This window comes from Streptomyces sp. NPDC090022 (assembly GCF_044748145.1).
Taxonomy (GTDB): domain Bacteria; phylum Actinomycetota; class Actinomycetes; order Streptomycetales; family Streptomycetaceae; genus Streptomyces.
Genome location: NZ_JBIVFN010000001.1, coordinates 678,856 through 735,352, shown reverse-complemented (window position 1 = coordinate 735,352; position 56,497 = coordinate 678,856). Strand labels below are relative to the sequence as shown.

The window sequence follows — 56,497 nt, the reverse complement described above, 5'->3', positions numbered from 1 at the left end:
GGGCGCTGCGCGGCCGCTCGAACAGGGCGCGCGTCTCGGCGTCGTCGCCCGCGAGCAGATCGACGATCTCCGGGGAGACGGTCGAGCAGGCGACGACGGAGAAGACCTTGCCCTCGAAGCAGTGCGCGGCCGTGCGGACGGCGATCGCGTCCGCCATGTCGTAGTCGGCCGGGGCGACGGGCAGGGCGATGTAGCAGGAGGCGTGGACCAGTTCGCCCTGTGCGAGCAGGGTGAAGCGGGCCAGGGTGTTGGTGTTCTCGCCGCAGGCCAGGGCGCCGAGCGGGCCGACGGGCGTGCGGTGGACGCGCAGCGAGCTGCCGTCGCCGCCGGTCCAGGTGAGCTTCTCGGCCCAGGTGGGCACCAGCTTGCGGTGGACGCCGAGGAGCGCGCCGTCGGGCCCGATGGTCAGCAGCGTGTTGTACAGGACGCCGAGGCTGTGCGCGGCGCGCTCGTTGACACCGATGACGAGGACGACGCGGTGCCGGCGGGCCGCCGCGCGCAGCGCATCGACGTGGGGGCCCTCGAGGTCGACGGAGGCGCGGTGCAGGCGTTCGAACCAGGGCGAGCCCTGGACCGGGTTCATCGTCCAGTTCCAGTACGGGTACCCGGGGACGAACGCCTCGGGGAGGACGACGAGTTCGGCGCCGTTGCCGGCGGCCTCCCCGATCAGGGCGACGGCCTTGGCCACGGTGGCGGCGGGGTCGAGGTAGACGGGTGCGGCCTGGACGGCCGCCGCGGTGAAGCGGGGCAGGTTCTCCATGGGTGTCCTCCGGTCAGCGGGTGGCCGCGGCGGGGGCGGAGGCGGGCAGGTGCGGCGTCCAGCGCCGGTGCACCGGTACGGCGGCCCGGCGCAGCAGGTGCAGGCGCGGCGGGACCCGGTCGGTGCGGGCGGCCGGCGGAGTGGCGCTGCCCGCCCGCCAGGACGGCGCCCAGGGCGCGGCGGGCCCCCGGTAGCCCTGGGCGGCCGCGGCGTGCAGGGTCCACAGGGGGTCGTGCAGCTGGGCCCGGCCCACGGCGCACAGGTCGGCCCGGCCGGCCAGGATGATCGAGTTGACGTCGTCGTACGAGGAGATGGCCCCGACGGCGAGAGTGGGGATGCCGGTGGCGTTGCGGATGAGGTCGGCGTACGGGGTCTGGTAGCTGCGGCCGAGGGCGGGCCGCTCGTGGGCGACGACCTCGCCGGTGGACACGTCCACGGCGTCCGCTCCGGCGTCGGCCAGCGCGCGGGCGAGGGCGACGGCGTCGGCCGGGGTCGTGCCGCCCTCGGCCCAGTCGGTGGCGGAGATCCGGACGATGAGCGCCTTGGCCGCGGGCCAGACGGCGCGTACGGCGCGCAGCACTTCCAGCGGGAACCGCAGCCGGCCGTCGAGGTCGCCGCCGTAGGCGTCCTCGCGGAGGTTGGTCAGCGGTGACAGGAAGCCGGACAGCAGATGACCGTGCCCGTACTGGAGTTCGATGGCGTCGAAGCCCGCACGGTGCGCGCGCTCGGCCGCCCGGACGAAGTCGGCCGCGACGGCGTCCATGTCGGCGCGGGTGGCCTCGCGCGGCGCCGGCCCGCCCTCCTCCCAGGCCAGGGCGGAGGCCGCGAGCAGCGGCGGGCCGGCCGCGCGCCGTCCGGCGTGGGTGAGCTGGATGCCCAGGCAGGTGTCGCTCTGGCCGTGGACGAAGTCGGTGATGCGCCGCCAGGCGGCTTCCTGCGCGTCGGTGTAGAGGCCGGGGCAGCCCGTGGTGGCGCGGCCGTCGGCGCTGACGGCCGTCATCCCGGCGAGGACCAGGGCGGAGCCGCCGAGCGCCTGGGTGCTCAGGTGGACGAGGTCGAAGTCGCCGGGGACGCCGTCGCGGGCGGTGTACAGGGCGACGGGCGGGACCACGACCCGGTTGCGCAGCCGCAGACCGCCCAGCCGGAAGGGCCGGAACATCGGCGGTACGGCGGTCGCCGCCGCGGGCCCGGCCGCCGTACCGGGCACGGTATCGGCCGCCGTACCGGGCGCGGTATCGGCCGCCGTACCGGGCGCGGCATCCGTCGGAACACCGGCCGCCGTACCGGGCGCGGCGGGCATCCCGCTCTGGGCCGCGTGCCAGGAGTCGACGGCGGTGGTGAACCGCGCGTCGCGCGCCCGCAGGTTGTCGTACGTGACGCGGCGGCTGCGGGTGAGCAGGTTGAAGGCGAACTGCCGCGGGTGCTGCCCGGTGTAGCGGTGGACGTTCTCGAACCACTCCAGACTGGCCTGGGCGGCGCGCTGGGTGGATTCCACCACCGGCTTGCGCTCGGCCTCGTACGCCGCGAGCGCGCTCGGCACGTCCGGGTGCTCGTTCAGGCAGGCGGCGAGCGCGAGGGCGTCCTCCATGGCGAGCTTGGTGCCGGATCCGATGGAGAAGTGGGCGGTGTGCGCGGCGTCCCCGAGGAGGACGACGTTGCCGTGCCGCCAGGTGCGGTTGCGCACGGTCGTGAAGCGGATCCAGCGGGAGTTGTTGGGCAGGAGCCGGTGCCCGTCGAGGTGGCCGGCGAGCAGTTCCTCGCACCAGCGGATGCTGTCCTCGTCGCTGTCGCCGGCCGGGCGCTCGCGGTCGGCGAACACGTCCAGCCCCGCACGGCGCCAGGCGGCCTCGTCGATCTCCACGATGAAGGTGGAGCGGGTGTCGTCGTAGGGGTAGGCGTGCACCTGGACGGTGCCGAAGTCCCGTTCCTCGACGATGAAGGTGAAGGCCTCGAAGACCTTGTCCGTACCGAGCCACATGTAACGGCAGTGGCGCTCGTCGAGGTCGGGGCCGAAGGTGTCGGCGTACGCGGCCCGGCCGGCCGACCGTACCCCGTCGCAGGCCACCACCAGGTCGTACGCCGCGGCGAGTTCGCCGACCGGCGGGGCCTGGGTGCGGTGGCGGACGTCCACGCCGAGGGCGGCACAGCGTTCCTGGAGGATGCGCAGCAGCCGCCTGCGGCCGAGGGCGGCGAAGCCGTGGCCGCCTGAGGTGAGGACCTCGCCGCGGTAGCGGACGTCGATGTCGCTCCAGCGGGCGGACTCCGCCGACATGGCCGCGTAGACCCCGGGGTCCGCCTGGGCGATGCCGTCGAGCGTCTCGTCGGAGAAGACGACGCCGAACCCGAAGGTGTCGTCGGGCGCGTTGCGCTCCCAGACGGTGACCTCCCAGTGCGGGGAGAGCTGCTTGGCCAGGGCCGCGAAGTACAGCCCGCCGGGCCCTCCTCCGATGACTGCTACGCGCACGGCGTACCTCCTCGTGGTGCAGGAACACAATTCATTGCGTTTGATTGACGCTCGTCAATATTCCAGAACATGACGGCGTCTCAGGTGAGGTGCTCGGGCGCCGGTGGGCCCGCGTTCGTCAGGGCCTCGCGCACGTCGTCGGGCCAGGGCGTGGTTCCGGTCGCGCGGGCGGCCGCGTGGGCGATGACCATCCGGCCCGCGGCGGCCTCCTCCCCCGCCCCGCCGCGCACGGTGAAGGCGTAGTGGAGGGAACTCGTCCCGACCCGGGTGATGTTCAGTTCGGTCCGTACCAGCTCGCCGAACCACAGCCGGGCCCGGTAGTCGGCCTCGAAGCGGACGCGGGGCGTGCTGCCGAAGAGACGGGACAGTCCCAGCCGGCGCAGCAGGGCGGCCTCGGCGGCCTCCACCCAGCGCACCACCGTGGAGTGGTGGTAGTGGCCGGCCGCGTCGGTGTCGGTCCACTCGACCCGGCTCGTGACGACGATCCCGGGCAGCTCCGGCTCCGCCGCCCGGCCGCCGGCGGCGGGCAGGGATCCGCCCGCTCCGGCGGCTCCGGCCGACCCCGCGGCCCCGGCGCCGGCGGCGGCCTCGTGGGCGCGCCTGCGCAGTTCGCCGCGCTGGAGCTTGCCGGTGCCCGTGCGCGGCAGCGCGGCCACGAACTCGATCGCCCGCGGGTACTTGTACGGCGCGATGGCCCGCTTGACGTGTTCCTGGAGCTCCTTGACGGTGCCCGCGCCGGGTTCGGCCCCGGCGCGCAGCACGACGTACGCCGTCACGAGCATGCCGCGCCGCTCGTCCGGCGCGCCCACGACGCCGCACTCCTCGACGTACGGGTGGGTGGCGAGGGCCCGTTCGACCTCGGGACCCGCGATGTTGTAGCCGGAGGAGACGATCATGTCGTCGCTGCGGGCGACGTACCAGAAGTACCCGTCGGCGTCGCGGACATAGGTGTCCCCGGTGATGTTCCGGCCGCCGCGGACGTACGCCGTCTGGCGCGCGTCCGCCAGGTAGCGGCAGCCCGTGGGGCCGGTGACCGCCAGCAGCCCCGGTTCGCCGTCGGGGACGGGTACGCCGTCCTCGTCCACCACCTCGGCGCGGTAGCCCGGGACCGGCCGGCCTGTGGCGCCGGGCCGGATGTCGTCGTCGGCCGCGGAGATGAAGACGTGCAGCATCTCGGTGGCACCGATGCCGTCGATGATGCGCAGCCCGGTCGCGTCATGGAACTCGTGCCACACCTTCGCCGGCAGCGCCTCGCCGGCCGAGACACAGCGGCGCACCCCGGCCAGCCGGTCCACGGCGCCGGCGGCCATGATCGCCCGGTAGGCGGTGGGGGCGGTGAACAGGACGGTCGCGCCGTGCTCGGCGACGAGGTCGGCCAGCTGCCGCGGGCCGGCCTGTTCGATCAGCAGGGTCGAGGCCCCGACGTGCAGGGGGAAGACCACCAGACCGCCGAGCCCGAAGGTGAAGGCCAGCGGGGGCGTACCGGTGAAGACGTCGTCCGGGTGGGGCTTGAGGACGTGCCGGGAGAACGTGTCGGCGTTGGCCAGGACGTCCCGGTGGAAGTGCAGGGTGGCCTTCGGGCGTCCGGTGGTGCCGGAGGTGAAGGCGATCAGGGCCACGTCGTCGGCGGCGGTGGCGACGGTGGCGAAGCGGCCGCTCTTGGCCTCGCAGCGGGCGGTCAGGTCGTCGTCGGCCGGGCCGCCGTAGGCCAGGACGGTGAGCCCGGGGGTGTGGGCGCGGTCGAGTTCGTCCAGGTGGCGGTGGTCGCAGACGGCGACGGCCGGGCGGCTGATGTCGTACAGCTCGGCGAGTTCGGCGGCGCGCAGCAGCGGCATCGTGGTGACGGCGACCCCGCCGGCCTTGAGGACGCCGAACCAGGCGGCGACCAGCCAGGGGTTGTTGGGGCCGCGCAGCAGGACCCGGTTGCCGGGGACGAGGCCGAGGTCCTCGGTGAGGACCTGGGCGACCTGGTCGGCCCGGCAGAGCAGGTCGCCGTAGCTCCACCGCTCGGTGGGGGTCAGCAGGCAGGGGCGGTCGGGACCCCACCGCTCGACGGCCTCGTCGAGCAGGCGGCCGGCGGCGTTGAGCCGGTCGGGATAGTCCAGCTCCGGGAGATCGAAGTGGAGTTCGGGCCAGAGGGGGAAGGCGGGCAGCCGGTCGCGGCAGAAGGAATCCGCGTGTGCGGACGTGGAGAGCTCCATGGGGCGGCACCTCGTTCAGGGGGGCAGCGGGGAGGATGGAGTCAGTATCTCGATTTTTTGGCGACCGTCAATCTTTCGCGATAACCGCAGGCGCCGAAGGGGCCCTCCGGGCCCGCCATGACTGCGGGAGGGTTCCGGGAACGCCGAGGGGGCGAGACCTCAGGCCACGGGGATGCGCACCCGGGCGGTCTTGCCGAACTCGTGAGCCAGCACGGCCAGTTCACCGCCCACCTCGGCGAGGAGCAGGGTGACGATCAGCAGTCCGCGGCCACCCTCGGCCTCCGCGTCGACCGCGTGGACGGGCGGCGGCAGGGCCGGGTCGCCGTCGGTGACCTCGAGCTGCAGCCAGCCGCCGACGAGGGTCACGCTGACGCCCAGCCGGTCGGAGGCGCGGGCCGCGTGCCGCACGGCGTTGCCGACGAGTTCGCTCACGGCCAGGACCAGGGCGTCCGCGACGGCGAGGGAGACCTGCCAGCCCTCCAGGACGGCCCGGACCCGGGAGCGCACCAGCGGAACGGTGGCGGGGGTCGGGCGGGCCGCCCAGTGGGCGCAGTCGCGGCCCGGAGACACGGGGCGGGGGATGGTGCGAGCGGGGGCGGTGAGCATGACGTGCTCCCAGAGGGGGAAGGCGACGGCACCGCGGGAAACTCGTTCAACCGGCCAGGGCGCTGGGGCGCCGATGAGGCTCGCAGTCGGCGGGAGGACGTCGCTGGAGTTGTGCTTACACGTGTAACACACTAGACCGCCCCCGGCGGGGGCACAAGCATTTTCGGACAAACGTCACGAAGCCCGGACGGCGCGCCGCGGGCCCGCGTCAGCGCGGGGGCGACGTCGTATGTCAGGTGGTCCGGCGCTGGACCAGGACCGGCTCGATGGCCGGCACCGGCGCCGTCCGCCCCGTCTCGATCAGCTCGTGCAGGGCGTCCGCGATCCGCGCCGGCGACGGCAGGTCCAGGCGCACGGTGGTGAGCGGCGGCTCCTGGAGGGCGGAGAGCACGAGGTCGTCGCAGCCGACGATCGCCACGTCCTGCGGTACGGAGAGGCCCTCGGCCAGCAGCGCATGCATCAGCAGCGCCGCGTACTCGTCGTTGTAGGCGAATACGCCGTCCAGCCGCAGGTCCCTCCAGCGGCGGGCCAGGTCCACGGCCGACTCGCGGGTGTGGGAGAGCTCGACCGGGGTGACGGTCGCCATGTGCCGGGCCGCGACCGACTGGGCGCCCGCCAGGCGCGGCCGGGCCAGCGTGTCGAGCCCGCGCTCCTGCGGCATGACCACGCCGATCCGGGTGCGTCCACGGCCGATGAGGTGCTGGGCCGCGGTGGCGCCGACCTGGGCGTGGTCGAAGCGGACGGTGTGGACGCCCTCCACCGGGCGGGCCGCGAAGGCGAGCAGGCCGCGCACGCCGGCGCGCCGCAGTACGTCCGCCGCCTGCGCGGTGAACCGGTCGCCGTCCAGGGCGACGACCGCCGTCGGCCGCAGTTCGGCCCAGGCCCGGGCGGCGTCGAGGGGGTCGGCGAAGCGGCCCGCGTGGAGCACGGCCGTGTAGCCGTACCGCTCCAGCTCGCTGTACAGCTCGTCCGCCCAGTCGCTGACCAGACGGCCGACCGCCGAGACCGACACGGGCATCAGGACCAGGTTGCTGCGTCCGGCGCGCAGGGAGCGGGCGGTGGCGTTGGGCACGTAGCCGAGCTGCCGGGCCGCGGCCAGCACCCGCTCACGGGTGCCCGCGCTGACGCGGTGGCCCTGGGTGTCGTTGAGGACGAAGGAGACGGTGGCGCGCGAGACCCCGGCGAGGCGGGCGACGTCGGCGCTGGTGATCGACACGGGCGCCGGGGCGGCTCCGGCGGCGGGCTGGTTCCTGGCCATGGCGTGTCTCAGCGCTCCTCCGGTCGACGTACCATCTGCTCCTTTCAGGTTACACGAGTTAGATCTTGCCGCCCGGTGCGCGGGCACGCCGAACGGGCAGCCGCTCCCTCCGTCAGCGACTGCCCGCCGGCCGCCCGGCCTGCCCTGTCGCCTGCTACGGAACCTCGGCGCGCGCCGCCGCGTGCAGCCGCCGGGAGGGGCCGGCGGGGTCGTCGGCGGCGGTCACGGTGGAGTCGAAGCACAGGGTGGTGCGGGTGTCCGTGTCGTACCGGGGCCAGGCCGGCATCCCGGGGTGGTTCGGGTCGCCGGTACGGACGAAGGCGATCCACGCCCGGTGCATGGCGGACGCGAGGGCGCCGCTGACGGCGGGGTCGAGCCCGGCCAGGAAGGGGGCGTGCGACCAGTTCGCGAAGTTGTCGAAGACGAAGGGCAGTTCGAGGCAGTGCGCGGCGGCGAGCCGGCCCTCGTACGCCGGGGTCGGCAGGTCGAACTGGTACGCCCAGACCGGCCGGCCCCCTGCCGCCCGGGCCTCGGCCAGCCGCACGCAGGGGACCCGGAACAGCTCGTCCGTGATCAGATCCATGAGGACGTCGGCCGGGCGGGCGCCGGGGCGCTCGCGCTCGTACGCGGCGTACACCTCGGGGGCCGCCTGCGCCCCGAAGGTGCGGGCGATCCGTTGCGTCACCTGTTCGCGCGTCGCCGCCGCGTACCCCTCGTCCAGGGCGAAGCCGAAGTTCGCCTCCTCCCGGGTCCACCCGATCATCACGTCGACGTCGGCCGCGGCCGCTCCGTGCAGCAGCGCCTCGGCCGGGTGGCAGGGGAGGGTGACACCGTCCCGTACGGGCAGGAACGGCGTGGGCCAGTAACCCCAGCGCATGGTCCGCGCGAAGAGTCCGCCCGCCGCACCGATCAGCGACGGCCAGGGCAGGTCACGCAGTTCCGCCACGGTCTTGACGCCGGCGAGCTCCAGGAAGGCGGCGGTCCGCTCCCGGTACGTGCCGGGGCCGGGGAGGTCCAGACCGAACGGAGGGCTCTGGAGGATCACCCGGCGGATCATGCCGCGTGCCCCGGGGTGGCCGGCGAGCGCGGCGGTGGACAGGGCTCCGCCCGACTGTCCGGCGACCGTGATCGACTCCGGGTCGCCGCCGAGGGCGGCGATGTTGTCCCGCACCCAGCGCAGGGCGGCGAGCTGGTCGGTGAGCCAGTAGTTGCCCTCGGCTGCCGCTTCCGCCCCGTCGGCGTCGGCGTCGGCGTCGGGGGCGAGGTAGAGGTAACCGAGCGGCCCGATGCGGTAGTTGATGCCGACCACGACGAGATCGCCGTCCCGCGCGAAGGTCTCGCCCGAGTACTGGGGCAGCGAGCCGGAACCGGACAGGAAGCCACCGCCGTGGATCCAGAGCAGCACCGGGCGGCGGCCCGCATCGGTCGCGGGCGTCCAGACCGTGAGGGTCAGGCAGTCCTCGTCGAACGGCGGCGATCCGTGGCCACCCAGCACCGGGTCGCCGCCCTCCATGTACAGCTGCGGCGCGCTGGGGCCGTCGGCCGTCGCGTCCCGGGTACCGCTCCAGCCCGGGTGCGGCTGCGCGGCGCGCCATCGCAGGTCACCGACCGGCGGTGCGGCGTACGGCACGCCCCGGAAGACGGCGATCCCGCCTTCGGCCGTGCCGCGCAGCCGCCCCGCGGGGAGGTCCACCACGACCGGGTCCCGGTCTGGAGAGTGAGCCGTGAGCACCATGAGCCTTCCTTCCTGGACCGCGCGCCGAGCACGCTCCGACCCGGCGAGCGTATGGCGAAAATTCAACGACCGTCAATCATGTGCGATATCCGAGCGGGTCGACACTCGGTGGCGCTGCGCGTGACAGCGGGCGGCCACGACCGGCGTGGCGCCTCCGGCACGGGGGCGCACAAGCCTTCACCGACTGGTTACACGTCATCGCACCGGAGTTTCCACCTGGGTCACGATCTGCACAACGCGACTGCCGGACCTCTAGCCCCGCCATGGAATAGGTGCTACACAGTCTCCATGCGCCGCCGGTAACACGTGTAACACCGTCACGTACGTCACGCCGACGTGAACCATCACGGTCGTGTCGCTGTCGCGACCCCTGAGCCGCGACCCCTTCGCGGGGCACCCCTTCCCCGCACCCCTCCCGGCACCCCTCCCGGCACCGCCTGCCCCGCTCCACCCGCCCTGCTCCGCCCGCCCGGTCCCCACCCCGTGCTGCGCCGCCGCGCCTTCCCCGCCGCCGTCCACGCACCGCACCGTCCCCGCACCGTCCCCGAGGAGTCGTCATGGCCACGAACGACGTCACCGAACCGCCGGCCCCCGGCCCCCACCCCTCCCCCGCGTCCGGCACCCCCGACACCCCCGACACCCCCGATGAGTCCGCCACGTCCGCCGTCCCCCGCCAGCGCGGCCTGCTGCTCCTGCTGCTCGTCGCCAACTCCGCGCTGATGGCCGTCTACATGGGCGTCGGATCCGTCCTGCTGCCCACCCAGATCGCCACGATCGCCCCCGATGACAAGGTCGCGGTCCTGGGCCTGATCGGCGGGGTCAGCGCGGTGTTCGCCACCGCCTTCAACCCGATCGCCGGCGCCCTGTCGGACCGCAGCGGCCGGCGCAACCCGTGGATCCTGGGCGGCGCCCTCGCCTCGCTCGCGGGTCTCGCACTGCTCGGCAGCGTCACCACCGCCCTGCTCGTCGGCATCGCCTGGTGCCTCGTCCAGGCGACCATGAACGTCTACCAGGCCGCCGTCACCGCGGTCGTGCCCGACCGGGTGCCCGCCGCCCGGCGCGGTACCGCCTCCGCACTGGTCGGACTGGGGCTGCCGATCGGCGGCACGGTCGGCGTACTCATCGCCTCCCAGACCGCCGGCCACCTGCGGACGGGCTATCTGGTGCTCGGCGCCGTGGGCGCCGGGGCCGCGCTGCTGCTCACCTCGTTCTGCCGCGACGTACCCCGGTCCGGGTCCGTCCCCACCGCGGCGCGGGCGAGCGGGAAGGCACAGGTGGCGGCGTTCCTGTCGGCCCTGGCCGACCACGACTTCCGCTGGGCCTTCATCGGCCGCGCCCTGATGGTCCTCGGATACTTCTCCGTCGTCGGCTACCAGCTCTACGTCCTCGACGACCACATCGCCCTGCCCGCCGGACTGACCCCGCCCGCCGCGATCGCGGTGCTCACCCCGGTGTCGATGGCCGCCATGGCCCTGTCCACCGTGGTCGGCGGGCTGCTGTCCGACCGCTGGAACCGGCGCAAGGTGTTCGTGGGCGTCTCGGCCGCGCTCGCCGGGCTCGTCATGGCCGTGCCCGTGATCAGCCCCACCTGGACCGGCATGCTCGTCTTCAGCGCGCTCAACGGTCTCGCGTTCGGCTGCTTCATGGCCGTCGACACCGCGCTCGTGACCCTGGTCCTGCCACGGGCCGAGGACGCCGCGCGCGACATGGGCGTCCTGAACATCGCGAACGCCGGGCCGCAGATCATCGCCCCGTTCGTCGCCTCCGCCGTCGTCACCTCCCTGGGCGGGTACACCCCGCTCTTCCTGGTCGGCGGCGCCCTGTCGCTGGTGGGCGCGCTCGCCATCCTCCCCATCCGCGGCGTGCGCTGACCCACCCGGCCCATCCCGTCCACCCGGCCACCCGCCCACCCGGCCACCCGGCCACCCGGCCACCCGGCCACCCGGCCGAAGCTCCGGCGGGCGCACGCCGAGGGTCGTGCGCCCGCCGGTCCCCACCCCGCTCACACCCTCACATCCTCATCCCTCCCTCCCGTTCGAAGGAGCCCCTGTGAGACGCAAGCGAGTTCTGCCACTGGCCGCGCTGCTGCTGTGTACGCCGGCCCTGGCCGGGACCGCGCCCGCCGCGGCCTCCGCGCACCCGTCGGCCTCGGCCGCGGCGCGTCCGACGGCACCGTACGGGCCCGACGCCCGACCGCTGCGGATCCTGCTGACCAACGACGACGGCTACACCGCGCCCGGCATCCGCAAGGCGTACGAGAGGCTGACCGCCGCCGGGCACGACGTCACCCTCGTGGCCCCGCTCACCAACCAGAGCGGCACCGGGACCAAGATGACGGGCGGCACCACCCTCGCGGTGCGCCACCCCGAGCCGAAGGTGTGGGCGGTCGACGGCACCCCCGGCGACTCGGTGCTCTTCGGGCTGGCCGAGGTGTTCGCCGGACGCGCCCCCGACCTGGTGGTCTCCGGCACCAACTTCGGGCCGAACGTCGCGGGCCTCGCGACGCATTCGGGGACGGTCGGCGGTGCCGTCGCCGCCCTGGAGCACGGCGTCCCGGCCATCGCCCTGAGCACGGGCGGCCTCACGGTCCCCGACCCGGTCACGACCGTCAACGCCATGGGCCCCACTGTCGACTTCGCGGTCAAGCTGATCGACCGGCTGCGGGCGCGGGCCGGGTCCGGGCCGCTGCTGCCCAAGGGCGTCGGGCTCAACGTGAACCACCCCGTGGTGGGCGCCGACGGCACGGGGACGGCCGCCGGGGTCGCCGCCACGGTCCAGGACCCGCAGACGTTCCTGGAACCGGACTTCACCGATTCCGGGGACGGCACCTGGAAGGTGACGGTGAAGGTCGTCCCCCGGCCCGCCGTCCGGGGCGGGGATGTGGAGGCCGTCAGCGCCGGGAAGATCGCCGTCAGCCCGATGCAGGCCGACTGGAACGCCGGGCCCGCCGACTTCGCCGCCACCTCGGCCCTGCTCGCGGGGCTGCGCCCGTAGACCGGCCACCGGTCCGGCCTTCCCGCACGCACCCCCTCCCCTGCCCGCGCACCCCCCTGTCCGTGACCTTTCGTGACCTCAGGAGGACGAATGACGAAGCCCCCCGAGCGGCTTCACCCCGTACGGCCCCGCCGCCGACCCTGGCTCAGTGCCCGGCGCGGCCCCCGGCTCGCGCCCCGGCTCACCCCCTGGCTCGCCTGGCCCCTGGCCGCCGCGGCCGTGCTCGCGGCGGCGATCCCCGCACCCGCGGCCGCTCCGGGCGGCGGACCGCCGCGCGTCGAATCGCCGCGTCCGGTGGTCGCGGTCGCCCAGGGCGCGCTGCGCGGCCGTGACCACGACGGCGCCCAGGAGTTCCTGGGCCTCCCCTACGCCGCCGCCCCCGTGGGCGAGGCGCGGCTGCGGGCCCCCCGGGAGGCGCGGCGCTGGAGCGGCGTGCGCGAGGCCACCACGCAGGCGCCCGCGTGCGTGCAGTTCTCGCCGTTCGGTCTTGCGGACCCGTCGGCCGTCAGCGAGGACTGTCTCCACCTGGACGTGTACCGGCCCCGGACCGCGCGCGCCGGCGCGCGGCTGCCGGTGGTCCTCTGGATCCACGGGGGCGCGTACAGCCAGGGCACGGGAACGCAGTTCGGCGGCCGCACGATGGCCGAGCTGACGGACAGCATCGTGGTGGCGGTCAACTACCGGCTCGGCCAGCTCGGTTACCTGGGTCTGCCCGAGCTGGGCCGCGAGAACCCGCTCGCCTCCGGCTCCTTCGGGCTGATGGACCAGATCGCGGCGCTGCGGTGGACCCGGGAGAACATCGCGGCCTTCGGCGGCGACCCGGGCAAGGTCACGGTCTCCGGGCAGTCCGCGGGCGCCGGTTCGGTCTGTGCCCTGCTCGCCTCGCCGCAGGCGGCCGGGCTGTTCGGGCGCGCGATCCTGCAGAGCGGTCCGTGCACGCTGCTGGCTCCGCCCGACCGGGCGCGGGCCGAGTCCGAGGGCCGTGCGTTCGCCGCGAGCGTCGGATGCGCCGAGCCGGAGCGGGTCGCCGCCTGCCTGCGCGCCGTGCCCGCGGCCGATCTGGTCGGCGCGGCGCGGACCCGGCCCACCGCGGGCCCTGCGCACGGCGACGGGCTGCTGCCCGTCGAGCCCGCGGCGGCGATCCGGAGCGGCGCCTGGAACAAGGTGCCCGTCCTGATCGGCAGCACCCGGTCGGAGGCGCGGCTGTTCGTCGCGTTCACGCATCCGCAGCTGACGGCGGAGCAGTACACGGCCCGGGTGCGGGCCACGTACGGGGCGGCCGCCGACGAGGTCCTCGCGCGCTACCCGGTCACCGGCTACGCCTCCCCGTACCTGGCCCTGTCGGCGGTGCTGACCGACGCGGGGTTCGCCTGCCGGACGTACGGGACCGCGCGGCTCTTCTCGGCGCAGGTGCCGACGTACCTCTACGAGTTCGACGACCCGGACTCCCCCACCCTGCGCGGCGCGCAGGTACCGGGGCTGGACATGTCCAACGCGCACAGCGCCGAGCTGGCCTACCTGCACGACTTCACCATGGGCGACCGGCCGCTGACCCCGGTCCAGACCGCGCTCGCGCACCGGATGAAGCGGTACTGGGGTGCCTTCGCGCGCTCCGCGGACCCGAACGCGCCGGGTCAGGTCCGGTGGCCGGCGGCCGGCCCGCGGACCACGGCCCTGGTGCTGAGCCCGACGGACACCCGGCCGTCCGGCAGCTTCGCCGCCGACCACCGGTGCGACTTCTGGCAGACCCTGTCCGCCCCCGCGCCGCTCCCCTGATCCGGGCACCGGCCCGGTGCCGGCGGCGGGCCCCCGTCCCGGTTCCGGGGCGGGGTTTGGCGTCGCGGGCACGGGGCAGGCGCGGGAGCGGTAGGAGTCCGCAGATCGGGTGTGTCCGCACCACGTACGTACGGGAGCACCACGTGAAAGACCTCGCCACCCTCGCGGAGGAGCAGCTGACCGCCGCCCGGGCCGACCGGCACGGGCGCAGCGCCCTGCTGATCCTGCGGGACGTACCGCTGCGGCAGACCGTCATCGCCCTGACCGACGGCACCCAGCTGGGCGAGCACGCCACCCCGCCCGCGGCGTCCTTGCAGGTGCTGCGCGGCAGCGTGCGCGTCAGCAGCGACCACGCCGACGTCGAGCTGCCGCAGGGCGTCCTGTACCTGCTGCCGTCCGGGCACCACAGCGTGACCGCGATCGGTGACGCCGCGGTCCTCCTGACCGCCGTCAATCCGTAGCCCGCGGACCGCCCGTAGCCCGCGGACCGCGCCGGCCCGTCCCCGTGAGCACGAGCCCGGTGGCCGTCAGCAGCCAGGCCCCGAGCGCGATCCACAGCAGCAGCTCGCCGAGGACGCGCAGGTCCTCCACGCCCGCCGTCTCCGCCGCGGACAGGCAGGCCACGGCCGCCATGCCGAGCGGGAAGACCGTCGACCACCGCCCCAGGTCGTACCCCGTACGCCGCCAGCGCACTTCAGCACCCATCAGCACGACGTACCAGGCGAGCTCGAGCACGATCAGGAGCAGCGTCGTCACGCGCAGCGCGTCGTGCACCGGGCCCGTCCACAGGGGCGAGGCGAGGAGCCTGGAAGCGGCGAGCGCGCAGATGGCCAGTGCCCCGCCCGCGATCCAGTGGTCGCCGCTGCCCTCGGCGATCTGCCGGAAGTCGAAGCGGACCAGGGCTTCGAGGTAGAGCAGCAGGCCGAGGAGGAAGAGCACGAGTGCGGCCCGTGCGAGCCAGTCGCCGTAGCCGGCGGCGGCCAGCTCGGCCGCGAGGACGGCCGGCGCCTGGGTGGCCACGCACACCAGGAACGCCGCGCCGGGCATGCCGCGGTGCCAGTTCCGCATCACGCTGACCAGCAGGACCGGCCAGACGGCCATCGCCAGCACCAGCAGGGCCGCCGCGAGCGCCTGCCAGCCGCTGTTGGAGACGCGCACACCGAGTACGCAGGTCGCGGCGACGGCGGTGAGGGCGGGCGGGGTGTCGGCCTCGGACCGCCAGCGGGCCCGGTCGCGGGTGAGCCGGGCGGCGAATCCGGCGGCGAGCACGAACCACAGCAGGGCGGCGAGGAGGAACAGGACGCCGGAGAGCGCGCCGGTCAGCCCCCGGGGGCCGATGAGCCACAGGCCGATGGAGACGATGCCGGTGGCCATGACCGCGGCACCCGCCGCCGGCGGCAGCTCGGCCCAGCGCGGCGGTGCCGCGGCGCCGACGGGTACGCCTGCCCGGGTGCTCACTCCTCCAGCGCATCCCGTACGGGCGCCCGGCGCCACTCGGGCGCGGCACGTGGACCGTGCGGTGCTCCGACCGGCACGGACGGTGACCGCCGAGGACGCCGGGCACCGAAGACGCCGGGCCACGGCGGGGCGAACTGGTGAACCAGGACGCCGTGGGGGAACACTCCCGGGGCGGTCCGGGCGGCGACATCGCCACGATCACGGTTCCCACCCTGGTCGGGATCGGCCGGCTCGACGTCGCCGACTTCCAGGACATCGCCCGCCGCTACGCCACCGGGATCCCCGGCGCCGCGCTGGTCGAGTTCCCCGCCGCAGCCCACCTCATCGCCCTGGACGCGCCCGTCGAACTGACCGCGGCGCTCGGCCCGTTCCTGGCCCGCTGAGGTCGCTGTTCCCGCCCGGCGCGCCGGGCGGGAACGGCGTACTCGGCCGGTCTGCCGGTCCGGTTCCGCCCCGGCTGGAGTACTAGCTGCGCCAGGGGACCTTCGGTGAGCGGTAGAAGGTGATGCCCAGGGCGTCCAGGCGGGGCCCCTGGGCCGCGAGCCGCTGCCGGTAGGCGGCCCGGTTGTGGGTGGCGGCGGGCGACCAGCCGATCTCCGCGATGCCGGGGAGCCTCGGGAACGCCATGTACTCCAGGTGGGCGCTGGTGGTCAGGGTCTCCGTCCACAGCGGGGCCTCCACGCCCAGCACGGCACCGGCGGGCATCCCCCTGACGAGGGTGGCCGGGTCCCAGGCGTACGCCTTGCTGAAGACCACCTCGGTGCCGGTGTGGAGGGGCGGGGCGACGCCGTCGCAGTTCAGCTCGGCGTACGAGGCCAGGGCCGCGTTGGTGTGGCCGGGGGTGTCGATCTCGGGGACGACCTCCAGGTAGCGGGACGCCGCGTGGCGCACGATCTCCTGGGTGCCGCCGGAGATCTGCCACGGGCCGGGCCGGCGGGTGCGCCGCTCGACGGCGGCGGGCAGCAGCTGGCGCAGTGTCTGCGCGGCGTGGAAGAGCCCGGCCGGCCGGTTGGCGGCGACGCGCACCGTGCCGGGGCCGCTCACCAGGCGGTAGCCCTCGTCGCCCAGGGCCCGGTCGTCCGCGACGAGGCGCAGCTGGATCCCGTCGGTGCCCGGACCGGTGACCACGGGCAGGGGGTGGCCGGTCGAGGGCCGCAGGATGCCGGCGAGGTACTCGCCGACCTGCCGGGCTTCGGCGGAGCCGGCGTCGACCCGGATGGCAGTGGTGGCGCCGAGGGTGTACGGGGATCCGCCCGGCCGGACGGAGGCCGGCGCCGGGACGATCCCGCCCAGCGGGACGGGGCCGGCGGCAGCGGCGGCCCCTTCGGGTGCGGCCGCGGTGGAGACGGCGGCGGCCGCGAGGAGCAGGAGCGAACCGAGGAGGCGGCAGGCGGCGCCGCGGGGCGGCCGTTCGGTGCCGGGTCACGAGCGGTCCCTTCGATCGGGGTCGCGGACGGGTCGCGCGGAACGTGTGGGGACGTTTCCAACGCCGCGCGTCCCCCAGCCCTTCGAACCGGTGGGCATCGGTGCGGACCGGCGCGGAGCGGCCGGATCCGGCCGGTCGTCGTCCCCGTGCGGCCCGGCGGCCGTCGGGCTACGGCGGGGGCGCCCGCCGTACCTGGGCCAGGACGAGCACCGTGTCGTCGGTCGCCGGGTCCGGCAGCAGGTTCGCCAGGATGCGGTCGGCGGCCTCCTCCAGCGAGCCCAGCGGCGCGCGCAGCTGGGCGCGCAGCGCGTCGACACCGGCGTCGATGTCCCCGTCCCGGGTCTCGACGAGGCCGTCGGTGTACAGGGCCACGGTGGCGCCCTCGGGCAGGTCGATCTCGGTCGACCGGAACGGTACGCCGCCCACCCCGAGCGGTACGCCGAGCACGTCGGCGACGGCTTCCACGGTCCCGTCCGGGTGCCGGACCAGGGGTGGCGGGTGGCCGGCGCTGGCGATCCGGGCCCGGCCGGTGCGGACGTCGTACTGGAGGTAGAGGCAGGTGGCCCATTCGATGCCGGCCTCCTGGGCGCAGGCGTCGAGTTCGGCGAGGAGCGCCGCGGGGTCACGGGTGTGCCGTGCGAGGGTCTTCGCCGTGATCCGCAGCCGGCCCATGGCCGCGGCGGCCGGGACGCCGTGGCCCATGACGTCGCCGACGACCAGGGCCACCTGGTCGCCGGAGAGCGCGATCACGTCGTACCAGTCGCCGCCGACCTCGGTGACCCGGCTGCCGGGCAGGTAGCGGTGGGCGATGTCGACGTGCGGGCCGGCCCCGGGGGCGCTGGGCAGCAGGGCCCGCTGGAGGGTGAGCGCGATGTCCTGGACCCTGCTGTACAGGCGCGCGTTGTCCAGGCACAGGGCGGCCCGGGAGGCCAGCTCCCCCGCGAGGCTGAGGTCTTCCTCGGCGAACGCGGGGCGGGCGGCGGAACGGCCGAACATGGTGAGGCCCTGCACCGTGCCGCGCGCGATGAGCGGGGCGATGACGATGCAGGCCAGGCCGCTGTCCAGCAGGAGCTGCGCGCGTTGCTGGTGGATGACGGTCCGGGTCAGGAAGTCCTCGTTCACCTGGACGCACAGGGGCCGGCCGGTGCTGAGCATCTGGTGGATGCTGGACCCCGGCGGGTAGGTGACCCGCTCCAGGCCGCCCACCAGCTCGGGGGCCGGCGGGCGGAGGGTGGTGTGCGCGGCGATCCGGCGGGTGATCAGCGGCAGCTCGGGGAGGAAGTCCTCGCTCTCGTCCATCCACTCGACGAGTTCGACGACGGCGGCGTCGCAGAACTCCGGCACCACCGCGTCGACCACCTCGCGGGCGGTGACCTCGAGGTCGAGGGTGGTGCCGATCCCGGCCGCGGCCCGGTCCAGCAGCGCGAGGCGCTGGCGGGCGGCGCTCGCCTCGAGGATGGCCTGTTCCCGGTCGGTGACATCGATCAGCAGGCCGCCGACTCCGCGCCGGGTGTCGCCCGTCCCGCTCAGCGGGAAGAAGCTCACCGACCGCACCTGGTCGCGGTCGGGGTGACCGGGTGTGCGCAGCCCGATCAGCATGCCGACCACCGGCCGGCGGCCCTCCGCGACGGCGCGCAGCACCCGCGGGAACTCGCCACCGTCGGACATGATCATGACGTCTTCGACGCGGCGTCCGAGGTGGTCGGTGACGGAGACGCCGTCCATGTCGGCGAGCGCCTGGTTGAGGTGGACGTACCGCAGCTCCTCGTCGAGCATGACCAGGCCGATCGGGCAGGTCTCGAAGAGGGAGTCGAGGAAGGACAGGTTGGTCTTCACCCGGTTGAGTTCGTCGCCGCTGCTGGCCAGGATCATGACCACGTCGGCGCCGTCCGGGCCGGTCACGGGGAAACCCCGGAACCCGCAGTCGAACACGGTGCCGTCGCGGTGCCGCGCCGGCAGCCGGACCCGCCAGTACCCCAGGGCGCGGGCGCGCTCGACCAGCTGCTCGGCGCTGCCGGGGCCGCCCGCCCCGGGTGCGGGCGGCGGGAAGAGGAGCGAGGCGGGCCGGGAGAGCACGTCCCCCGCCGCGTACCCGAAGAGGCTCCGGGCGCCGGGGCCCCAGTAGCGGACCCGGCTCTCGCCGTCGAAGCCGAACACGGCCACCGGCACGTGCTCCAGCAGGGACCCCGGCTCGGACCGGATGGGGCCGGGATCGTGCTCGCCCCCCAGCCGGTCCGGTGGCATCGGTCGGCCCCCTTCTGCCCTGCGGCGGGCGCGGTGCTCCCTCAATTCTGCACGTCATCCAGGCGGGGGACATCACGGCGGGTCCGCGTCCCGCCGGCGTGCGCGGGGCCGGGCGGCTGGTGAGACTGGGACCATGGCGAACAAGGCGGTACTGGAGGGCGGACCGGCGGACCTGCCGGAGCGGGTCGTCACGGCGCCCGCGCCGGGCGAGGACCTCAAGATCGCGCACCGGGGCGGGTACGAGCACTTCAGGGCCACGTCGCGGTTCCACGAGGGCCCGCAGGGACGGCTTCCGGTGTTCGAGTGGTGGGAGCGCACGGAGATCGCCGAGTGACCTGACGTGACCGTCCGCCTCGTGTCCCTGGAGGCGGACGCTTCGTTGGGCGGGTATGCCCCTCGATCGACGCCTGACGCTCGGTGCCGCCCTGCTCGCCGCGACGGCGGCCCTGGCACCGGCCACCGCCGCCCACGCGGCCGCCCCGTTCACCGGCGCGGCGACCTCGCCGGCCGCCTCCGCCGCCACCGCCGCCCCGCCCCCGTTGCGCGCCGCGCCGGCGGAGCGCCCGGACGCGCCCGACCTCGACGCCCTGGCCCGGGCGCTGACCGGCACCACCGCCGCCGGGGCGCCCGGGGCCATGGCCCGGGTCACCGGGCCCGGCGGCGCCCGCACCCGGACGGTGGGGGTCCGGGACCGGGCCACGGGCGCACCGATGGACACGGACGCCCGGTTCCGGATCGGCAGCGTGACCAAGACGTTCTCCACGGTGGTCCTGCTGCAACTGGTGGACGAGGGACGGCTGGCCCTGGACACGCCGGTCGCCCACTACCTGCCCGGCCTGCTGCCCGACGACCGGATCACCGTCCGGCACCTGCTGAGCCACCGCAGCGGGCTCGCGGACTACACCGACGCGATGTTCGCCCGTACCGTCCCCGGCTTCGAGGCCGTGCGCCACCGCGTGTTCGGCTATCAGGAGCTCGTCGCCCTCTCGCTGCGCGAGCCGCGCACCACCGAGCCGGGTGCGGCGTACAAGTACTCCAACACCAATTTCGTCGTCGCCGGCATGCTCATCGAGAAGGTGACCGGGCAGGGGGTGGGCCGGGCGTACGAGCGCCGCATCTTCCGGCCGCTGGGCCTGCGCCGCACCTCCTACGTGCATCCGGCCACCGAGGTCCGGGGGCTGCACGTGCGCGGCTACCTGCACCCCGACGAGGCGGGCTCGCCCCTGGTGGACTCCACCGAGCAGACCGTGTCCTGGGCGCAGTCGGCGGGGGCGGTGATCTCCGATCCGGCCGATCTCAACACGTTCGTGTCGGCGCTGCTGCGCGGCCGGCTGCTGCCGGCGCGCCTGCTGGAGGCGATGCTCACCACGTCGCCGACGGACGCCACGAACACCCGCTTCTACGGGCTGGGCCTGCGCCGCTACGTCCTGTCCTGCGGTACCTCGGTGTACGGGCACACCGGCACCGTGCAGGGCTTCTACACGTACGCCTTCGCCACCCGCGACGGCCGCCGCAGCCTGGCGGCGATGGCGAACACCTCCAACCGCGGCGAGGCCAACACCGCGCTGGGCGGGACGCTGGAGGCGGCGTTCTGCGGCAAGCGGTCCACGGTCGCCCCGGGCGCCACCGGACGGGGCACCGGACGCGGCACCGCGCGCGGCTTCGGCGTGGCCCCGGCCGAGGTGGACCTGCCGGAGCGGCACGCCCGCTGAGCGGTGGCGCGGGAACCGCGAGATCGCGTCAACAACGTTGGGCGACAAGGGCCCTGAAGGCCGCGACGGCAGTATTGTGATCGTCTGAACCCACTGAGTCCTGTGACTCGCGTCGGCTTGCGTTCTTCATGTTAGGAAACGGTCAAAGTTGTCTGATTCCTCTACGTCCTCGGATGCCTCCACCGCCCCCAGCACGGCCGGCTCCGACTACACCCGGCGGCTGGCGCGGCTGGAAACGTCGGGCATCAAGCGCCTGCTGCCCACGCAGGCGCCGTACCGCTGGAACCTGCGGCGGCTGAAGCTGGGCCGGGTGCTCGACATCGGCTGCGGGCTGGGCCGCAATCTCCTCAACTGCGAGCCCGGCAGCGTGGGCGTCGATCACAACCCGCACTCGGTGGAGACCTGCCGCGAGCGCGGGCTGATCGCCTACACCCCCGAGGGGCTGGCCGCCGCGCCCGACTGCGGTCCGGGCTCGTTCGACAGCCTGCTGTGCGCGCACGTCCTGGAGCACGTGGACGAGGAGACCGCCCACTCGCTGCTGCTCCAGTACCTGCCGCTGGTCAAGCCGGGCGGGTCGGTCGTGATGATCACCCCGCAGGAGGTCGGCTACCGGTCGGACGCGACCCACATCCGCTGGGTCGGCTTCGAGGAGCTGCGCGCGCACGCCGAGAAGGCGGGCATCAGCTTCCGCCGCAGCTTCTCCTTCCCGTTCCCTCGTCCGGTGGGCAAGGTCTTCCCGTACAACGAGTTCGTCCTCGTCGGCACGGCGCCCACCGCCTGACCCGCCCGCCACGCCCGCCACGCCCGCCCCGCTCGTGCCACCTGTCCCACCTGTCCCGCCGGGGAAGCCGTGACGGCCTCCCCGGCGGGTCCGGTCACGGGGCGGGTACCGCCGGCGGCCGGACCGGCCCCGGCAGCGGTACCGGGCCCGTGACGGGCCCCGCGGGAATGCGTTCGAGGACCCCGCCGGCGAAGACGTCGTACAGCGGCAGTGTCTCGAGGTGGACGTATCCGATGTGGCAGTCGCAGACCTTCAGCGGGCAGGCGCGCGGCCCGAGCGCCGCCCGGAAGCTGCCGTCGTAGAGGTTGCCGAGTTCCTCGCGGACGAAGTGGCACCGCCGTACGGTCCCGTCCCCGTCCACCGAGATCACCGACGCGCCGGTCCGGCAGGGCAGCCCCGCCGAACGGTGCGGATGCCTGCTATACGGGAAGAGCGGATCGAGCGCTTCCCACAGGGCTGCCTCCTCGTCCGTGTACGTGTACCCCTCGGCGGCGTTGATCCACAGGTACACCTCGGACGGCAGGGCCCGCCGCAGCCGCCGGGCCTGCGCCAGGTGCTCGGGCAGGCCCACCACGCCCACGCTGAACCGCACCCCCCGATCGGCCAGCTGCCGGCACCTGCCGAGGAAGCGCTCGTACGGCGTCTGACCGGGGTGGTAGGTGCACCACAGCGCGAGGGTTTCCAGGTCGGCCTCGGCCGTCCACTCGGTGCGGCCGCCGAGGTTGGTCTGGATGACGGCCCGTGCCACGTGCGGCAGGTGCGACAGCTCGATCAGCGCCCGCCGGTACCAGGACCGCACCAGCCCCTCGCCCCACGGCGTGAACAGCACCGACAGCCGGTCGTCGGCGCCGGGCCCGGCCACCCAGTCGGTGAACCGGGCCAGGGCCGCCCGGTCGGCGGTGAGCTGTGCCCGGCTGTCGCGGCGCTTGGCGAACGGGCAGTAGGGGCAGTCGTAGTCGCAGGAGGCCAGCGGCCCCCGGTACAGGAGGGTCAGGTCCATACCGGCCGCCGCCTACGTGCGCTCGTACGCGGCCATCGCGGCCCGTACCCCGGCGGAGAACAGCGTCGGGCCGACGGCGTCGGAGTGCGCGAGGCCGTCGGCCGACAGCCGCAGCCGTGCCGGGTCCGTCCCGTCCAGCCAGCCGCGCGCCTCGAAGGCCGCGAGCTCCGCCGGGAAGTGTTCCCGCGGTCCGCCGCCGAACCGGGCCCGGTAGCCGGCCAGCTCCATGCCCTCGGCCTGGAGCAGCGACTGGAGCAGGTGGCGGCGCCGGTCCTCGTCGCCGGTCACCGGCCACCCGTGCTGGGCGTGGGCGAACGCCGCCGCGTCGGTGGCCACGTAGTCGTCGATGATGGCGCGGATCCGCTGCATCCCCACGGCGTAGTCGAAGGAGTAGTGCAGGCGTGCGGTGTACGAGCGGGCGCCGCAGCCCAGGCCGACCATGCCGTCCGTCTGGCAGGCGTGGTCGTCGGCGGCGCCGGCGGGCGCCCCGGCCCGGCGGAACATCCGCATCGACACCTGCTCGTAGCCGTGCGCCAGCAGATGGTCCCGGCCGTGGCGGTACAGGCGCAGCCGCTGCTCGTCCCAGGCAGGGGCCGGGCCCTCCTGCGCGGAGCCACGGCCGAGGCCGGTCCCCGGCCGGACGTAGAGGGGGTAGAGGTACAGCTCCTCGGGCCGCCAGGCGAGCGCGGCGTCCAGCGAGCGCCGCCAGCTGAGCTCCGTCTGGCCGTCGATGCCGTAGATCAGGTCGATGTTGAGGACGGGGATGGCGGCGTCGCGGATCCGGCCCAGGGCTGCCTCGACCTCGGCCCGCTTCTGCGGGCGTACCGCCGACCGGGCCTCGGTGTCGTCGAAGCTCTGTACGCCCAGGCTCAGCCGGGTGGTGCCGCGGGCGGCCAGGACTTCCAGCCGGTCGGCGGTGGCGGTGGCCGGGGAGGCCTCCACGGACAGCGGTACGGCGCGCAGGTCGGCGCCCATGCGCCGCTCGGCGATGTCGCACAGACGGTCCAGCTCGGCCGCGGTCAGGAAGGTCGGCGTGCCGCCGCCGAACGCGGCCGCGGCGAAGCGGATCGGGCCGGAGCCCTCCCCTCCGGCCTCCAGCGCGGCGCGGACGGCCGTCGCCTGGCGGTCGAGGGCGTCGAGGTAGGCGGTGGTCAGCCCGTCGGGTGCGCCGACCCGGGTGAAGAGGTTGCAGAAGCCGCAGCGCACCTCGCAGAACGGGATGTGCAGGTAGAGGGAGAGGGCCCCCTTGGGTTCGTCCGCCCACAGGCCGGCGAGCGCGGGGCGCTCCGGCAGCGGCCGGTAGGCCGTCTTGTGCGGGTAGGCGTAGACGTAGCTCTCGTACGGAGTGCTGGGGATGCCGGGGATGGCGGGTATCGCTGGAATGATGGGGATGGCGGGTGCGGTGGGTGCGGTGGTCATCGTGGTGCCGCCTCCGGACGGCCGGGCTCCAGGAAGAAGTGGGCGTACGGCACGGTCCACACGGCCTCGTGACCGAGCCGGTGGCCGGTGTAGCCGTCGTCGCCGTACGTCGTGCCGTGGTCGGAGCAGACGATCGCGAAGCAGCGCCGGCGCCGGCTCATCGCCGCGAACAGCCTGCCGATGTGGCGGTCGACGTACTCCAGGGCCGCCGCGTGCGAGTGCCAGGTGTCGCCGGCGTCGGGGGTGGCGCCGTCGAGGTGGAACCAGTTGGGCTGGTGCAGGGCCGCGACGTTGAGGAAGAGGAACAGGCGGCGCTCGGGCGGCTGCTCGGCGACGACGCGCTCGGCGCGGGCGACCTGTGCCTCGAAGGAGGTCGGGGAGGCCACCCCGAACTCCGGCTCCCAGTGACTCTCCTGGAACATGCCCGGCAGCACCGATCCCAGGGGCGGCTGCCGGTTGAAGAAGCCGACCCCGCCGATGCAGACCGTGCGGTAGCCGGCCTCGGCGAGGGCGGACACCAGGTCGGGCGCGTCGTAGACCCAGGTCCGGCCCGCGGTGGTCTCGCTGCCGGCGAACCGGGCCGCGAACAGCCGCGGGTGCGGGCCGGGGGCGGCCGGGGTGGGCAGGAAGCCGGCGAACATCGCCTGGTGGGAGGCATAGGTGAAGTTGCCGGGCGCGTGCCGCCGCTCCCAGCGGCCGCCGGGCAGGTGGGCGGCGAGGTGCGGGATGCGGCCCTGGGCCGCCAGGTGCTCGGCCACGTCGTACCGGAGGGTGTCGAGGGTGACCAGGAGCAGGTCGTCGCTGCCGACTACCTCGTTCATGTCGGGGAGGCCGGAGGGGCCCTGGTGGGGCTCAGGCGGTGTCGCGTGCACGGTGGTTCCTGTGGTGCTCGGGGTGCTCGGGCGGTGCGGGGTGGAGGGTGGCGACCTGGGCGGCGTACGTGTCGAGTCCGGCTGCCGGGCCGTCGGGCAGGCCGGTCAGGCCCGGCAGCAGGTCCCCGAAGGCGTTGACCTCGCCGACGGCGAACTTCCGCCAGTGGGCGGAGGGCAGCAGGTCGACCCCGACGCAGTGGGTGCCCGGGAAGGCGTCGGCGGCACGCTCGCACACGGCGAGGACGTCGGCCCACCGGCCGCCCGCCGCGTGCACGGCGTCGACGGCGTCGCGCAGTTCGCCGCGGCGTCCGCCGAGGTGGAGGTTGGTCAGCGGGCCCCGCCCCGCGCGGACGACGGCGTGGGTGGCGCGGCCGGCGACCACGACGACCCGCAGGTCGACCGAGCGGCCGTACAGCGTGGGCTTGGGCAGCCACCGCTCGATGTGCAGCCCGTCGGGCGCGAGCGCGTCGACGATCGCGGCGATCTCGCCCTCGTCCTCGTAGCGGCGCACGGCCAGGGAGTTGTGCAGGTGGCCGCCCGCGGCGCGCTCGACCGAGGTGGTGGCACGGACGCGGCCGCCGGCCGAGGTCTCCACCGCCAGCACCCCGGAGGCCGAGGAGCCGTGTGCCGGTTTGACGAAGGCCCGCCGCAGCCCCGGCCGGGCGAGCAGGGCCCGTACGTCGTCCCAGCCGCGCACCGGCGGCGCGTGCGGACCGGACGTCGGGGAGGGCGGGACCGGTACGCCGGCCCGCTCCAGTGCCGCGTGGCAGCGCCGTTTGTCGAACAGCACGGCGACGTCCTCGGGCCGGTTCAGCAGAGTGGCGCCGGCCGCGCGGGCGGCGTCCGCCACGGCCTCGACGGCCGTGGTGAACCGCTCGTACCAGAGGGCGGATCCTTCCACCCGGGTGGTGTCGCGCACGCCGCGCAGCAGCCGCTCCACCGCGGGGTCCTCGCCCGGGGAGTCGATCCGCACGGTCTCGCCGGGGTGGAGGACGAGCTGTCCGCGCAGTACGTCGCGCCAGGCCAGGACGCGGGCGGGGGCCAGTCCGGCCGCCCGGACGGCGGCCTGGAACAGGGCGACGCGGCGGCCTTCGGGGTTGCCGACGACCACGAGACCGGACGGACTCACTCCGCCACCGCGGTGTAGCGCCCGGCCAGGCCGTCCCGCGCCAGGTTGCGCTGCTGGAGGTCGATGGTCACGCCGGAGGGCTCCAGGGCCGCCTGGACGCGCTGCTCGACCTCCGGGCTGATGAAGTGGTGGTGCAGGTCCAGCTTCTCCAGGTGGGTCAGCGGCTGTCCGGCGAGCAGGGCGAGCGCGCCCTCGTCACCGAGGGTGCCCATGGACAGGTCGAGGGTGCGCAGCCGGGCCACGACCGGAGCGCCGGCCAGAGCGGTGGCGATGTCGTCGGCGATGTCGCTGTTGCGCAGGCCGAGATGGCGCAGCGCGGGCAGCCGGCCGCCGGTCAGGAAGGGCTCCAGGTCGGCGACCTGTGTGTCCGCGCCGTACCAGGAGGTGCCCAGCCACAGCTCCAGCCGGCGCAGCGCGGGCAGGTCGCTCGCCGCGATGCCCCGCACCACACCTGCCGGCAGACCGCCGGTCTCCACGCGCAGGATCCGCAGCCGCTCGTGGGTGACGGCGGGGAACTCCAGCCCCTGCGCGCCGCGCACCCCCAGCTCCTCCAGTGCGGGGAAGGCCGCCAGCAGCGGGGTGACATCGCACTGCTGGATCCAGGAGATCTCGGCCTCTTCGTACGTCATGTCGCCGAGGAACAGGGAGCGCAGGGCCGGCAGCCGGTCCCGGGCGCCCACCAGGGTGGCGACGACCTCCGCGCTGTCCCCGTCGTAGGCCTCGTCCCAGCCGCCGACGACGAGGGTGGTGACCCGGGTGGTGTCGACGGCTTCGGCGAACCGGCCGAAGGCCTGCTGCCAGGTCTCCTCGCTGTCGTACACCTCGACGGCGATCCGCCAGGCGACGGAGTCGGGTTCGGGCAGCCGCACGTCCGCGCCGGGGGCGGGGAAGTCGAGGACGGGCAGGCCGCCGAACTCCTTCAGGTGTTCCCCAATGGTCATGCGCGCAGCTCCTGACGGTGGCGTGGAAGGGTCGACCGGGTGTGCGAGAAGTTGTACCAAGCGCCGCTGACAACCCCGGCCGCGGGTCGCCCCGGCCCGGTCCCGGACCCGTCGTCAAAACCCTGGCCGGACCCGTCGTCAGAGCCGTGGCAGGACCCGCGTCGGAACCGCTGTCGGACCCGTTGTCAGACCCCGCCCGTAGCGTCGTTCCCGTGGCCGGTGCGCGCGGTGCCGGCGGGGAGGGGAGTGCCGTGTACCGGCAGGGAGATGTGCTGATCGTGCCCGTGGCCGAGGGGGCCGTGCCGTGTCATGCCGTGGACGCGCCCGGTGAGGGGCGCGATGCCCGGGGCCGGCTGGTGCTGGCGCTGGGCGAGGTGACGGGACACGCGCACGCCGTTGCGGAGCCCGGGCGCCTGGTCCGGGAGGGCGGGCCGTTCGGGCCGATGCTCATGCACCTGCCGCGGGGCGGGCGCGTGGTGCACGAGGAGCACGCGGCGATACCTCTGCCGCCGGGCTGGTTCCGGGTGGTGCGGCAGCGGGAGTACGTGCCGGGCTCCGTCCGCGTCGTCGCGGACTAGACCGCGTCGAGCCGTAGCGGAACCGAGAGTCGAGGAACGGAGCGGAGATGGAACAGCTCGCGAAGTGGCGTGCGGTGGCCACGGCCACCGGGCCCGCCGACCGTGCGGCGGCGGAGGACGGCGTCCGCCGCGCCTACCGGGCGGCGGGGCTGGCGCAGCCGCGGCAGATCGTCTGGGCGGCCTCGCCGCGCGCGGCGGTCGAGGCCGTACGGGCGGACACGGGGCGCGGCCGGTCGGTGCGCGAGGAGATACGCACCCGGCCGTGGGAGCGCGCCCGGCGGGCGGCGCACGACCTGCTCGGCCCGCAGGGGTACGGGGCGCTGTGGGCGTCGACGGGGGCTCCCCTGTGGGAGGGCACGGCCGCCCTGGCCGACCGGATCCGGTCGGGCGTCGCCGAGGCGCTGGCCGACGGCGCGGCGGAGCGGGAGCGCGAGGTGCGGCTGCTGCTGCTCGACGCGGTCCTCGGCCAGCACGACGCGCCATGGCTCGCGGCCTTCGCCGACGGCGCCGCCGAGCTGGCGCCGCTGGCGGACGTGGCACGGCACGCCGGCTGGTGGTGGCCGTACGAGCAGCTGGTGGTGGTCTGCGAGCGTCCGGCCGAGCTGCACCGGGACGAGGCGGGCCGGCTCGACCGCGGCGACGGCCCCGCGCTGGTCTTCCCCGACGGGTTCGCGCTGTACGCGTGGCGCGGCATGCCGGTCCCGGCCGCGTTCCTGGCGCGGCTGGGCGACCTCACCCCGCAGGACATCCGGACGGAGGAGAACGCGGAGCTGCGGCGCGTGATGCTGGAGCACTACGGCTACGAGCGCTATCTCGCCGAATCCGGCGCGAAGCCCGTCCACCGGGACGCGACGGGCGTGCTGTGGCGGATCGAGCTGGAGCGCGACGAGCCGGTGGTGATGGTCGAGGTGGTCAACTCCACGGCCGAACCGGACGGCAGCTTCCGTACGTACTGGCTGCGGGTCCCGCCCACCACGCTCACCGCCCGCGAGGGGGTCGCCTGGACCTTCGGTCTGAGCGCCGAGGCGTACGACCCGGTGCGCCAGACCTGAGGGCGTGCCCGGGCGCCCCGGCCGGCCGTGGGGCGTCGTCGGGCGGGTGGGTCGTCAGACGGCGTGGTGGGCCAGTGCGGCGTGCGGGTCGCCGCCGTACGGCAGGTGGTCGGTGTGGACGGTCGCGGCGGCGAGCCGGGGCACGGCGTGGATGAGGGCGTGCTCGGCTGCGACGGCGACCCGGTGGGCCTGGACGACGGTCAGCTGTGCTCCGACGACGATGTCCGCCTCGGCGCGCAGCGCCTGGCCGATCCACCGCATCCGTACGGCGCCGACGCCGAGGACGCCGTCCACACCGGACAGTGCGGTCTCGGCGGCGTCGACGAGCCGGGGGTCGACGGAGTCCATGAGGCGGCGGCAGACCTCGCGGGCGGCGTCCTTGAGGACGACGAGGACGGCGGCGGTGATCAGCAGGCCGACGACCGGGTCGGCCAGGGGCAGACCGAGCGCGGTGCCACCGGCGCCGAGCAGGACGGCGAGGGAGGTGAACCCGTCGGTGCGGGCGTGCAGCCCGTCGGCGACCAGGGCGGCCGAGCCGATCCGGCGGCCGGTGCGGATGCGGTAGCGGGCCACCCATTCGTTCCCGGCGAACCCGGCGGCCGCGGCGACCGCGACCGCCCACAGGTGGGTGACCCCGCGCGGGTCGAGCAGCCGGTCGACGGCCTGGACGGCGGCGAACACGGCCGAGGCGGCGATCACCGCGACGATCACGATGCCGGCCAGGTCCTCGGCCCGGCCGTAGCCGTAGGTGTAGCGGCGGGTGGCCGCCCGCCGGCCCAGCAGGAAGGCGATGCCGAGCGGTACGGCGGTCAGCGCGTCGCCGGCGTTGTGCACGGTGTCGCCCAGCAGGGCGACGGAGCCGGACAGCGCGTAGACCAGCGCCTGCACCACGGCGGTCAGGCCGAGGACCGCCAGGGAGAGCCACAGGGTGCGCATGCCCTCGCGGGAGCCCTGCGCCGCGGTGTCGAGCGCGGCCCGCCCGTCATGGCGATGCGGGGTGAACAGGCGTACGAGCCGGCGGCCGGGCCCGTGTGCGTGGCCGTGGTCGTGGTCGTGCTGGTGGGAGTGGTCGTGCTGGTGGGAGTGGTCGTGCTGGTGGGAGTGGTCGTGCCGGTGCGGCTGGTCGTTCACGGCGGTGCACCTCTCGTGCTCGGCGCGGTTCGACGGGGCGCCCCGTCCCCATGGAACCATCGTGGCGGCGGCATCGCGGTCGCCGGGGACCGGCGGCGAGAAATTGCGTTGCCGCGCTTCACGCCGGTCGCCGACGATGAACCGCTGTGAGTACCACCCGCCTCTCCTCGATCCTGCCCGACCTCTCCCCCTGGCATTCCAGCCGCGACTTCCGGCTGCTGTTCTTCCAGGGCACGGTCACGTACTTCGGATCGTTCATGGCGATGATCGCGCTGCCGCTGCAGATCAAGCACCTGACGGACTCACCGCTGGCGGTCGGTGCGATGGGTGCGGTGGAACTGGTGCCGCTGGTGGTCTTCGGGCTGTACGGCGGCGCCCTGGCCGATGCCATCGACCGGCGGCGGCTGATCCTGCTCACCGAGGCCGGACTCGGCGTGCTCGCCCTGGTCCTGCTCGTCAACGCCCTGCTGCCGGATCCGCTGCTGTGGCCGCTGTACGTGGTGGCGGCCGGGGTGTCGGGGCTCGCCGGGCTCCAGCGCCCGGCCCTGGACTCGCTGATGGCGCGCATCGTGCCGCACGACCAGCTGACCGCCGCGGCCGCGCTCAACGCGCTGCGCTACCAGATCGGCGCGATCGCCGGCCCGGCCCTGGCCGGGCTGGTCGTCGCGTACGCCGGCTATCCCGCGGCCTACTCGGTCACGGTCGCCGGATTCCTCGCCTCCGTGCTGATGTGCGCGCGGCTCAGTCCCGCGCCGCCCTCCCACGACGCCGAACGCCCCTCGCTGCGCGGCATCGTCGAGGGCGCGCGCTACGCCTGGAGCCGTCCGGTCCTGCTGGGGACGTACGCGATCGACCTGGCCGCGATGTTCTTCGCCTTCCCCAACACCATCTTCCCGTTCCTCGCCGACGAACTCGACGCCGAGTGGGCCCTGGGCCTGATGTACTCGGCGGGCGCTGTGGGCTCGCTGGTGCTGGGGCTGACCAGCGGCTGGGCCTCGCGGGTGCGCCGGCACGGCCTGCTGGTGGTGTGCGGCGCGGCGGGCTGGGGCCTGGCCGTCGCCGCCGCGGGCTGGTTCACGGACATCTGGATCGTCCTGCTGTGCCTGGCGGCGGCGGGCGCGGGTGACATGCTCAGCGGACTGGGCCGCTCCACGATCTGGAACCAGACCATCCCCGAGGAGCTGCGGGGCCGGCTGGCCGGCATCGAGGTGCTGTCGTACAGCGTCGGCCCGCAGCTGGGCCAGGTGCGCGCCGGGACCATGGCCGGCTGGACGGGCACCCGGCCGGCGTTCTGGAGCGGCGGCCTGGCGTGCGTGGGCTCGGTGGCCCTGCTGGCCGCGCTGCTGCCCAAGCTGATCACCTACGACGCGGACACCGACGAGGACGCGCTGCGCCGCCGGGCGGCGAAGGAGGCGGCCGGGACGCCGGGGTAGGACCGGCGTCTCCCCTCACCTCCGCGCGGGCGTGCCCCCGGGTTCGACGGGACGGACGGGAAGCTCGCGCAGGGGTGGCGTGGGCAGCGGTGCGCCCTCCAGCCCCAGGACGGAGATGATCAGGAGCGAGTCGGTCCAGCCGAGCGGGGCGACCGCCGACGGCCGGCCCGCGCCGTTGACGGTCTCGGGGATCTCGCCGAGCGTGTTCCGCTTGGACAGGACCCAGTCCAGCACCCCCGCCGCCCGTTCCGGCCGGCCGAGTCCGGCCCAGGCGACGGCGAAGAAGGAGGTGCTGGCCGTCCACGCGTACGTCCCCCACGGCTGGCCGGGGTCGTTGCCGGGGCTCAGGCCCCCGTTGGGCAGCAGCAGGGCCCGGTAGGTGGAGTCCAGCGCGGCGGGCAGGTCGGCGGGCGCGGTGTTGAAGGGCGGAGCCATGAAGGCCGCGGCGGTGTCGCGACCGTGCTCGCCGTCGATGGTGCGCTGGTAGCCCAGGGGCGCGAAGTGACGGGCGATGCCGGCGGAGAGCCGGTGGGCCGCGAGGGTCCAGCGGTCGGCGTCGTCGGTGTTCCCGAGCCGGGCGGCGAGGTCGGCGGCGGCGTTGAGGCCCGCGAGCAGCGGGGCCGCCGTACCGATGTTGGTGGTGCTCGTCGCCAGTTCCCAGTAGTCGGGGGACGCCGGTGGCAGGCCGTTGTCCCCGAGCGATCCGGCGGCGTGGTCGGCCGCCTTGCGGACCATCGGGTAGAGCGCGCGCAGCCTGACCTCGCGCCGGTCGGCGGGCGCCTTGCGGTACCACTGCCAGGTGGCCCACGGAACCCATCCGTTGCCGTCGAGCTGCCAGGGGCGGGAGTCGGGCGGGCCGGAGCCGTCGAGCTTGGTGCGGGCCTCCCAGGTGCCGTCCGCGCGCTGGGTGGCGGCGTCGTACTGCAGGATCCGGAAGGCCTCCGTGTCATGACCCGTGTGGGCGAAGGCGGCCGCCGCGAACGCACCGTCGCGCGGCCAGGAGTACTGCCAGAACGGGGACCAGGCGGCGGCGAACGCGCCGTTGGGCCGCAGCAGCGCGCGCATCGAGAGCAGGGCGCGCCCGGTGGCGTCCCGCCGCGCGGCGGTGGTGCCGGGAACCCGGCCGGAGAGCAGCCACTGCCGGCTCTCGGCGATCTGCTCAAGCGCGCCCGGGTCGTTCTCCGGGACCACCACCGAGGCGGTGGCGCCGTCCGGAAGGTAGCGCCACCTGCCGGAGGGCAGGCGCAGGACGTTGCTGCGGGGCACGTACGAGGCGCCGACCGCGAAGGAGGGCAGGACGGCCTCGGTCACGCTCCCGTTGAAGAGCAGGCCGGAGGTACGGGCGGCCAGCATCGAGGCCGGTACGTAGCATTCCTCGGCCTCGCCGCAGCGCTCGCCGCCGGCCGGGTCGACGTAGAAGGCGAGCCGGTAGGGGGAGCGCCGCCAGCCACCGGTGGCCGCCCTGTCGTAGTTCCAGCTGGTCAGCGACTGGGGAACGGCTCGGCGGGTGCCGTACCAGGCGATGGCCTTGCTCTCGGCCGTCGTGGCCTGGACGAAGAGGTGGTACGTGGCGCCGGGCGTGGTGGTGGCGCGGAGCGGGAATTCGAGCCAGCCGGCGCCGGCGCCGCCGAGGGCCGCGATGTCCAGGGTGCTGGTGGCGATGACCGAGGCGGCGCTGTCCCGGCGGGTCCGGACCTGGAGGGTGATCTTCCCGGTGGCCGCCGCGCTGTTCAGGTAGACGCTGGCGCGCGCGAGTGCGGAGCCCTCGGCGGTGAACTCCTGTGCGGCCGCGTTGTTCGCGGACTTGATGCTGAACAGCGCGGTTTCGTGCCGGGCCTGGCCGTCGTAGCCGGCCCGGGCGCCCTCGGCACGCTCGGCACCCGCGGCGCTCCCGGTGCTCGGGTTGCTCCCCGTGCTCGGGGCGCTCCCGGCGGCGGGGACCGTGAGGAGGGTGGTCGCGAGGACCATGGACAGCACGGCGGAAGCAGCGGGCATCGACGCCCCTTTCGCTGGTGTGACGTGTTGTCAACGACGACGGCAGCGGCGGGTTGCGCCGGGGTGGGGTGGGGTGGGGTGGGGGTTGTGGCGGCGGGGCCGGGCGGTCCGGCGCAGCACCGAGGCCATCGCAAGATCAACATAGTGCCGCACCACCTCCCCGTACGGATCCCGCGACGCGCGGGTACGCGGCGGGCGCGGCGCCACACCGGACCAGGCCGGCGGGGCGTTGTCAGTGGCGGCCGCTACCTTCGAGAGCGGGTGACGGGACCGCTCCTGCCGCGGTCCCCGGCCTGAACGACGAACGGGGGGACTGCCATGACGGACGTTCACGACGGGCTGACCGCGCCCCAGCGGGTCTTCCTGGGCCTGCTGCGGGAGCCGGTCCGCGACGAGGGCGCCGGGGACGGCGGTGCCGGGGACGGGGGCGGCGCGGCGGTGGCCGCACTGCGCGCGGCGCTCGCCGCCGGGCGGAGCCCGGTGCCGGCGGCGCTCGCGGCGGAGGTGCGCGGGGCCGGGCTGCTCGACGACGACCTCGCACGGGAGTTGCTGGAGCGGGCCCGCCCCGCCCGTACGCTGCCGGCGCTGCTCGGGGCCGGCCCCGGCGGCGTCCCCGGCTCGGTCGGCGCGCGGCTGCGGGACCTGACGGAGCAGCACCTCAAGGGGGAGCCCGAGCGGTGGCGGGGCGTGCACGACGCGCTGGCGTCGTGCCGCGACTCGCTGCCGGAGCTGCTGGCGGCCCTGCCCGAGCCGTCGGCCGGGGCGGTGCTCCAGCCGAGGAGTGTGGCCGCGACCATGGCCCTGCTGCTGGAGCACGCCCCCGCGCAGGAGGCGGCCCAGGCACTGACGGTCCTTCCGGACAGCACGGTCGAGGCGCTGCTGAGCGGTGGCGCCCTGCCCGGTCCGGCGCTCTGCCACGCCGTGACCGCATACGGGGACCGGCGTTCGCGCGCCGCGCTCGCCCGGCATCCGCGGCTGGACGCCCGGGTCCTGAAGCGGCTGCTGGCCTGTGACGACCCGTTCGTCGGAGCCGCGGTGTACCGCAATCCGCGCTGCACGCATGCGCTGCGGCGCTCCCTGACGCACCGCCTCGGCACGGTGCCGATGGACGCCACGCTGCGCCGTGAGCTGCTGTCCACCTCGTCGCCCGCGGCGCGCACCTGGCTGACCCCGCTGCTGGGCTGCGGCGATCCGGAGCTCGTCGCCAGGGCGCTGAGCTGCGGGGTGCGCACGGTGGCCCAGCGGTACGCGCTGGCGCGGGTGTGGGAGTGCCACGGGCCCGACGCGGTCCGCGCGCTGCTGGCCGACGCGAGCACCGCCCGGTCCTTGGCCGAGGAGGTGCGGGCCGAGGCCGGGGCGGCGCTGGGCGAGCCGGACGGCGCCGGCCGGCTGCGGGCGGCCTCCGAGCCGTACGAGGACCCGGGCGCGCTCCCGCGGCTGCTGGCCGTCACGCGGGGCACGAGCAGCCTGCGCGACCTGCTGAACGAACCGTACGCGCACGACGCGCGGGCCCTGGCGGCCGCCCACCGGCGGACCCCCTTCATGGCGAAGGCCGCCGAGGAGCTCGTACGCCACGAGGACGCGACCGACGACGAAAGGCTCGCGTTCCGGATCAGCGCTCTGAACGAGCCGTGGCGGACGGGCGGGCGCCGCGCGGGCAACACGACAGCGCCCGCCGAACGGCTGGCCGGGGAGGCCCTCGACGACGGGGCCGCCCCGTGGGCGGAGGGCATGGTCCGCGCGGGCCTGCTGGACCCCGTGGAGCTGGTGCTCCTGGCCCGCCCCGCCGCGCGGGCTGCCGACGCGCTGGCGCGGCTGGCCGCGCAGGGCCTGCTCACCACCGAGGCGCGCGCGGCGCTGAGCGGGCCGGCCGCGGAGCACCTCGCGGAGCGTCCGGCCGCGTGGGCGGCGGTGAGCAGGCTGCTGCCGGAGTTCCCCGGGACCCCGGCCGAACTGCTCGCGCAGGCCGGACGGACGCGGGAGCCGGACGTGCCGGAAGGGGAACCTGTGACCGCGGCGGCGCCCGAGTCCGGACAGGTGCGGGAGTCACGGGCGCCCCGGAGCTCGCCGCCCGCCGCTCCGCGGGGCGAGCGGCAGCGGGCCGCGCTCGGTGCGCTGAACCTGCTGCTCTCCCTCGCGCCCGAGGGCGCCCCGGTGCCGGACGACGAGGAGGCCCTGCGTTACCTGACGTCGACCGAGTACCGCGATCACCCCGGTCTGGAGTCGCCCGGCTGGCTGATCGAGGCGGTCCGGGCCGCGACCGTCCGGCCGGACCGGGGATGGTGCACCGCTCCGAGCGCGCGGGAGGTACTGGCGGGATGTGCGGCCACGTACGGGTCGGGCGTGCGCGCCCTGGAGTGGGCCTACGCGCAGGGCGTGATCCAGGCCGCGGACCTGGTCCGCACCCTGCCCGCCCGCCGGCTGCTCTCGTTGCCGCACGACTGGCGGAGGCTGGCGTTCGCCGACGCCTGGCGGCGGGCCGTGGCCGCGTACCTGGAGCGGGAGCTGGGCACCGACCCGCACGCGTGGCTGCGGCTGGCGGCCACGGCGCAGGAGGAGGCGGGCGAGGAGACCGGAAGGGAGGAAGGCGGGCCGAGCTGGCCCGAGCTCGTCGCCCGTTCCCGCTCCCGTACGGACACCGGCACCGGCACGGGGACCGGCGCCCGTGACCGCGCCGGGCGGGACGACCCGTGGCACCCGCCGGTGCCCGCCACGGCCGACGTCGCCCTGGGCCTGCTGCTGCGCGGGAACCATCTGTGGACGTGGGCGGCCGGCACCCTGATGTGCCTGGCCCGGCCCGAGGTGCTCGCCGCCGTCCTGCCCCGGCTCGGGCCGGACGCCCCCTGGCTGCTGGCCGCGTACGCGCTCCGCCACAAGCGGGGCACCCGCACGGCGTTCGACCACCTGTTCGCGCTGCGCGACCCCGAGGCGCTGCGGGTCCTGGCCACCCAGTCACGCTGGCAGACCCGCGCGTTCGAGGAGCGGCTCGTCGATCTGCGGGAGCCGGCCGTGGATCTGGCCCTGCTGCGCCACAGCGGGCACCGGCAGGTCAAGCTGCGGATCGTCCTGGAGTCCCGGGCGGTGGCCGCCCCGCTGCTCGCGGAACTGGGCGCCGATCCGGCGGCGATACCGCCGGGCGGCGCGCTGTGGCTGCGCTCGGCCCAACCGGACCTCATCGAGGCGGTGTTCCAGCGGGCGGGCAAGAAGCTGAACCTGGCCCAGCAGCTCGTCGGCGCCCTCAACCTGGTGCGGCACGCGGGCCCGCGGCGGCTGGCCGCCCTCGTCCACAGCGGCCGGCTGGGCCCGGCGGCGGCCCGGCTGTGCCAGAAAGCGCTGGCGACGGCCGACCCGGCCGCGGTGATACGGGCCCGCGCCGACCTCGAACTGGCCACCGGGAAGCTCGCCAAGCGGCTGCGCCGCTGCGCGACGTACTGGCAGGGAGCCTCGGTGATCGAGAGTCATCCGGCCGAGCCGGACTGGGCGGGCCTGGAGGCCGAGCACCGGCGCGAGCCGATACCGCACTGGACCGATCTCGTGGGCGAGCACCCGGACCGCCCCTTCACCCCGGCCGCCGGGCCGGGATCCGGCGGGGACGGTGTCCGGTACCGGGTGGGCGGCGACTACCACGATCCGCTGCCGCGGCAGGTGGACGGGCTGCTGTCCGGCGGAGTGCTCTCCGGGCGGGAGCTCGTGCACGCGGCGGGCCCGGCCGCGCTGGTCCTGTCCTACCTCGACGCCGCGCGTCGGCGGGACGACGCGCCCGGGGAAGTGGAGGTGGCCCTGCGCGAGGTGGCGCGGCTGGTCCACGAGCTGCTCGGGACGGATCGCGAGGCCTGGCGCCGGGTGACCGCCCGGCTCACGGACCGCACCCCGGGCGGGGATCCGGACCGCAGCCCGGGCTGGGATCCGGGCTGGGATCCGGGCTGGGATCCGGAGCGTCCGGTCGCCGAGCTGATACAAGGAGCCGCGCCACGCCGTATCGGGTGATTCGGGTAAAGATCAGCGGAATGGGTGCATCGTCACCGGGGCAGAGCTGTCCATGTGCTCTCGCAACTCATGGCAAGGTTCCGGCGCCGCGGCGCCCTCGTGTTCACCGCCGATTTCGGCTCGACGGCCCAGTGGGTCGCCGGGCGTTCCTGGGCCTATCCGGACGGCGGTCCGGTCAACCCCCGGGACGACAAGCTCGATCACCTCGTCGAGGACCCCGCCTACAGCCGCAGCGGTACGTTCCGTGCCACGCGCCGGCCGGACGGCAACTGGGACACGGGGCTGCTGACGACGGAGGGCAGCGCCGAGGCGTTCATGGTGCGTGCCGGGGACGTCCTGGAGGCACGCGTCAGGCTCCCGGAGGCCCTGGGCGCCTGGCCGGCGATCTGGACCTGGCGGGACGGCGACCAGGAGGTGGACGTCTTCGAGTACCACCCCGACAACCCGGACCTGCTGGAACTCTCCAACCACGTGCTCGCCGGCAGCTCGCACTACTACCGCAACGCCGCCGTGCGGCCGGGGGCGTGGGTCGATCTCGAGGTCAAGTTCGGGGCGGACTCGGTGGTCTGGTGGGTCAACGGCACGCGCGTGTTCGCGGACCGCCGGGGCGTGGGCCGGCGCTGGCGGGCCTACCTCATCGTGAACCTCTCGGTGACCGCCGGCCGCTACCATCCGGCGCCCGATCCGGCCGTGTCGGAGATGTCGTACGAGGTCTCGGCCCTGCGCGTATACCGCTCGTAGGGGGCGTCCCGCGGATCAGGGCCGGACCGGCCCGGCCACGGGTCCCGGCCGGACGCCGCCGGCCGACCACACCCGGCCGACCACCCCCGGCCGACCGCCCCGGGCACACCACCGCCGACCGGAAGCGGCCGTAGCGATTCCGTGCCGCCACGGCCCTACTGGGCCGCGGCGGGCCGCTCGATACTGGGCCCGTGACCGCCTACGTCAAGCACCTCCCCGCCGGGGCGTTACCCGACGGCGGCGTCCGGACCTGGGGCGTGCGCGAGGCCAACCGCTGGCTCGCGGCGCGCGTCCCCTGGTACTGCGCGCCCGCCGCCGGGAGTTGGGTCCTGGCCGGCCTCGTCGCCGTCGCGTTCCTGCTCACGGGGGCGCGGGAACCGGCCGCCTTCCTCGGCACCGGCTGGGGCGGCACTCCCGCTGCCGTCCTGCTGGCCGCCCTCCCGCTCTGGTTCCGGTGGCTGCCCCACCTCACCCTGGTGTCCACCGCCGTGCTCGCGGTGGACGCGGCCGTCTCCTTGACCGCGTCCGCGGCCCCGGGCGCGGCGGGCCTGGTGGGGCGGTGCCTGGTCCTATCCCTGTGCGGTGGGGCGGCCACCGCGGCCGTCGCCCGGCTGCGGTGCCGCCGCGTCCAGCGGGCCCTCGTGCTCGCGGCCGCCGGAACGGCCCGCCACCCGCTGCCCGCACACCTGCCGGCCGGCCCCGGCCGGCGCCGCCTGCGGTGGGTCCTCACCGGCTCCGGGCTCTGCGCGGCCGCGGTCGCGGGGGCCGCGGCGGCGGCGTCCGGCCCGCTCGGCACACAGGCCGTCCTCGGCGCGCAGGCCGTCGCCGTCCTCCTCCTGGCCGCGGGGACCACCCTGGCCGGGCGGGGCCTGGTCATCCGCCGGGCGGCCCGGCGGCTCCGCGCCGCCCCGCAGCCCGCCCTCGTCGTCGGCGTCCGTGCCACGGCCTCCGGCCGGCGCCACTGGCTGTGCCCGGACGCCGACACCCGCTCCGCACGGCCGCTGCTCCCGTACGCCGTCCGGACCCGGGACACGCCCACCGGGGCGCGCCTGCTGGCCGGGGGCGCCGAAGCGGAGCTGCGCGCCCGGCACCACGACATCGATCCCCGGGTCGAACCGTTCGAGGCCGTGCTGTACGGGGTGGCGTGCGAAGGCTCCGAAGTCGTCCTGGAGTACGCGGTGTACGAGGGCGGCAGCCGGATCGTCTCGCAGATCACGGCGGTGCCGCTGCTGCCGGGTCACTGGCACCGGCTCGGCTGGTGGCAGGCGGCCGGCGAGTCGCGCACCGAGGCCGAGGCCCGGGCGAAGCACCTGGACAGCGCATCCGCGGCGGGGGCGGCGCGGCGGGCGCGCGGCGTGGGCGCACCGGCGGGGCGGACGGCCACCTTCCGCCCCCGCGCATCGGTCACCCGGCCGGCCACGCCCTCGGAAGGGCGGCGCGCCGCCGACACCTCCGCCGGCGGCTGCGGCGGGTGCGGCGGTGGCGGCGGCGGTGGCTGCGGCGGGTGCGGCTGCGGCTGACCGCCCGCCCCGCGCCGGGGACGTCATACGCTGGACCGGGGGCTACGGGACCCGTGGGAGCTGTCATGGCCGACCGGCGGCGGTTTCACCTCGACCTGGACGGTCATGCCGTCAGCGTGCTGTGCGGGCGGCCCTCCCGGGCGGTGGAGATGCTCGTCGACGGGAAGGTCGTCGTGGCGGCCCGGGTGCGCGCGGGCGCGGCCGCGGTGCTGCGGGGCGAGTTCCCCGGTGATCCGCCGCAGCCGTTCGCGGTGTACGTCGTGCGGCCCGCCGACCCGGACGAGGCTCCGCTGTGCACGCTGGACACCGGCGGCATGCGCTACTTGATGCCGGTGGTGCCGCTGGGGCCGGTCCGGCCGCAGCGGCCGCACAATCCGCCGTCACGCACTCCGGACGAGATGGTGCGGCGGTGGGTGGACCACCACCGGGAGCACCGGCGCGAGCGCGGCAGGGCAGCCCCGCACAGCCCTGCGGCCAGCCCTCCGGACACCCCTCCGGACACTCCTCCGGACACTCCTCAGATGGTGTCCGGGCCGAAGGGGAGGTAGTCGTCGGGCCCCGAGGGGACGACCGTGTAGCTGTTCTCCGGCAGTTCGTTCCAGACGCCCGGCAGGTCGCCCAGCGGCTCGGAGACCACCAGGCGGGTGTCGTCGGAGACGCCCCGCAGGAAGGCGAGGTCCGGGTGGAGCTCGCGGACCGTCCCGGGGCGGCTGCTGTAGAAGAGGGAACGGGACTTGCCCTGGGTGGAGTACCGGAAGGCCCACAGCCGCTCGCCGTCGGAGACGGCGACGGTCATCTGGAGCGGGAACTCGACGCCGTGCTCCTTGCCCAGTCGCTCCACGAAGCCCGCCATCCGGGCGACGGCCTCCGGCACGTCCTGGTCCAGGCCGAACGTCACCGCCAGGTAGAACATCACCTCGGAGTCGGTCGAGCCCTCGATGGACGCGAAGAGGGCCGGGTCCACGGCCATGCACAGGTCCCGCCGCAGCCGGTGGAAGTCGCTGATCGAGCCGTTGTGCATCCACAGCCACCGTCCGTGACGGAAGGGGTGGCAGTTGGTCTGCTGGATGGCCGTGCCGGTCGAGGCCCGGACGTGGGCGAAGAACAGCGGCGAGCGGACGTGGGAGGCGATCTCGCGGAGGTTCTGGTTGTTCCAGGCGGGCCCGATGTCACGGACCACGGCGGGCACGCCCCCGTTGTCGGCGCTGTACCAGCCGACGCCGAAGCCGTCGCCGTTGGTGGTCTCGACGCCCATCTTCGAGTGCAGGCTCTGATCGATCAGGGAATGCGCGGGCTTGTACAGCACGTCGTCGAGCAGCATGGGTGTCCCCGCGTAGGCGAGCCATCTGCACATCGGCCACGTTCCCTTCGTACACACCTGCGTACACGCACTCCGAGCGTAGAGCCACCGGGCACCGTGTGCCGCGTCGGGCACGTCGTGCGAGGCTGTAAGAGGGACGCAAACCCTGGAGGCCGGATGGGACGCGACGTCCCGGCGCAGGTCTTCACCCGCGAGGACCGGCGCCGCTACCGCGACAAGACGCAGTCCTGTCTCGACGCGTTCGCCCGGATGCTGCGCGAGGCGCGTTTCGACGCCGAGCGCCCGCAGGTGGGCCTCGAGATCGAGCTGAACCTGGTCGACGACGCGGGCCTGCCGGCCATGCGCAACACCGATGTGCTGGCGTCGATCGCCGATCCCGCCTGGGCCACCGAGCTGGGCCGGTTCAACCTGGAGATCAACATCGCGCCGCGGCGGCTGACGGCAGGCGGCCCGTACGCCTGGGAGCAGGAGATCCGCGACGCGCTCAACCATGCCGAGGAGCGGGCGGCGGCCGTCGGCGCGCACCTGATGATGGTCGGGATCCTGCCGACGCTGCGGCTGGAGGACGTCGGCGCGCACGCGCTGTCGGAGAACCCGCGCTACCACCTCCTCAACGAACAGGTGTTCGCGGCGCGCGGTGAGGACCTGCGGATCGCCGTGGACGGCGTCGAGCAGCTGCGGACGTACGCCGACACGATCACGCCGGAGGCGGCCTGCACCAGCACCCAGTTCCACCTCCAGGTCGCCCCCGAGGACTTCGCTCCGTACTGGAACGCCGCCCAGGCCATCGCGGGGGTCCAGGTGGCGCTGGCCGCGAACGCCCCGTTCCTCTTCGGCAAGGAGCTGTGGCGCGAGACCCGGATCCCGCTGTTCGAGCAGGCCACCGACACCCGCCCGCAGGAGATCAAGGTGCAGGGGGTGCGGCCGCGGGTGTGGTTCGGGGAGCGCTGGATCACCAGCGTGTTCGACCTGTTCGAGGAGAACGTGCGCTACTTCCCGGCGCTGCTGCCGCTGACCGAGGACGAGGACCCGCACGCGGTGCTCGACGCTGGCGGTGTCCCGGAGCTGGCCGAACTGACCCTGCACAACGGCACGGTCTACCGCTGGAACCGGCCCGTGTACGCCGTCGCGGACGGCAAGCCGCACCTGCGGGTGGAGAACCGCGTACTGCCGGCCGGGCCGACGGTGGCCGACATCCTCGCCAACGGCGCCCTCTACTACGGCCTGACGCGCGCGCTGGTCGCGGAGGAGCGGCCGGTGTGGTCGCGGATGTCCTTCTCCGCAGCGGAGGACAACCTGCACACCGCGGCCCGGCACGGGATCGAGGCGCGCCTGTACTGGCCCGGCATGGGCGAGGTACCGGTCGCCGAGCTGGTCCTGCGGCGGCTGCTGCCGCTGGCGCACCAGGGGCTGGAGGACGCCGGGATGGACGCCCAGTGGCGCGAGCCGCTGCTCGGGGTCATCGAGCAGCGCTGTGTCACCGTACGCAACGGCGCGTCCTGGCAGTCGGAGGTGTACCACCAGCTGCGGCGCACCCCGGAGGGCGCCGACCCGCAGGAGGCTCTGCGCCGGATGACGCTCCAGTACATGGACTACATGCACCTCAACGCCCCGGTGCACACCTGGCCCCTGGACTAGGGCCTGCCCCTGGGACGGGGGTGTCAGAGCCGGACGTACCAGCCGGCCGACGACGACAGGGCCGCGGCGATCCGCGGGTCGCGTACGGATGGCGTCCGGTCCTCGGCGGTGACCGTCAGCCGGTGGGTGCGCCCGTCCAGCAGGCTCGGGATCAGCTCGGTCGCCCGTACCCGGGTGCGGCCGGCGTACCGTTCCAGCTCCTTGCCGTCCAGGTACCAGCGCACCGTGGCCTGCCGCCCGTCGGCCGGGGCCAGGCGGGGCACGTCGACCTCGGCGACGGAGCCGGGGCGCAGGATGCGGTCGGTCGGGGTGCGCGGGGTCAGCAGGTTCGCGTGGCGGTGGAAGCCGGCGATCATCGCCTCGAGGCCGGGCAGGTTGAAGGGCCGGCCGAGCGAGCGCATCAGGGAGTTGTCGGTGGGCCGGTTCAGCCCCTGGACGTAGTACCCGCCGCCCTCGTACGTGCCGACCGGGCCGCCGTCGGGCGAGGTCTCGCCGAGCCAGCGGTGCCATTTCGCCCCCTGGGCAGCCATGGCGTCGGCGCCGAGGGTGGAGACGTTGCCGTCGGCGGGCTCGGGGCCCTCGTACCGCTCGTAGCCCGGGTAGTCGGGGTAGAAGTACTCGTCTGCGAGCTTGCCCAGCGAGTGGCCGGTTTCGTGGAGGGCGACCTGGCCCGACTTCGCGTTGCCCGCGGAGGCCGTCGATATGCCCTCGTAGCCGAGGGTGGGGCTGGGCTCGTTGTAACCGGCACCGCCGTACTTGGCGCTGTTGGCCAGGACGAGCACCAGATCGGCCTCGGGCGCCCGCGCCACGTAGGCGTCGGTGCACTCCTGGTCGACGCAGAGCAGCCGCTCGATGCCGTCGCACCAGAAGTACGAGCCGAGGGCGGTGTCGCGCACGACGTCCGCGCCGGGGTCGCCGGAGACGCCGGATTCGTTCGAGACGGCGTCGACGGTCCAGACGTTGAAGAGCTCGCGGTACGTCGCGTACGGCTCGACGGCGGCGATCTCGGCCCACTTCTGCCGGGCGTCGGCGTGGAAGCGCTCCAGCTGGTCGGCGGTGTACCCGTCGCCGACGACGACGATGTCCAGGCGGTCGGCCGGGACGCCGTTGTCGATCAGCTTGGTGACCTGCCCGTCGGCGGCCCGGGCGGCCTCCGGGAGGCGGGAGCCGGTGCGCGCGCGGTCGGCCGGGGCCGTGCGGGGCACCTCGATGTGCCCGGAGCCGGCGGCGGTGCCGGACTCCGGGCCGGGTATCTCCACCCGTACCCGCGCGGTCCCGTCCCGCGCGGTCCCGTCCCGCGCGGTCCCGTCCCGTACCGGACCGTCGCGCACCGTGCCGTCCGGGGCCGGTGGGCCGGCCAGGGCGGCGGGTGCGCCGGCCAGCGCGGTGGTGACGGCCGCGATGACGGCGGCCGCCGTCATCGCCGTACGGCGCGGGACCAGGCCCATCGGGCGTCCCCTCCTGGCGGAAGTCGGGTGCGCGGCCGGGGCGGCGCTGCGACCGCCCGTGGCCGACAGGGAGTTGGGGACAGTTGTAGACGTGCCGTGTGGGTGCGGTGAAGGTGTTTTTCGGACAGAAGTTACTTGTGGGTATATATCGACTTGTCAACCGGCTGACAGTAGAACGTGTTCCCGCTCCCCCACGAGTGAGGAACGCCATATGAGTGCAAACAGCATGTACAAACCGGGTTCTGACGGGGTCTCCCGCCGAGGATTCATCGCAGGAACCGGTTCCCTTCTCGGCGCCATGGCCCTCTCGGGCCGGGCGACCGCCGCCCCCCGGACGGCCGCCGCCACGGCTGGTCCGATCGAGTCCGGCGCCCGGGTCCCCGCCCTGGTGATCGGTACCGGGTACGGCGGCTCCGTCGCCGCCCTGCGGCTCGCGCAGGCCGGGGTGGACGTCCACATGGTCGAGATGGGCATGGCCTGGGACACCCCCGGCCCCGACGGCAAGATCTTCTGCAACACCCTCCAGCCCGACCAGCGGTCCTACTGGCTGCGCACCCGGACCAAGGCCCCGCTGAACTACTTCCTCGGCTTCCCCATCGACCGGGACATCCCCCGCTACACCGGTATCCTGGACGCCGAGGAGATGGGCGGCATCACCGTCTACCAGGGCCGCGGCGTCGGTGGCGGTTCGCTGGTCAACGGCGGCATGGCGGTCACGCCCAAGCGGCAGAACTTCGGTTCCGTCCTGCCCACGGTCGACCCCGGCGAGATGTACGACGTCTACTACCCGCGCGCCAACGCCGGTCTCGGGGTCGGCATGATCGACCCGGCCTGGTTCGACACCGTCGACGCCTACCAGTTCTCCCGGGTCGGACGCAAGCACGCCCAGCGCTCCGGCTTCCCGTGGACCTTCGTACCCGACGTGTACGACTGGGACCACATGAAGAGGGAGGCGGCCGGCACCGCCACCAAGTCCGCGCTGGCCGGCGAGATCCTCTACGGCAACAACGCCGGCAAGAAGTCGCTCCAGCAGACCTACCTCGCCGCCGCCCGGGCCACGGGCCGGGTCACCATCTCGGCGCTGCACAAGGTCACCTCGGTCAGCGCGGCGTCCGGCGGCGGCTACACGGTCGTCATCGACCAGCTCGGTACCACCGGCCAGACCCTCGCCACCAAACAGGTCACCGCGGACCGGGTGTTCTTCGCGGCCGGCAGCGTCGGCACCAGCAAGCTGCTGGTGACGCTGAAGGCCACCGGCGCGCTGCCGAACCTCAACAGCGAGGTCGGCAAGGGGTGGGGCGACAACGGCAACGTCATGTGCGGCCGGGCGAACCACATGTGGGACCCGACCGGCAGGCTCCAGTCGACCATCCCCTGCTCCGGCATCGACAACTGGGACGCGGGCGGCGCCTTCGCCGAGGTCGCACCGCTGCCCACCGGCATCGAGACGTACGCCTCGTTCTACCTGTCCATCACCAAGAACCCGCACCGGGCGGAGTTCGCCTACAACCCCGCCACCGGCCGGGCCGAGCTGAACTGGCAGACCGCCTGGAAGCAGCCGTCCATCGACATGGCCAGGACCATCTTCGACAGGATCAACGCGAAGGAGGGGACGATCTACCGGACCGATCTCTTCGGCGTCTACAAGATCTGGGGCGACCATCTCACCTACCACCCGCTCGGCGGTGCGGTACTGGGCCGGGCCACCGACAACTACGGCCGCCTGCACGGCCATCCCGGCCTGTACGTCATCGACGGCGCGCTGATCCCCGGCAACACCAGCGTGAACCCGTTCGTGACCATCACGGCCCTCGCCGAACGGAACATCGAGAAGATCGTCGCCACCGACCTGTAACCCGGGCGGGACGGGCGGGAGCGACGCGCGCGCCGGGGCCGGCCGGATCCACCGGACGGCCCCGGACCTCCGCCCGGGCCGCTCAGCCGCCGGGCAGCACGCACACGGCGTCGAGACCCAGCACCCGGTTCAGGCGGCCGAAGGCCAGCCACGAGCCGATGCTCATGCTCAGCTCCACGATCTCCGGCTGGCTGTAGTGGGCCCGCATCCGGGTCCAGAACTCCTCGTCGATGCCGTGGTGGTCCAGCGCGTAGCGCTCCGCGTACTCGGCGGCCAGCCGGGTGCGGTCGTCGAAGGCCTCGGTGGTACGCCACTGCTCCACCGCATCGGCGAACTCCTCCTCGACCTTCTCCCCGTCCCGGTCGGTACGCCAGTCCAGGCAGAACAGACACCCGTTGATCTGCGCGATCCGCAGCCGTGCGGCCTCGAACTCGCGCAGTCCCAGGGTGGTGTGGGCGTACACCGACAGCGAGAAGTTCGAGGCGGCCATGCCGATCTCGGGAACCATCTCGCCCCACACGTACTCGATGGGGTGCTTGCCCTCGGGGATGTCGATGTTCACGGCTGCTTCCTTCCGAGTCGGCCCACCGCGGGGCGCAGCGGGACGTCGAGCGCGTCGTAGAGGCCGGGTTCCGCGGCAACCAGCCAGTCGATGGCGCCGACCAGCCGCCCGACGGCGGTGGCGTTGCCCCCCGCGGAGCGGTTCTCGTCCTCGTCGGTGGCCTCGACGGTGACCTCGATGCGCGGCCGGCCCTCGATGACGACCCGGTGCGCCCCGGCGCCGTCGGGCGGCACCGGCCAGTCCGGCGCGCAGGAGGGGTGGATACGGGTGACGTGCTCGATGACGATGCGGGGTTCGCCCTCGACGATGCCCTGCACCTCGAAGCGGACCGCGCCCTGGGTGCCGGCCTCGAACGCGCCCATCGTGCGGGTGGTCACCGTGGTCTCCAGCGGGCGCCGGTCCAGGGTCTCGCGGATCTCGTCGAGTTCGACGCCGAGGGCGCGGGCCATCAGCCGTACCTGCCCGCCCCACACCATGGTGGGTACGGACGGCAGCAGCATCGGCGGCTCGTAGTCCATCGGCCGGCCCATGCCGACCAGGTCGCGGACCGAGTCGGGCTGGTCGTAGGTGGAGTAGTCGAAGATCTCCTGGCAGCGGATGGCGTCCACGGTGCTACCGAGGCCGCTGATCAGCAGGGGCAGGACATCGTTTCCCCAGCCGGGGTCGACGCCGGAGACGAACAGCGAGCCGCCGCCGTCGGCGACGGCCGCCAGCACCGGGTCCCGGAACTCGGGCGGGGCGTTGCGCTGGTCGTAGAGGGGATAGAGCGCGGGGGTCACGACGACGGCGCCGACGCGCACGGCCCGGGCTATGTCGTCGAGGGCCCCGTCGGGCCGGACGTCGCCGGTGGCGGCGTACACCACGGCCCGCGGGCCGGCGGCGAGCACGCCGGCGATGTCGTCGGTGGCCGCGACGCCCAGGGCGCGGCCGAGACCGGCGAGCTCGCCGGCGTCGCGCCCGACCTTCTCGGGATGGTGGACGATGACGGCATCGAGTGAGAGCGCCGGGTGGGCCTCGACGGCACGGATGGCCGCGCGGCCGACGTTGCCGGTGCCCCAGACAACGGTGGAAATCATGCGCGGAGCGTAGCGAGCGGGGTCGGAGGAGCCCAGGGCCACGACCATGATTTTCTGACGACCCCTCACTTGTCCGCCGTCAGCATCGGCTTCGGGATTCCGGCTGATCGGGTGATTCGCGGGACATCGCGGAACCATGGCGGGGTCCGGCAGTTGTTCAGGCTGCCCGCTGCGGGCACTCGTGCGACAGAAGCGACAGAAGGATCACTCATGCTGAAGAAGATCATGGCGACCGCCGCTGCCACCGCCGCGATGGTGGGTGCCGGTGCCGCCGTGGCCGCCCCGGCGATGGCGATCGGCAACGACAACGGCATCAACACCGTCAACGGCAACGGCGCCCAGCAGATCTACGGCAACCAGAAGACCGAAGGCCCCATGAGCCCGCAGCTCAGCCTGGTCCAGGGCACCCTGAACAAGCCCTGCATCGGCCTGCCGGCGAAGGTCAACGCCCAGTCGATCCTGGCGGCGGTCAACGTCGGCGTCCAGGACATCAACGTCCTGAGCAACCCGATGAACCAGCAGTGCGCCGAGAACTCCACCCAGGCCAAGGGCGACGAGCCGCTCTCGCACATCCTGAGCAACATCCCGATCCTGTCCGGCAACGCCTCCGTCGGCAGCTGATCGCCCGCCGCGGTCCGCCCCCGGGGCCCTGTCGCCCGCGCGCCCAGGGGCGGACCGCGGTACGTCTGCGTGGTGGTGGTGCATCCGACCGGGGGCTCCCGGGCGAAGTACCGGACGACAGCAGTCCCTCATCGCCTCACGCGGAGCCCCGCCATGAACGTCGCGGTCGTCCTGTACACCTCCGACCTGCGCCTGCACGACCATCCGCCGCTGCGCGCCGCCCTCGCCGCCGCCCGGAGCGTGGTCCCGCTGTTCGTCCGCGACCCCGGCATCGGGGCCGTCGGCTTCGCCGCCCCCAACCGGCTGGCGTTCCTCGCCGACTGCCTGGCCGACCTCGACGCGGGGCTGCGCGAACGCGGCGGGCGGCTGGTGTTCCGCTCCGGCGACCCCGTCGAGCAGGTCTGCGCGGTCGCCACCGAGGCGGACGCCACCGAGGTGCACATGGCGGCCGGGGTCAGCGCCTACGCGCGGGCGCGCGAGGAGCGGCTGCGCGCGGCGCTGGAGGGGACCGGCCGGCGCCTGCACGTACACGACGCGGTCATCACCGCCGTCGCTCCCGGGGCCGTGGTCCCGGCCGGATCGGACCACTTCGCGGTGTTCACGCCGTACCACCGGCGCTGGTCGGACCTGCCCCCGCGCGCGGCCGTGCCCGCGCCCCGCTCCGTGGCGGTGCCCGACGGCATCGGATCCGATCCGCTGCCCGACCGCTCGCGGATCGCGGGGGTCTCACCGGGGCTGGCGCGCGGCGGTGAGAGCGAGGCCCGCCGGCGACTGACCGCGTGGCTGCGCGGGCCCGTCACGCGGTACGAGGACACCCACGACGACCTCGGCGCGGACGCGACCTCACGGCTCTCGCCGCACTTCCACTTCGGCACCCTCTCCCCCGCCGAGGCGGTCCGGCGGGCCCGGGCGGTGGACACCGAGGGGGCGCGGGCGTTCGTACGGCAGCTGTGCTGGCGCGACTTCCACCACCAGGTGCTCGCCGCCCGGCCCACCGCCTCCTGGGCCGACTACCGGCCGCGCCACGACCGCTGGCGCACCGGGCGGGCGGCCGAGGAGGAGGCGGAGGCCTGGCGGCAGGGTCTGACCGGCTATCCGGTGGTGGACGCGGCGATGCGCCAGCTGCGGTACGAGGGCTGGATGCACAACCGGGCGCGGCTGCTGGCCGCGAGCTTCCTGGCCAAGACCCTGTACGTCGACTGGCGGGTCGGCGCCCGGCACTTCCTGGACCTGCTGGTCGACGGGGACGTGGCCGACAACCAGCTCAACTGGCAGTGGGTGGCCGGTACCGGGACCGACACCCGCCCCAACCGGGTCCTCAACCCCGTGCGCCAGGCCCGGCGTTACGACCCCGACGGGGTGTACGTACGCCGCTGGGTGCCCGAACTCGCCGCGCAGGAAGGCCCCGAGGTGCACGAGCCGTGGAAACTGACGGCATCGGAGCGGACCCGGTGCGCTTATCCCGAGCCGGTGGTGGACCTGACCGACGCGCTCGGCCGCTTCCGGCACCTGCGGGGCCTCGGATGACGGAGCCGGCCGCGCCGGCAGTACCGGCAGTACCGGCACTGACGACGGGGGCGGTGGCCCGCCGGCTCGGCGTGGCTCCCACGACCCTGCGGTCCTGGGAGCGGCGGTACGCCATCGGCCCGGCCGAGCGGGAGGGCGGCCGGCACCGGCGCTGGACGGCCGGGGACATCGCACGGCTGGAGCTGATGTGCCGGCTCACCGCGCAGGGGGTACCGCCGCGGGAAGCGGCCCGCGCGGCCCTGGACGCCGTGCCGGAGGCGACCGTCGCCGTGCCGGAGGCGACCGTCACGCGGCCCCGGTCCGCTGCCGAGCCGGGCATCGCTCAACCGCACGCCGACGATCCGGACGCCCGCGATCCGGGCGACGCGCGCCGGGAGCGGCGCGGGCTCGCCCGGGCGGCCGTACGCCTGGACGCGCCGGCCGTCGAGGAACTGGTGGCCGCCGCCTTCGCCGGGCGGGGCCTGGTCGCCGGGTGGGAGCAGGTCGTCGCGCCGACGCTGCACGCCGTGGGCCGCCGCTGGGCCACGGTGGGCGAAAGCTACGTGGAGGTCGAGCACCTGCTGTCCTGGCACGTCTCGTCGGCGCTGCACCGGTTGCGGCCGGTGGCCGGGGCGGCCAGGACCCCGCCGGTGCTGGTGGCCTGCGTGCCCGGCGAGCAGCACAGCCTGCCCGTCGAGGCCCTCACGGCCGCCCTCGGGGAACGGGACGTGCCCGCCCTGATGTTCGGCGCGGCCCTGCCGGTGGCGGCGCTGCACGACGCGGTACGCCGGACCGGCCCGCGCGCGGTGGTGCTGTGGTCGCAGACCCGGGCGACGGCAGACCCGGCCCTGCTCGCGTCGCTGTCGGCCGTGGCCTGGGGGCCGCGCGGGGCCCGGGGCCGCCCGGCGCTGCTGCTCGCGGGACCCGGCTGGGGCTCCGCACCCCTGCCGCCGGGTGCCCGGCGCCTGCACGCGCTGGGCTCGGCCCTGGCGGTGGTCGAGGCCCTGGTCACCACGCCGGTCCCGGTCGGGTCCGCACGGTGACGCCGGCCGCCCGAAGGCCCTACCGGCTCTGCTGGGACGGCAGGCCCTCGGCCGGGTCCGCATCCAGGGTGCGGCGCAGGGTGCGCAGGCCGCGGCGCATATGGCTCTTGACCGTGCCCAGGGGTACGCCGGTGCGGGCCGCGATCTGGGTCTGCGTCAGGTCCTCGTAGAAAGCCAGCCACAGGATCCGGCGCTGGCTGCCGGGCAGCGTGGTGAGGGCATGGGCGATCAGGAGGCGGTCGAGCGATTCCTCGGGACCGCGGACGGCAACCCCCGGGGCCGCGGCCGTCGGGAGGGCCTGGCGGCCGCGGCGCTCGAGGGCGTCCGCGATCTTGTGGCGGGTGATGCCGAACAGCCAGGCGCCGAAGTCGCCGCGCTCCGGGCGGAACAGCCGGCGCCCGCGCCAGGCGGCCAGGAACACCTGCTGGGTGATGTCCTCGGCCTCGTGGCGGTCGCCGGTCCCCCGGCGGGCGAGCGCGTGCACGAGCGGGCCCCACCGGCGGTACGCGGCCGCGACCGCGTCGCCGTGCCCCGCGAGGAATCCGGCTTCGGGGGCGGGATCGAGCGGGACGGTGGCCATGTACGCAACTCCTCGAGGCGGGGCGGGGGCGGGGGCGGGGGCGGGGGCGGGGGCGGGGGCGGGCCAGCGTGGCGCGGCCCGGCGGCCGGCCGCCACCTGCGTCGTTCGTGCGTCGCTTCCGTACGAACTCCCGCGCCAGACGCATACCGGACGGGAACCGGTCGTTTCCCGCCGATTTCGCAATGAGCCCTCCGCCACCCGCGCACCCTCAGTAGCGTCGCACCCACGAGCCGTCCGGTGGCAGGTCGCCGGACGCGGACACGCGAATGAGGGAGCACGCGCCGATGGCCAGTGTGGAGACGTCCTTGAAGGAGACGATGACCTCGATCGAGGGCAGCCTGGGGGCCGCCCTCGTCGACTACACCAGCGGTATGGCGCTGGGCACGCTCGGCGGCGGGAAGGACCTCGACCTGATGGTCGCCGCCGCGGGCAACACCGATGTGATCCGGGCGAAGGTCCGCACCATGGAGCACCTGGGGCTGAGCGACGAGATCGAGGACGTCCTGATCACCCTCGGCAGCCAGTACCACCTGATCCGGCTGCTCAAGGGCGCGGGGAAGAAGGGACTGTTCCTGTACGTCGTCCTCGACAAGTCCAAGTCGAACCTGGCGATGGCCCGCCACCAGCTCAAGCGCATCGAGGCGGAGCTGGAGCTGTAGCTCCCGGTCCGGCCGGTCTCTCCCGGCCCGCGCGGTCACGTATGCCCAGGAGTTGAAGAACTCTTCAACTCGGCACATCCGGAACTGGTCAAGTCCGGGCGCGCGCGGGGCCGGGAGACGGCACGATGAGGTCATCGACCCGAAAGGAGAGTCGGGACACATGCAGGTACCCCTGTACCAGGCCAAGGCGGAGTTCTTCCGCATGCTCGGACACCCCGTGCGCATCCGTGTGCTCGAACTGCTCCAGAGCGGTCCCATGCCCGTACGCGACCTCCTCAACGAGATCGAGATCGAGGCGTCCAACCTCTCCCAGCAGCTCGCGGTGTTGCGCCGCTCCGGGATCGTGGTGTCCATCCGCGACGGCGCCACCGTCAGCTACGCGCTGGCCGGCGGGGACGTCGCCGAGCTGCTGCGCGCGGCGCGCCGGATCCTCACCGAACTGCTCGCCGGGCAGAGCGAACTGCTCGCCGAGCTCCGGGAGGCGGACGTCCCGCCCCCGGCGGCCGCGGGAACCGTTCAGGCCGTACGCAGGGCCAGGTCGGCCAGTGCGCGCGGGGCGTCCGCCTGACCCCGGACCCCGGGGAAGGCATTGATGTCCACGATGAGGGGGACGCCGTCACCGGTGTCGATGATGTCCACGCCGTAGACGTCGAGGCCGAAGACCTCCCCGACCCGGTGCACGAGGCCGGCCCAGCCCGCCGGCAGCCGGGCGGGGTCCATCGGCCGGCTGGGGCCGCGGCCCTCGGGGGCGAGTTCGGAGCGGCGCAGGGCGGCGAAGAGCCGGTCCCCGATCACCCACAGTTTGTGGTCCCAGCCGCTGTTGGGGGCGAACTCCTGGAGCACGACGGGCTCCTGGGACCAGGTGGGCACCAGCGCCCGCAGCTGGGCGCCCGAGTCGATCCGGGCCACCAGGTCGTGACGGCGGCTGTGGCGGCTCTTGACCACCACCGGCCCGGGCAGCGGCGGGCCGGACACCAGCTGGGCGAGGGTGTCGAAGCCGCTCGTGGCGGCGAACGGCAGGCCGGCGCGGCGGGCGGTGTCCGCCATCGCGGTGCGGTCCTGGCAGAGCTCGGTCGCGGCGGCGGAGTTGAGCACGCGCGCGCCGCGCCGCTCCAGGGTACGGGCCAGCGCCAGCGCGCGCGGCGTGCGCGCCTTGAGCAGGTAGACGTCGGCCAGGTCGGCGCCGTCACCGGTGGCGGTCTGCGGGTGCAGGGCCGTGACGCGGTGTTCCGGTGCGAGCAGGGCGGTGGTCCCGGCGAGCAGCGGATGACCGGGATCCGGGGTGATCAGGCCGATGTTCACAGGGTTTCGCCCGCCGCCGCGGCCAGCCGTACGGCGGAGGCCGCGAGCGGGGGCGGGCCGTCCGGGCCGCGGCGCTCCTGCGGCCGGGGGACGGTGGCCGTCAGCGGGGCGGGCGCCCCGCCGGCGCGGGCCAGGTCCAGGACGGCGCGCGCCACGCGGGCGGCCGCGTCGGGGACCTGACGGAAGCTGGGGAAGTCGTTGACGTCGACGACCACGGGGCCGTCCGGTCCGAGCAGTACGTCGACGCCGTACAGGTCGAGGCCGTAGACCTCACCGACCTCGGCCGCGATGGCCGCCACCTCGGCCGGGACCGGGACGCGGCGCTCGCGTGCCGGCCGCTGCGGGTGCAGCGGGGAGCGGCGCTCGGTGGCGTAGAGCTCGCCGCCGACGCAGTACACCTTGATGTCGACACCGGAGTTGGGCACGTACGGCTGGGCGATGAGCATGCCCTCGGCGGCCAGTTCGGGGAGCATCGCGGCGAGCCGCTCGGGCGAGGACACCAGGTGCACGGCCCGGCCGGAGCTGCCGTCGGCGGGCTTGACGACCAGCGGGTACTCGGCGGCCGGTATCTCCGCGAGCAGGATCTCGGGGCGGGCCGCGGCGTAGGTGGGGGGCAGGGGCAGCCCGCGGCCGCGGCCGACCGCCGCGGCCAGCGCCTTGTCCCGTACGCCCCGGATGGCGCGGGCGTCGTTGACGGTGGTGAGGCCGACCGCGGCCGCCGCCTCCAGGAGGGTGAGCCCCGGCCCGCCGGAGACGGTCTTGAGGACCCACGCGTCGTGGCTGCCCGCGCGCACCAGGTCGGTCATGCGCAGCAGCGAGCCTCCGGGCCGCAGCACGTCGACCTGGTGACCCCAGGCCGTGAGCTGATGGATCACCTCGACGGGCATGCCGTCGTGGCGGTAGTGCTCTTCCACCAGGAAGCAGAGCCTCATGAACCTTCCCCGTAACCCCCGGACATCCGCCGATCGGTTCCGGCGCGCAGTACGTCACAGGATGTCATGGACTGCGCAGTACTGATCACGCGCGGTCGTGGACCGTGCCTCATGCAGGGGAAGACGCGCGGCGGGGTGCGGCGGTTGCCCGGGGTCCGGCCTCGGGGCGGTCAGCCGTGCCGGGAGCGCAGGATCCGGAAGGCGGCGTAGCCCGCGAGGACCGCCAGGGCCAGGGCGATGGAGGACTCGATGAGCTGGGTCGGCCAGTAGTGCGACGCCGGGTGGTAGTCGGTGAAGCGTCCGACGACGTCCAGGGCGGCGAGACATTCCCGCTGCTCGGGGACCGGTGCGACGCAGGCGTCGAAGGGCAGGCGTACCCCCGTGGTGGTGGTGTACCCGGATTCCATGACGAACGCGTTGAGCGGAAGGCTCTTGCCCGGGGCGGACGTGAGCGGGGCGGTCAGGGTCTGCACGGGCAGGAAGGACCAGCGCAGGGCGCCGAGCGCCGGCATCACCAGGCCGGTGACGAGCCCCGCCACGGCCATGGCGGGCAGGGTCCGGCGGACGAGGAGACCGGTGACGGCGCCGATCGCTATGCCCAGCAGGCAGTACGCGACGACGACCGGGCCGGTCGCCTCGTAGGCTCCGCGGTCGGCCCAGTGGAACTGGTACGTGCCGGCCAGCCGGGACCAGCCGAGGCGGTAGGCGCCGACCAGGGCGGCCGAGCCGGTCACCGCCGCCACCGCAGCCACGACGAACTTCGCGCTGAGCCAGGCCCTCGGCGTGCAGGACTGGGTCAGTGCGAGCCGGTAGGTACCGCTCTCCAGTTCACGGGCGATCATCGGGCCGGCGAAGAACGCGCCCACCAGCACGGGGAGGAACAGCATGGTGAGGGACGCGGCCTTCATGCCGCTCCGCAGCAGATCGTACGCGTGACCGTAGGGGGTGCCCTCCCAGCCGGCGAGCCCGCGCAGCGCCAGCATGGCGACGGGGCTCACGGCGATGACGACGGCGGCCAGCAGCAGCGTCCGCCGGTGCTGGCGGACGGTCACCCAGTGGGGGCCCTTCAGGATCAGGGTGCTCATGCCGCCACCTCCTGGGCGGGGGCGGGGCCGGTGACGAGCGGCGGGGCGTCGGGCGAGCGCAGATGGGCGAGCAGGAGTTCCTCCAGGGACGGGTGCGTCGTCTGCCAGAGCGACGGGTCGACCGGGCCCCGCAGGCGTACGAGCGCGGTGAGGGCGCGGCCCGTCGTGCGGGACTCGATGACGGTGTGTGCGGTGAGGTCGGTGCCGGCGCGACCGGTGAGCAGGGCGTGGGCCGCGGCGATGTCGTCGACGGCACCGGCGAGGCGGACGGTGCCGCCGTCGACGAGGAGCAGGTGGTCGCAGGCGCCCTCGAGCTCGGTGAGGATGTGCGAGGACATCACCACGGTGGTGCCGTTCTCGGCGGCGTCGGCCATGAGGGTGCCCATGAGCTGGTGGCGGGCGAGCGGATCCAGATCGGCCATGGGCTCGTCCAGGAGCAGCAGCGTGGGGCGCTTGCCGAGGGCGAGGGCCAGGGCGAGCCGGGTGCGCCGGCCGCCGGAGAGGGTGCCGACGCGCGCGCGGTGGTCGAGGCCGCCGTCGTCGACGACGCGGGCGGCGGCCCGCGCGTCCCAGCGGCCGGGGTTGAGCTCCCGGCCCATGCGCAGGGTCTCGCCGACGGTCAGCTGGGGGTAGAGGGGCTTGTCCTGGGCGACGTACGCCGACTCCTCGCGCGGCGGGGCGTCGATCGTGCCCTCCGTCGGGCGCAGCAGGCGGGCGGCGAGTGCCAGCAGGGTGGACTTCCCGGCGCCGTTGGGGCCGACGAGCGCGCAGACGCGGCCTGCCGGCAGCTGGAAGGAGCAGTCGCGCAGCGCCCAGCCGGGCCGCCGTCCGTACCGCAAGCCGAGGCCGTGCGCCTCGATGACCGTACCGCTCACGTGTCGTCCCCTTTGAAGTGTTCGTCGAGTACGGAGGTGAAGAGCGCGGACACGTCCTCCCGTTCGAGGCCGGCCGTGCGGGCGCGCCGCGCCCAGTCGGCCAGTTCGGCCCGCAGCGGCGAGTCGGCGGGGGCGCTGCCCAGCGACCTGCGTACGAAGGTGCCCAGGCCCCGGCGGGCCTCGACGAGGCCCTCGCGTTCCAGTTCCCGGTAGGCCTTGAGCACCGTGTTCGGGTTGATGGCGGTCGCCTCGACGACCTCGCGCGCCGTGGGCAGTTGGTCGCCCGGTTCCAGCAGGCCCAGACGCAGGGCCTGCTTGGTCTGCTGGACGATCTGCAGGTAGGTCGCCAGCCCGCTGCGCCGGTCGATGCGGTACTCCATCACGCCGCACAACCACCCTTTCACTAATTGAGTAGTGAAAGGGTGGTCCACGGGGCCGCGCCATGTCAACCACCCCTCCCCCGCGTTACGGAATGGCGGCGCTCACCGCGTCGACGAGCATCATCCACATCGGCTGGGCGCCGGTGCCGAAGGCCGAGGCCAGGGCGTACCCGATCGACGCGTCCACCGGCCGGAGCTCCGGCCCGTCGCGCCATTCGGCGATGACCAGCTCGTCGCCGTCGGAGGAGAAGTCACCGAGGTGCACGCCGTCGCGCGTCAGCCTGCTGCTGGGCACGGAGTCCGGGACCAGCCGGTAGTGCGCGCCGTCGTACACCACGTCCACGCGGTACGAGTGCCGGCTCAGCCGGCCCTGACCCGGTGTCAGCTCCACCCGTTCGCCG

The 56,497-nt window shown here is 74.6% G+C and carries 48 protein-coding genes and 2 pseudogenes (2 of these 50 running past the window's edge); 22 read left to right on the top strand and 28 right to left on the bottom strand.

All coding sequences use genetic code 11. The annotated features are described in order from the left end of the window. From ACIPXB_RS03285 to ACIPXB_RS03255, 7 genes and pseudogenes are all read right to left on the bottom strand, one after another. Positions 1–760 carry the 5' portion of a carbon-nitrogen hydrolase family protein gene (locus ACIPXB_RS03285; protein ID WP_401443852.1) on the bottom strand. Its footprint begins 278 nt before the window's first position, so only the first 760 of its 1,038 coding nucleotides appear in the window; the start codon lies at positions 758–760; its stop codon lies off the left edge, out of view. A 13-nt stretch (positions 761–773) separates the two neighbouring features. Beyond that, positions 774–3,224 carry an FAD-dependent monooxygenase gene (locus ACIPXB_RS03280; RefSeq protein ID WP_401443850.1) on the bottom strand — a complete coding sequence of 817 codons (2,451 nt, stop codon included), beginning with the start codon at positions 3,222–3,224 and terminating at the stop codon, positions 774–776. Between the two features lie 80 nt (positions 3,225–3,304). After that, positions 3,305–3,679 (bottom strand): annotated as a pseudogene (locus ACIPXB_RS03275) (acyl-CoA thioesterase); the annotation flags it as partial. 120 nt (positions 3,680–3,799) lie between these two features. After that, a pseudogene (locus tag ACIPXB_RS03270) lies at positions 3,800–5,425 on the bottom strand (AMP-binding protein); the annotation flags it as partial. A gap of 159 nt (positions 5,426–5,584) precedes the next feature. After that, positions 5,585–6,031 (bottom strand): ATP-binding protein, encoded by a 447-nt coding sequence (locus tag ACIPXB_RS03265; RefSeq protein WP_401443848.1) that lies wholly within the window; start codon positions 6,029–6,031, stop codon positions 5,585–5,587. Positions 6,032–6,263: 232 nt separating this feature from the next. Beyond that, complete coding sequence (locus ACIPXB_RS03260) at positions 6,264–7,289, bottom strand: LacI family DNA-binding transcriptional regulator (protein WP_401443846.1); 1,026 nt, start codon at positions 7,287–7,289, stop codon at positions 6,264–6,266. 154 nt (positions 7,290–7,443) lie between these two features. Then, complete coding sequence (locus ACIPXB_RS03255) at positions 7,444–9,024, bottom strand: carboxylesterase/lipase family protein (RefSeq protein ID WP_401443843.1); 1,581 nt, start codon at positions 9,022–9,024, stop codon at positions 7,444–7,446. A 557-nt stretch (positions 9,025–9,581) separates the two neighbouring features. On the opposite strand from ACIPXB_RS03255, the gene ACIPXB_RS03250 reads away from it, so the two are divergent. From ACIPXB_RS03250 to ACIPXB_RS03235, 4 genes are all read left to right on the top strand, one after another. Next, positions 9,582–10,895: an MFS transporter gene (locus tag ACIPXB_RS03250; RefSeq protein ID WP_401443841.1), complete on the top strand. Its 1,314-nt coding sequence runs from the start codon at positions 9,582–9,584 to the stop codon at positions 10,893–10,895. A 178-nt stretch (positions 10,896–11,073) separates the two neighbouring features. After that, entirely contained in the window at positions 11,074–12,018 is a 945-nt protein-coding gene (surE, locus tag ACIPXB_RS03245; protein WP_401443838.1) for a 5'/3'-nucleotidase SurE, read from the top strand. 90 nt (positions 12,019–12,108) lie between these two features. Next, complete coding sequence (locus ACIPXB_RS03240; RefSeq protein ID WP_401443836.1) at positions 12,109–13,794, top strand: carboxylesterase/lipase family protein; 1,686 nt, start codon at positions 12,109–12,111, stop codon at positions 13,792–13,794. A gap of 143 nt (positions 13,795–13,937) precedes the next feature. After that, positions 13,938–14,255 (top strand): cupin, encoded by a 318-nt coding sequence (locus ACIPXB_RS03235; RefSeq protein ID WP_401443833.1) that lies wholly within the window; start codon positions 13,938–13,940, stop codon positions 14,253–14,255. On the opposite strand, the gene ACIPXB_RS03230 is transcribed toward ACIPXB_RS03235, so the two are convergent. After that, positions 14,245–15,252, bottom strand: coding sequence for a tellurite resistance/C4-dicarboxylate transporter family protein (locus ACIPXB_RS03230; protein WP_401443831.1), 1,008 nt, complete (start codon positions 15,250–15,252; stop codon positions 14,245–14,247). The genes ACIPXB_RS03235 and ACIPXB_RS03230 overlap by 11 nt on opposite strands. A 137-nt stretch (positions 15,253–15,389) precedes the next feature. Here ACIPXB_RS03230 and ACIPXB_RS03225 point away from each other — a divergent pair, with 137 nt between their 5' ends. Continuing rightward, a complete protein-coding gene (locus ACIPXB_RS03225) occupies positions 15,390–15,635 on the top strand; it encodes an alpha/beta fold hydrolase (protein WP_401443829.1) in 246 nt (81 codons plus the stop codon). Positions 15,636–15,717: 82 nt separating this feature from the next. Here the strand turns inward: ACIPXB_RS03225 and ACIPXB_RS03220 are convergent, their stop codons facing one another. Together ACIPXB_RS03220 and ACIPXB_RS03215 are read right to left on the bottom strand one after the other, a co-directional pair. Next, positions 15,718–16,620 (bottom strand): glycoside hydrolase family 20 zincin-like fold domain-containing protein, encoded by a 903-nt coding sequence (locus tag ACIPXB_RS03220; RefSeq protein WP_401444414.1) that lies wholly within the window; start codon positions 16,618–16,620, stop codon positions 15,718–15,720. 226 nt (positions 16,621–16,846) lie between these two features. Then, positions 16,847–18,922 carry a SpoIIE family protein phosphatase gene (locus tag ACIPXB_RS03215; protein WP_401443827.1) on the bottom strand — a complete coding sequence of 692 codons (2,076 nt, stop codon included), beginning with the start codon at positions 18,920–18,922 and terminating at the stop codon, positions 16,847–16,849. Between the two features lie 133 nt (positions 18,923–19,055). On the opposite strand from ACIPXB_RS03215, the gene ACIPXB_RS03210 reads away from it, so the two are divergent. From ACIPXB_RS03210 to ACIPXB_RS03200, 3 genes are all read left to right on the top strand, one after another. Beyond that, positions 19,056–19,256, top strand: coding sequence for a DUF5988 family protein (locus ACIPXB_RS03210; RefSeq protein ID WP_401443825.1), 201 nt, complete (start codon positions 19,056–19,058; stop codon positions 19,254–19,256). Between the two features lie 55 nt (positions 19,257–19,311). After that, positions 19,312–20,634, top strand: a complete 1,323-nt coding sequence (locus ACIPXB_RS03205; protein ID WP_401443823.1) for a serine hydrolase domain-containing protein — start codon at positions 19,312–19,314, stop codon at positions 20,632–20,634. Between the two features lie 148 nt (positions 20,635–20,782). Further along, positions 20,783–21,415 (top strand): class I SAM-dependent methyltransferase, encoded by a 633-nt coding sequence (locus tag ACIPXB_RS03200; protein ID WP_401443820.1) that lies wholly within the window; start codon positions 20,783–20,785, stop codon positions 21,413–21,415. 94 nt (positions 21,416–21,509) lie between these two features. On the opposite strand, the gene ACIPXB_RS03195 is transcribed toward ACIPXB_RS03200, so the two are convergent. Genes ACIPXB_RS03195 through ACIPXB_RS03175 form a run of 5 tightly spaced genes read right to left on the bottom strand, consistent with a single transcriptional unit; the run spans position 21,510 to position 26,776 of the window. Continuing rightward, a complete protein-coding gene (locus tag ACIPXB_RS03195; RefSeq protein ID WP_401443818.1) occupies positions 21,510–22,415 on the bottom strand; it encodes an STM4011 family radical SAM protein in 906 nt (301 codons plus the stop codon). Positions 22,416–22,427: 12 nt separating this feature from the next. Continuing rightward, a complete protein-coding gene (locus tag ACIPXB_RS03190; protein WP_401443815.1) occupies positions 22,428–23,834 on the bottom strand; it encodes an STM4012 family radical SAM protein in 1,407 nt (468 codons plus the stop codon). Next, positions 23,831–24,655, bottom strand: coding sequence for an STM4013/SEN3800 family hydrolase (locus ACIPXB_RS03185; RefSeq protein WP_401443812.1), 825 nt, complete (start codon positions 24,653–24,655; stop codon positions 23,831–23,833). Before ACIPXB_RS03185 ends, ACIPXB_RS03190 begins: the two co-directional genes overlap by 4 nt. Positions 24,656–24,686: 31 nt before the next feature. Continuing rightward, on the bottom strand, positions 24,687–25,835 hold the full coding sequence (locus ACIPXB_RS03180) for an STM4014 family protein (RefSeq protein WP_401443810.1): 1,149 nt from the start codon (positions 25,833–25,835) through the stop codon (positions 24,687–24,689). Beyond that, a complete protein-coding gene (locus ACIPXB_RS03175) occupies positions 25,832–26,776 on the bottom strand; it encodes an STM4015 family protein (protein ID WP_401443808.1) in 945 nt (314 codons plus the stop codon). Before ACIPXB_RS03175 ends, ACIPXB_RS03180 begins: the two co-directional genes overlap by 4 nt. Positions 26,777–27,027: 251 nt before the next feature. On the opposite strand from ACIPXB_RS03175, the gene ACIPXB_RS03170 reads away from it, so the two are divergent. Together ACIPXB_RS03170 and ACIPXB_RS03165 are read left to right on the top strand one after the other, a co-directional pair. Then, entirely contained in the window at positions 27,028–27,354 is a 327-nt protein-coding gene (locus ACIPXB_RS03170) for a hypothetical protein (protein ID WP_401443806.1), read from the top strand. Between the two features lie 47 nt (positions 27,355–27,401). Continuing rightward, positions 27,402–28,406, top strand: a complete 1,005-nt coding sequence (locus tag ACIPXB_RS03165; RefSeq protein ID WP_401443803.1) for a DUF6745 domain-containing protein — start codon at positions 27,402–27,404, stop codon at positions 28,404–28,406. 54 nt (positions 28,407–28,460) lie between these two features. Here the strand turns inward: ACIPXB_RS03165 and ACIPXB_RS03160 are convergent, their stop codons facing one another. Continuing rightward, positions 28,461–29,537: a cation diffusion facilitator family transporter gene (locus ACIPXB_RS03160; RefSeq protein ID WP_401443800.1), complete on the bottom strand. Its 1,077-nt coding sequence runs from the start codon at positions 29,535–29,537 to the stop codon at positions 28,461–28,463. 146 nt (positions 29,538–29,683) lie between these two features. On the opposite strand from ACIPXB_RS03160, the gene ACIPXB_RS03155 reads away from it, so the two are divergent. Further along, positions 29,684–30,970: an MFS transporter gene (locus ACIPXB_RS03155; protein WP_401443797.1), complete on the top strand. Its 1,287-nt coding sequence runs from the start codon at positions 29,684–29,686 to the stop codon at positions 30,968–30,970. Positions 30,971–30,985: 15 nt separating this feature from the next. Here the strand turns inward: ACIPXB_RS03155 and ACIPXB_RS03150 are convergent, their stop codons facing one another. Further along, positions 30,986–32,965, bottom strand: coding sequence for a hypothetical protein (locus ACIPXB_RS03150; protein ID WP_401443794.1), 1,980 nt, complete (start codon positions 32,963–32,965; stop codon positions 30,986–30,988). Between the two features lie 318 nt (positions 32,966–33,283). On the opposite strand from ACIPXB_RS03150, the gene ACIPXB_RS03145 reads away from it, so the two are divergent. The 4 genes from ACIPXB_RS03145 to ACIPXB_RS03130 all read left to right on the top strand — a co-directional run bounded on the left by ACIPXB_RS03145 (position 33,284) and on the right by ACIPXB_RS03130 (position 39,761). After that, a complete protein-coding gene (locus tag ACIPXB_RS03145) occupies positions 33,284–36,952 on the top strand; it encodes a hypothetical protein (protein ID WP_401443791.1) in 3,669 nt (1,222 codons plus the stop codon). A 69-nt stretch (positions 36,953–37,021) separates the two neighbouring features. Continuing rightward, a complete protein-coding gene (locus ACIPXB_RS03140) occupies positions 37,022–37,693 on the top strand; it encodes a beta-glucanase (RefSeq protein ID WP_401443789.1) in 672 nt (223 codons plus the stop codon). Between the two features lie 191 nt (positions 37,694–37,884). Beyond that, positions 37,885–39,213, top strand: coding sequence for a hypothetical protein (locus tag ACIPXB_RS03135; protein ID WP_401443786.1), 1,329 nt, complete (start codon positions 37,885–37,887; stop codon positions 39,211–39,213). 65 nt (positions 39,214–39,278) lie between these two features. Further along, entirely contained in the window at positions 39,279–39,761 is a 483-nt protein-coding gene (locus ACIPXB_RS03130) for a hypothetical protein (protein WP_401443784.1), read from the top strand. On the opposite strand, the gene ACIPXB_RS03125 is transcribed toward ACIPXB_RS03130, so the two are convergent. Next, positions 39,731–40,567, bottom strand: a complete 837-nt coding sequence (locus ACIPXB_RS03125; protein WP_401443782.1) for a class II glutamine amidotransferase — start codon at positions 40,565–40,567, stop codon at positions 39,731–39,733. The two genes, ACIPXB_RS03130 and ACIPXB_RS03125, sit on opposite strands and share 31 nt — an antisense overlap. Before the next feature lie 123 nt (positions 40,568–40,690). Between ACIPXB_RS03125 and ACIPXB_RS03120 the strand changes: the two genes are divergently transcribed. Next, the gene (locus ACIPXB_RS03120; protein WP_401443780.1) at positions 40,691–42,172 is read left to right on the top strand and encodes a glutamate--cysteine ligase; all 1,482 of its coding nucleotides are present in this window, start codon (positions 40,691–40,693) and stop codon (positions 42,170–42,172) included. 23 nt (positions 42,173–42,195) lie between these two features. On the opposite strand, the gene ACIPXB_RS03115 is transcribed toward ACIPXB_RS03120, so the two are convergent. After that, a complete protein-coding gene (locus ACIPXB_RS03115; RefSeq protein WP_401443778.1) occupies positions 42,196–43,620 on the bottom strand; it encodes a M64 family metallopeptidase in 1,425 nt (474 codons plus the stop codon). Positions 43,621–43,831: 211 nt separating this feature from the next. Between ACIPXB_RS03115 and ACIPXB_RS03110 the strand changes: the two genes are divergently transcribed. Then, positions 43,832–45,475 (top strand): GMC oxidoreductase, encoded by a 1,644-nt coding sequence (locus ACIPXB_RS03110; RefSeq protein WP_401443775.1) that lies wholly within the window; start codon positions 43,832–43,834, stop codon positions 45,473–45,475. 82 nt (positions 45,476–45,557) lie between these two features. Here ACIPXB_RS03110 and ACIPXB_RS03105 read toward each other — a convergent pair whose 3' ends face one another. Beyond that, positions 45,558–45,983 carry a carboxymuconolactone decarboxylase family protein gene (locus tag ACIPXB_RS03105; RefSeq protein WP_401444411.1) on the bottom strand — a complete coding sequence of 142 codons (426 nt, stop codon included), beginning with the start codon at positions 45,981–45,983 and terminating at the stop codon, positions 45,558–45,560. Positions 45,984–46,033: 50 nt separating this feature from the next. Continuing rightward, on the bottom strand, positions 46,034–47,113 hold the full coding sequence (locus tag ACIPXB_RS03100; RefSeq protein ID WP_401443773.1) for a dihydrodipicolinate reductase: 1,080 nt from the start codon (positions 47,111–47,113) through the stop codon (positions 46,034–46,036). A 210-nt stretch (positions 47,114–47,323) separates the two neighbouring features. Between ACIPXB_RS03100 and ACIPXB_RS03095 the strand changes: the two genes are divergently transcribed. The 3 genes from ACIPXB_RS03095 (at position 47,324) to ACIPXB_RS03085 (ending at position 50,283) form a co-directional block, all read left to right on the top strand. Next, entirely contained in the window at positions 47,324–47,734 is a 411-nt protein-coding gene (locus ACIPXB_RS03095; protein WP_401443771.1) for a rodlin, read from the top strand. A gap of 153 nt (positions 47,735–47,887) precedes the next feature. Beyond that, on the top strand, positions 47,888–49,261 hold the full coding sequence (locus ACIPXB_RS03090; protein ID WP_401443765.1) for a cryptochrome/photolyase family protein: 1,374 nt from the start codon (positions 47,888–47,890) through the stop codon (positions 49,259–49,261). Then, the gene (locus ACIPXB_RS03085; RefSeq protein ID WP_401443762.1) at positions 49,258–50,283 is read left to right on the top strand and encodes a MerR family transcriptional regulator; all 1,026 of its coding nucleotides are present in this window, start codon (positions 49,258–49,260) and stop codon (positions 50,281–50,283) included. The genes ACIPXB_RS03090 and ACIPXB_RS03085 overlap by 4 nt, the downstream gene beginning before the upstream one ends. A gap of 19 nt (positions 50,284–50,302) precedes the next feature. Here the strand turns inward: ACIPXB_RS03085 and ACIPXB_RS03080 are convergent, their stop codons facing one another. Beyond that, positions 50,303–50,863 (bottom strand): RNA polymerase sigma factor, encoded by a 561-nt coding sequence (locus ACIPXB_RS03080; protein ID WP_401443760.1) that lies wholly within the window; start codon positions 50,861–50,863, stop codon positions 50,303–50,305. Positions 50,864–51,147: 284 nt separating this feature from the next. On the opposite strand from ACIPXB_RS03080, the gene ACIPXB_RS03075 reads away from it, so the two are divergent. After that, the gene (locus ACIPXB_RS03075; RefSeq protein WP_401443758.1) at positions 51,148–51,522 is read left to right on the top strand and encodes a hypothetical protein; all 375 of its coding nucleotides are present in this window, start codon (positions 51,148–51,150) and stop codon (positions 51,520–51,522) included. Between the two features lie 160 nt (positions 51,523–51,682). Beyond that, positions 51,683–52,090, top strand: coding sequence for an ArsR/SmtB family transcription factor (locus ACIPXB_RS03070; protein ID WP_401443755.1), 408 nt, complete (start codon positions 51,683–51,685; stop codon positions 52,088–52,090). Here the strand turns inward: ACIPXB_RS03070 and ACIPXB_RS03065 are convergent. The 6 genes from ACIPXB_RS03065 to ACIPXB_RS03040 form a co-directional block, all read right to left on the bottom strand. Further along, the gene (locus ACIPXB_RS03065) at positions 52,039–52,824 is read right to left on the bottom strand and encodes a RimK family alpha-L-glutamate ligase (protein ID WP_401443753.1); all 786 of its coding nucleotides are present in this window, start codon (positions 52,822–52,824) and stop codon (positions 52,039–52,041) included. The genes ACIPXB_RS03070 and ACIPXB_RS03065 overlap by 52 nt on opposite strands. Further along, a complete protein-coding gene (locus tag ACIPXB_RS03060; protein ID WP_401443750.1) occupies positions 52,821–53,756 on the bottom strand; it encodes a RimK family alpha-L-glutamate ligase in 936 nt (311 codons plus the stop codon). Before ACIPXB_RS03060 ends, ACIPXB_RS03065 begins: the two co-directional genes overlap by 4 nt. A gap of 170 nt (positions 53,757–53,926) precedes the next feature. Next, positions 53,927–54,841, bottom strand: coding sequence for an ABC transporter permease subunit (locus tag ACIPXB_RS03055; protein WP_401443747.1), 915 nt, complete (start codon positions 54,839–54,841; stop codon positions 53,927–53,929). Then, on the bottom strand, positions 54,838–55,716 hold the full coding sequence (locus ACIPXB_RS03050) for an ABC transporter ATP-binding protein (protein WP_401443745.1): 879 nt from the start codon (positions 55,714–55,716) through the stop codon (positions 54,838–54,840). Before ACIPXB_RS03050 ends, ACIPXB_RS03055 begins: the two co-directional genes overlap by 4 nt. Then, on the bottom strand, positions 55,713–56,099 hold the full coding sequence (locus tag ACIPXB_RS03045; protein ID WP_401443743.1) for a GntR family transcriptional regulator: 387 nt from the start codon (positions 56,097–56,099) through the stop codon (positions 55,713–55,715). Before ACIPXB_RS03045 ends, ACIPXB_RS03050 begins: the two co-directional genes overlap by 4 nt. Positions 56,100–56,181: 82 nt before the next feature. Further along, positions 56,182–56,497, bottom strand: partial view of a hypothetical protein gene (locus ACIPXB_RS03040; protein ID WP_401443740.1) — the 3' portion only. 197 nt of this gene lie beyond the right edge of the window; only the last 316 of its 513 coding nucleotides appear in the window; the start codon falls outside the window, past its right edge; its stop codon occupies positions 56,182–56,184.

Excerpts from the sequence above, each read along its gene's own strand:
- ACIPXB_RS03265 (WP_401443848.1), bottom strand. The coding sequence starts at position 6,031 with ATGCTCACCGCCCCCGCTCGCACCATCCCCCGCCCCGTGTCTCCGGGC.
- ACIPXB_RS03260 (WP_401443846.1), bottom strand. The coding sequence starts at position 7,289 with ATGGCCAGGAACCAGCCCGCCGCCGGAGCCGCCCCGGCGCCCGTGTCG.
- ACIPXB_RS03255 (WP_401443843.1), bottom strand. The coding sequence starts at position 9,024 with ATGGTGCTCACGGCTCACTCTCCAGACCGGGACCCGGTCGTGGTGGAC.
- ACIPXB_RS03250 (WP_401443841.1), top strand. The coding sequence starts at position 9,582 with ATGGCCACGAACGACGTCACCGAACCGCCGGCCCCCGGCCCCCACCCC.
- ACIPXB_RS03240 (WP_401443836.1), top strand. The coding sequence starts at position 12,109 with ATGACGAAGCCCCCCGAGCGGCTTCACCCCGTACGGCCCCGCCGCCGA.
- ACIPXB_RS03215 (WP_401443827.1), bottom strand. The coding sequence starts at position 18,922 with ATGCCACCGGACCGGCTGGGGGGCGAGCACGATCCCGGCCCCATCCGG.
- ACIPXB_RS03210 (WP_401443825.1), top strand. The coding sequence starts at position 19,056 with ATGGCGAACAAGGCGGTACTGGAGGGCGGACCGGCGGACCTGCCGGAG.
- ACIPXB_RS03205 (WP_401443823.1), top strand. The coding sequence starts at position 19,312 with ATGCCCCTCGATCGACGCCTGACGCTCGGTGCCGCCCTGCTCGCCGCG.
- ACIPXB_RS03195 (WP_401443818.1), bottom strand. The coding sequence starts at position 22,415 with ATGGACCTGACCCTCCTGTACCGGGGGCCGCTGGCCTCCTGCGACTAC.
- ACIPXB_RS03190 (WP_401443815.1), bottom strand. The coding sequence starts at position 23,834 with ATGACCACCGCACCCACCGCACCCGCCATCCCCATCATTCCAGCGATA.
- ACIPXB_RS03185 (WP_401443812.1), bottom strand. The coding sequence starts at position 24,655 with ATGAACGAGGTAGTCGGCAGCGACGACCTGCTCCTGGTCACCCTCGAC.
- ACIPXB_RS03175 (WP_401443808.1), bottom strand. The coding sequence starts at position 26,776 with ATGACCATTGGGGAACACCTGAAGGAGTTCGGCGGCCTGCCCGTCCTC.
- ACIPXB_RS03165 (WP_401443803.1), top strand. The coding sequence starts at position 27,402 with ATGGAACAGCTCGCGAAGTGGCGTGCGGTGGCCACGGCCACCGGGCCC.
- ACIPXB_RS03150 (WP_401443794.1), bottom strand. The coding sequence starts at position 32,965 with ATGCCCGCTGCTTCCGCCGTGCTGTCCATGGTCCTCGCGACCACCCTC.
- ACIPXB_RS03145 (WP_401443791.1), top strand. The coding sequence starts at position 33,284 with ATGACGGACGTTCACGACGGGCTGACCGCGCCCCAGCGGGTCTTCCTG.
- ACIPXB_RS03140 (WP_401443789.1), top strand. The coding sequence starts at position 37,022 with ATGGCAAGGTTCCGGCGCCGCGGCGCCCTCGTGTTCACCGCCGATTTC.
- ACIPXB_RS03130 (WP_401443784.1), top strand. The coding sequence starts at position 39,279 with ATGGCCGACCGGCGGCGGTTTCACCTCGACCTGGACGGTCATGCCGTC.
- ACIPXB_RS03125 (WP_401443782.1), bottom strand. The coding sequence starts at position 40,567 with ATGTGCAGATGGCTCGCCTACGCGGGGACACCCATGCTGCTCGACGAC.
- ACIPXB_RS03120 (WP_401443780.1), top strand. The coding sequence starts at position 40,691 with ATGGGACGCGACGTCCCGGCGCAGGTCTTCACCCGCGAGGACCGGCGC.
- ACIPXB_RS03115 (WP_401443778.1), bottom strand. The coding sequence starts at position 43,620 with ATGGGCCTGGTCCCGCGCCGTACGGCGATGACGGCGGCCGCCGTCATC.
- ACIPXB_RS03110 (WP_401443775.1), top strand. The coding sequence starts at position 43,832 with ATGAGTGCAAACAGCATGTACAAACCGGGTTCTGACGGGGTCTCCCGC.
- ACIPXB_RS03105 (WP_401444411.1), bottom strand. The coding sequence starts at position 45,983 with ATGGTTCCCGAGATCGGCATGGCCGCCTCGAACTTCTCGCTGTCGGTG.
- ACIPXB_RS03100 (WP_401443773.1), bottom strand. The coding sequence starts at position 47,113 with ATGATTTCCACCGTTGTCTGGGGCACCGGCAACGTCGGCCGCGCGGCC.
- ACIPXB_RS03095 (WP_401443771.1), top strand. The coding sequence starts at position 47,324 with ATGCTGAAGAAGATCATGGCGACCGCCGCTGCCACCGCCGCGATGGTG.
- ACIPXB_RS03090 (WP_401443765.1), top strand. The coding sequence starts at position 47,888 with ATGAACGTCGCGGTCGTCCTGTACACCTCCGACCTGCGCCTGCACGAC.
- ACIPXB_RS03085 (WP_401443762.1), top strand. The coding sequence starts at position 49,258 with ATGACGGAGCCGGCCGCGCCGGCAGTACCGGCAGTACCGGCACTGACG.
- ACIPXB_RS03080 (WP_401443760.1), bottom strand. The coding sequence starts at position 50,863 with ATGGCCACCGTCCCGCTCGATCCCGCCCCCGAAGCCGGATTCCTCGCG.
- ACIPXB_RS03075 (WP_401443758.1), top strand. The coding sequence starts at position 51,148 with ATGGCCAGTGTGGAGACGTCCTTGAAGGAGACGATGACCTCGATCGAG.
- ACIPXB_RS03070 (WP_401443755.1), top strand. The coding sequence starts at position 51,683 with ATGCAGGTACCCCTGTACCAGGCCAAGGCGGAGTTCTTCCGCATGCTC.
- ACIPXB_RS03060 (WP_401443750.1), bottom strand. The coding sequence starts at position 53,756 with ATGAGGCTCTGCTTCCTGGTGGAAGAGCACTACCGCCACGACGGCATG.
- ACIPXB_RS03055 (WP_401443747.1), bottom strand. The coding sequence starts at position 54,841 with ATGAGCACCCTGATCCTGAAGGGCCCCCACTGGGTGACCGTCCGCCAG.